The sequence below is a fragment of the Pseudomonas sp. MIL9 genome (assembly GCF_016887925.1).
In the GTDB taxonomy this organism is placed as follows: domain Bacteria; phylum Pseudomonadota; class Gammaproteobacteria; order Pseudomonadales; family Pseudomonadaceae; genus Aquipseudomonas; species Aquipseudomonas mohnii.
Map to the genome: position 1 here is coordinate 285,172 of NZ_JAFEHE010000008.1, position 46,840 is coordinate 332,011.

The window sequence follows — 46,840 nt, forward strand, 5'->3', positions numbered from 1 at the left end:
GGGTACGGCGGGGGATCACAAGGTTAAGGCCGCGCACTTCGCCTACAGCGGTGCGGCCAAGCAAGAGCTGCAAATGCCGACGCTCTCGCCACTGACCGAGCACGACGCGAAGTCCATGGACCTTACGGATTTCTCTGCCTGATCCCTTTTGCAGAACAAGGAGTGATATTTCAACATGGCCAGTTTGCTTGCCCGACTGTTTGGATTACACGACAACCGCAGGGACGCGCGATGGGATGAGGTGCTGCCGGCACCCGCTCCCCGGCCCGCCCCCGCACCATTGGCTGCGCCTACCAGCGCCGAGCTATTGCCGCCGCTGAAGAACTGGTGCCACCCCTTCAAGGACACACGGCAACCACTGGCGCAACTGACCCACCTGGCCAACGCCAAGGCCGGTTACTACCCCATCGGCCGCAGTGGCCTGTTTCACGGCGGCGTGCATTTCGACAGCGGCACCGGCGTCACTCCGGATAAATCCGTGCACTGTCTGGCCGACGGCGAAGTGGTGGCCTACCGTGTCGACACACAGTCACCGACTACGCGCTACTTCATCAATACCCTCACCGTCGACAAACCCTTCTCGCGCAATTTCGTACTGGTGCGTCACCGGATGCAGCCACCCAGGATCAACGGCAGCCCGGAGACGCCGCCCAGCCTGACCTTCTACAGCCTGTACATGCACCTGCGGGATTGGCAGATGTACCGGAAAGATCCCGCCACGGCGCGCCCGGCGTTCTGGCCCCCGAGCCCGACCCTGCGCGTCAAGCAGACGGCGAATGACGTGCATCCCCGCCACCCCGAGGCGCGTGGCCTGAACGTGCGTCATGCGGACAACCAGGGCCAGATCATCGACCTCCTGCCGCGCGGCGCAGCAGTGACCGTCAGCGGCGCGGGGCGCTACCGCAAGCTGGAAAACAGCCTGGGCCCCGCCGATCTGATCAACGCCGACGGCTCGCTGAAGGGCTACATCGCCGCCAGTGTTCTGCAACCGATGACCGGCAACGAGTACCGCATCCGATCGTCCAGAGCGTCGGTTTACGTGCGTGCCGAACCGGTCAAAACCGGTCAGGAACTCAGAGAGTTACCGACTGGCACGGTCGTCACGGCCATCGGCGAGGGCGAATACCGCAAGCTGGAGCGCGTCAACCAGTACGTGTATTTCGACATGCTCGAAGCCGAACCGGAACCGCTGGCGCTGGCGCTGGATCGCATCGTGGTGCTCGATCAGCCTGTCCCGATCAAGGCCGCCGCGTTGATCGGCCACCTCGGTGAGTATCAGGAAAGCGGCGCAGAACTCCCCGAGGAAAAGCTGCATCTGGAAGTGTTCACCGATGTTGAAGAGATCGATCTATTCCTTAAGGACAGTCGCGCCTGGGCCAAGCGCCTGCCGGAGAAAGATCGAACCTTGCTCAAGTTGGCCAAGGGCACTCCGGTGGTGGCTCATCAGGAGAATGCCACCGCTGCTCAAATGAAAGCGCGCAGTAGCTCCAGCCCACTCAGCGCAGCCGACCTGCTGGTGCCCAAAAGTCTGCTGGATGACCTGCCGCCCGAGCGAAAAATCCACGTACCCGCCGGCGGCAGCCACAACGCCCGCCACTGGTATCGCCTGGACGGGCTGCTGCACGATGCGAACAACAACCTGCTCAATGGCTGGGTGTGCGAAGAGGTGGGTGTCACCCCATGGCTCAGTCCATGGTCGTGGGAGGGGTATGACCTCATCTTCGACTACAACACGTCCAGACACGCCATGGCGTCGTTTTTCAGTGCCGTCGACCGCTTCACGGAAACCCAGCGCGAGCGCTTTCGCGCCATGGCTGAGGAAGACCTTAAGGGGCCAATGAAGAGCCGGCTGTACGACATCATCGACCGCAACCGCGACGGCAAGCTGACCGCCGACGAACTGCAGGCGGCAATGCGCCTGCCAGCCCACGCGCAAGCGATCTCGCAGATGATCCTCTACAAGGAAAGCGAGTGGTTTCACAACACGCAAAAGTGGGATGCACTGGACGAACTGCTCGGCCATAGCGGCTCGACGCCGCACTTGAATTGGGTGGCGGAGAAGCAGCGTATCGAGCAGATGGGGTGGTGGACGGAAGTTGCGAAAAAGTTGGGGTTTTCGTCCTGGGGGAAGGCTTATCACTTTCATCCGGTAGGGTTGTTAAGCAACTTTCCAAGAACAGGCGAGTTAATTAATGTAGATGATTTTCTGCAGCAGTATGAACTTGTGCACACATTTTTCTTGCCTGGCACACCGGCACTTACAGCAGACTCAAGAAAGAATTTAAAAAAATTAGTACGCACTATAAATAACCATTATAAATCCTCGTCTCTTAGTGCAAATATTTACGAGATATCCTACATGCTGGCGACCGTAAGGCATGAAACTTATTACTATCCAACTGGAGAGTTTTTTAGCGAAAAACCGGAGATTGGAGAACTATCCTATTTTAATAAATATGATCCGATTCTTGCGCCAACTGAAAAGCTTCGGATGAGGGCTAGACAGAATGGAAATACCGAGGAGGGTGATGGGTACAAATACAGAGGTCGCGGTTGCGTGCATCTGACATGGAAAAATAATTATCAGAAATTTTCAAGATTACTCGGGTTTGATTTTGTCTCAAATCCTGAGGCTGCAGGAAAATTTGAGTATTCCGTGCCGATAATGATTATTGGCATGAGTAGAGGCTTATTTACGGGGAGAAAAATGGCTGATTACTTAAATAGAAAAGGAATTGATTATTTATCAGCTAGAAAAATCATAAACGGCACTGACAAGCAAGAGTTGCTGGCATCGCACGCAGAAAAATTCGAGTCAATTCTCAAAAAAACTTCTCAACTGTCAGTGGAATTCCACGAATGATACGAAGCGCCTTAGTTTTCATGTCTTTCATCTTTATATTTTTCAATGCGTCCGTGATTGCGGGGGAGTTAATAAATGGATCTGAGGCAGGTAGTATTATATTGCGTGATAGCGGCGGTGAAAAAGTGTACAAAAACATTACTGGAACTGAGTACGAAGTTGATCGGAGTCTGGTCGAAATAAATGGATCTCCTGGGTTGCTCGTTCTGTCTAAGGATACTTTTTACTTTACGCTATTAACAAAAGATCATTCGGTAGTAATTGATTGCGCCTATTCCGACAAGCGCAACAACTATAATGGAGCCAGAATGACTGCCGGAATGTGCGGATTGAACACCATGCTTGATGAAAATTATATTGAGATTGCTGAGAGCAACTCAAATAAATGGTGGTCTTCTATTTATTCTTTCGATACGCGACCGGTATTCAAAGATGGTTTGGCGACCAATTTTTTACTCGGTTCTATTGGCAATATAGAAATTTATGATAGATACGAATCAAGAGAATCCCTAATAAATGCAGCGCCACGAAAATACGTTAAAGGCCCTCTTGGTTGTTACGATTTCGGATCCTCTGTCGTTTTTTTTGTCTTCTCTAAAGAAGACGGGTCAAAGCCTAAATACCTTGACCTTCTTCAGTCTGAAGAGCCTATAAGGCTTCAAAGATTAAAGGAAAAAGATCTGGAAGGATTAGCCATTAAGAAATGTGCGCAGGGAGAGCTTTAGCTACTCCTATTGAGAAAGACAATTCAAAAGAATAATGACATGAACTCAAATAAGTGAGCCGCAAATGCCAATCTCAACATTCAAAACCAGTCATTGATAAACATGGTGGCTTGCAGATAACTACAGATGAATTAAATGACAATCATCTTATAGGCTTGACACTCTACATAGTGGTGATCTCATTTTTTGCACGAATACTGCGATGGGGGGATCCGATTGCAAAGCAATAACTAATGACGCCTATGGGGCTCGGAACTTGGGGGTCGAAAATTATACTAGTGACGATGACTAGAAGCACAGCAGGCCCAGAGAGAAATAGAAAGTTTGGCAACGCAGAGATAGGCGGTGGTTAATTTTATAAGAAGGTGTTTGTGTGCATTGGATATGGAAGAGCAATTTCAAGAAATTTAACACGCTCGGTAAGGTTCTATTGTGCTTATTAATTGTTTTTGTCGCGACTATTCGTGTTTTTGCAAGTAACGAAATCTCGTGGATGAAAAACAAGAGTGGCCAGGTGCATTTTTCAATGACGGACGGAACGGCCTACGACGTGAAGTTACATCTCGGCGTAGACGGTGTGTTCTATGACAAAAGAAAGCACGAACTTGGCGAGAGTGAGTATGTTTCGCTGTTTCAGGTCTCACCCTCTAAGTCTGGAAGTCCGTTAGGGCTTTGTGGCGCAGGAAACGAAATATGGCTTCATGTTTATCGAATAACCGGCACGGCATTGACTGAGATAACCAGGACGCTGGTGAGCAGTTGTTTGCATTCGATTTCAATGGCAAGTCAGAACTCGGGGACGGCGATGCAAGACCAGGACTTCTCTTCGGTGCAGTGGAACTTGCAGGGGTTTTCCATTGAGTGGTTCGAGCAGCGTGATGCGGCTGGGCGCTCATTGCAGTTTTCGAATTTCGTATTGCATGACGGCGTTTTTTTACAGCAAGACGTAGTGAGTCAAGAGCACTCGAATCAGTAATTATCGATTAATAAAAAGGAGCAGGGATATGCAAGGCATCATTCGCGTGGGAGACAAAAATACCGGCGGCGGCACCGTACTGTCGGGCTCATCCGACATGCTGTTTGACGGCATAGGTGTGGCGCGTGAGGGCGATCCCGTGCGCTGCCCGGTTCCGGGTCATGGCCGCACAGTGATCGCCGAGGGGCACCCGGCGTTTCGCGACAATGGCGTGCCGGTCGCGTTCGACGGTCATCGCTGCGCTTGCGGCTACGTGTTGATTTCCTCACTGCCTGTCGCGGGCGCGAACTAGCCATGCCGATCAGACTGGATCAGATCCCTGCGCCGGCGTTACGACCGGCACCTCCTCGTGTGTGGGTTTGGCTAATTCTACTTCCGCTTTTTTTGCTGGTGGGTGTTGGGGTGGCCTGGGTGTTCGCGCCTCCAGCGTGGCGCGAGCAGCCAATGATGTTGTGGGGGGCAGCGTTGGGCGGGCCTTTGGTGGGGTGGTGCTTGCTGGGTTTCGGGCGGACGGCGCTTTACCTGGGTCAACATCGGGTCGCCGATGGCTGGGATGAAGCGCGTCAGGACGATCTGATAAACCAAACCCGGCAAGGGCGACGCTCTCAGCAAATACTGGGCGTGAGTTTATACACCGCGCTTCGAACTCCGGGGTCGCCGCCAACCGGCCAACTCGATGCCTTGCTGGATGGAAACGCTTCGCTTGAGGCTCAACCGGCCAGTCAGGGTGAATTACCCCTGCGACACAGTCGTTTGCCTGGCGACAGGAAAGATCCAGAACTCGCGTTGCTGAGGATGCTGCTGCAGGTACTCGAAGACCTGAGGCAAACCCTGGAGCCGTTACCGGACGCCACGCCGTTGGCATTGTTGCTGGAGGTCGATAGCGGTTTGCCTGACAGCACGTTGCAACGCGTCTGGCGAAAGGCCTGGAGTGAATGCGGCATCCGCCAATCGACGGTCGCCGTCGAGGGCCATGGCCTGGCCGCGGTGGATCAATGGCTCGACCAGCGCATTAACGATCAGGCCCTGCTGATGGTGGTGGCGGCGCAGTTTGCACCGGAACAGGTCGAAGGCACGGCGGAAGCAGCCGTTGGCCTGTTGTTCGGCAACCGCCTGACGCAAACCACCCTGGCGCCGATCGCCTATCTGCATCGCCCTGAGCAGGAGCGCACGCCCACCGGCGCCGATCTGCTTTACGCCGCACGTCAGGCGCTCGACTGGGTGCCGTTGCCTGCGCCGTCGATCGAACAGGTCTGGCGGGTCGGTATCGATGCGCAACGTCGTGCCGACCTGGCAACGGCATCGGCCGACGTTCCTCTGCCAGCCAAGCCCAAGCAGGGCTTGTGCGACCTCGATGACTTGCTGGGCAATCCCGGGAAAGCCTCACCCTGGCTGGCGATCGCCGCCGCGACGCAGACGATTGAACGCAGTGCCGGGGCGCAATTCATTTTCAGCGGGGGCGATGTCGCTGCTGGACTCTGGAGCACGGTGTTAATGCCCGTGTCACCCCTTTCAAAACAGGTATAGCGAATGCAGTTGCGACGCGCGGTAGGATTTTATGGGCTGTTTGGCGTGCTGTTACTCACGGGTGTGGTGTTGGGCGTTTTGGTCTGGTATCACCCTGAATCCTTGGGCATGGCGGCCGGCAGCGTGCGGCAAACCCTCTGGTTTTCCGTGATCTCGGCCACTACCCTGGTGCTGCTGGCGTTCCTGGGGGGGTATTACCTGCTGGGGCGCCCGTTGGGGCGCTCGATCTATCGTCGGCCGGATGCGGATGATGTGCGCCAGCCTGCGCAAACGTCCCCAGACAAATCCGTCGATACGCCGGCAGCGCGAACCTTCGCGGCGATCAAAGCCCGTCAGAGCAAAAACCACGGCCTCTTCTGGCGCCGCAAGACCCGCCTGTTCCTGCTCATCGGCGAACCCGAACAGATCAAGACCATCGCCCCGAACCTGAGCCCGGAGCATTGGCTGCAAGGCCAGCACACCGTGCTGATCTGCGGCGGCAGCGTGCAGGGCAAGCTCGACGATTCGGTCATCGAACTGTGTCGCCGCTTGACCCGCTGGCGCGCCCTCGACGGCGTGGTCTGGGCCTTGAGCCGCGACCAGAGCGCCGATCAGCGAGCCGTCAGCCTCGGCGTGAATCACCTGCAATCCCTCGCCCGTGAGCTGAAATGGCCCTTGCCCCTGCACCTGTGGCAGGTCTGCGACAGTCAGTGGGCGCAGGACGGCCGCCCGGTCCAGCCCGTCGGTTGCCGGCTGCCCACCGCCCTGACACCCGAAGCTCTGGACACGGCGCTGGCCAGCCTGCTCGAACCGCTGCGCCGCGAAGGCCTGGCGCAGATGAACGAGCAGCGCCGGTATGACTTTCTGTTGCGTCTGTCCCGTGATTTGCAAGTCGAGGGCATGGCCCGCTGGCGTCAGGCGCTGACGCCGTTGCTCGGTGTGTTGGCTCAGGAGGTGCCGTTGCGCGGGCTGTGGTTCAGCCTGCCGTTGGCGGGCGGGTCGGATGCTTCCGAGCACCATTGGCCCCTGGAGCCGGCCTGGGAAGGCGTGCTGGGCGACCGGGCGCGCCAACGTCGGCGCCTGGGCTGGAGCGCCCCGCGCGTCGCCTACGTGTTGGTCCTGGGCCTGGCGTTGTTGTGGGGCGCCGGGTTGCTGTTGTCGTTCGTCAGCAACCGCGTGCAGATCGCCCAACTGCACAGCTCGCTGGCGGCGCTGCAGCCGTCGGGCCAGGGCGATGAGCAGTTGCACGCGCTCAACGAACTGGCGCGTGAATTGTCGCGCCTGGATTACCGCGCCGAACACGGCGTGCCGTGGTACCAGCGCTTTGGCCTGAACCAGAACGATGCGCTGCTGACCGCGCTGTGGCCGCGTTACGTCGAGGCCAATCAGCGGCTGCTGCGCGACCCGGCCGTGAGCCAGCTGGAGGCGCAGCTCGACCGCCTGATCAAGCTGCCGGCGGACAGCCCCGAGCGCGCCCGACGTGCCGGTGCGGCCTACGACCAGCTCAAGGCCTACCTGATGCTGGCGCGTCCGGACAAGGCCGACCCGGGTTTTCTCGCCAAGACCTTAATGGCGGTCGAGCCGCCGCGCGGGATTTCGCCGGGGCTCTGGCAGGCGCTGGCGCCGACCTTGTGGCAGTTTTACGCGCAGCAACTGGCCGCCCACCCGGACTGGCGCATCGAGGCCGACCCGAAGCTGGTGGCCCAGGCCCGGCAGGTGCTGCTCGGGCAGTTGGGCCAGCGCAATGCCGAGTCCAGCCTGTACCAGAGCGTCATCGACGCCTCGGCCAATCACTTCCCGGCGTTGAGCCTGCCGCAGATGGTCGGCGATACCGATGCCGCCGCGCTGTTCTCCAGCAAAGCCCAGGTCCCCGGCGTGTTCACCCGTCAAGCCTGGGAAGGCCAGGTGCGCCAGGCCATCGACGAGATCGCCGAGGCGCGCCGCGAAGAAATCGACTGGGTGCTCAGCGACAACCCCACCGACATCGCCGCCGAACTGACCCCGGATGAACTGCGCCAACGCCTGACCGAACGCTATTTCCAGGACTACGCCAACGCCTGGCTGGACTTCCTCAACCGTCTGCGCTGGCGCCAGGTGCAAAGCCTGGGCGAGGTCATCGACCAATTGGCGCTGATGAGCGATGTGCGCCAGTCGCCGCTGATTGCCCTGATGAACACCCTGGCGTATCAGGGCCAGGCCGGCGTGCGCGGTCAGGCGTTCGCCGATTCGCTGGTCAAATCGGCGCAGAAGCTGATCGGGCAGGACAAGGTGCCGGTGATCGACCAGCAGCCGCAGGGCCCGGTCAGTCCACTGGACGCCACCTTCGGGCCGTTGCTGGCGCTGCTGGGCAAGGACGCCGAGAGCCGCAACGACAGCGACCGCCTGAGCCTGCAAGCCTTCCTCAACCGCGTCACCCGGGTGCGCCTGAAACTGCAACAAGTGAGCAACGCCGCCAACCCGCAGGACACGACCCAGGCCTTGGCGCAGAGTGTGTTTCAGGGTCAGAACGTCGACCTCACCGACACCCAGTCCTATGGCAGCCTGGTCGCCGCCAGCCTCGGCGCGGAGTGGGACGGGGTCGGCCAGACCCTGTTCGTGCAACCGCTGGAACAGGCCTGGCAACGGGTCCTGCAACCCTCGGCCGCCGGCCTCAACAGCCAGTGGCAACGGGCGATCGTCGACGACTGGCGCGGCGCCTTCGCCGGCCGCTTCCCCTTCGCCGCGACCCCCAGCGACGCGTCGCTGCCGATGCTGGGGCAAATGATTCGGGCCGACTCCGGGCGCATCGAACAGTTCCTGCAGCAGCAACTGGGCGGGGTGCTGCGCAAGGAAGGCCAGCGTTGGGTGGCCGATACGCGCCATAGCCAGGGCCTGCATTTCAACCCGCAATTTCTCAGCGCGATCAACCAGCTCAGCCACCTGGCCGACGTGCTGTTCACCGACGGCGGCATGGGCCTGAGTTTCGAACTGCGGGCCAAACCGGTGCGCGACCTGGTGCAGACCACCTTCATCCTCAATGGCGACAAACATCACTACTTCAACCAGAAAGAGCGTTGGCAGCGCTTCAGCTGGCCCGGTTTCACCAGCCACCCGGGCACCAGCCTGACCTGGACCAGCGTCGTTGCCGGCGAACGCCTGTTCGGCGACTACCAGGGCACCTGGGGCCTGATCCGCCTGCTGGAACAGGCACGGATCACCGCCCTGAACGACAGCGACAGCCACTACCAGGTGCAACTCAAGGCCCCGGACGGCATCGACCTGACCTGGCACCTGCGCACCGAGCTGGGCGCGGGGCCGATGGCGCTGCTCAAGCTGAGGGGCTTTGAATTGCCGACGCAGGTGTTTGTGGTTGAGGGCACCAAAGTGCGGCCCAATACGAAGAATAAGAAGTCCGGATGAGTGTGCGTGAAATCGCCGACAAGCCGGCTCCTACAGTTGGTTCGGTGTTGAACACAAATCTCGTGTTCAACACCGAACCCTGTAGGAGCCGGCTTGCCAGCGAAAAACCCCTCAGACGCGCGCACCCTCCACAGCCTGCCCCTGAACTTCCTCCTTGCCCACAAACCGGTTCGCCCGCGCAAACGTGCCGAAATCATTGAAGCGCACACCCATTTCCCGCATCACCTTATGCCCCACCGGGACGGTCAGCTGGCGAATGTAGAAGGGTTCCTTCACCACGAAGTGATGGATGCCATGACTGCTGCCGAAGTTGAAGCAGAACGCCTGCAACGGCCACAGCCACCAGGCGTTCAGCACCTGGCATTGCTGCATCACGTTCCCGGGCTCGATGTCGCCGTAGTAGTGCATGTTCGAGCTGATGAAGTGCAGGCAGAACGTGCGCAGCACGTTGGGGCCGATGATCACCACCGCCGCGATGTCGATCACGCTCATCACCGACAGCGTGGTCGCCGACCATTCAATCGGGGTGCCCAGCAGATGCGCGATGCCGTTCGCGGCGTGGAAGCCGAGAAACACATACCACGCCCCCCAATGCACCAGCGCCAGCGGCGCATAGACCTTCAGCGTGCGTTTGATGATGCTGAACTTGTGAGCCCAGGTCTTGGCCCGCAGCATGCGAATAAACGCCGACATGACGTTGTCGCCGACCATGAGCAACCGCGCCAACCCCCAAGGCTCGCCGTTGGTGATGGCGCGTTCTTCCATGTCGGCCTCGGAGCCGGAGACCTTGTGATGGTTGAGGTGCAGGTGACGGCGAATCCATGGATTGATCGTACTCGGCCGTGCCAGCCAGACCAGGCCCATCATCAGGTTGTGCGGCACGCGCTGTTTGCGGAAGTACATGCTATGGATCAGGTCGTGCTCAAGTTCGTGGGTCAACGAGGCGAAGAACGCATTGAGCAGCAGGCATGCCCACCAGGCCATGTGCCCGGTGATGTAGAGCGCTGCGCAGCCGATCATCCCGGCCAGGGCGAAGGCCAGGATGCCCGCGCCCAGCGCGTCCTGATGCTTGAGTATCGGGTAGCGCTGACGCAGTTCGACGCCCTTGGCCAGCACCACTTCGCGAATATGTGCTGATCGCTGAGCCGCATTCAGTCGTCGGGGACTTGCAGAAGTACCGTGCATGCTTCCATCCTCTGGTTATTGATGTTCGCATGCTGCCTTGTGATCCTGCACAACGCGGTAGCCGTGAACGCCAACCTGTTGACCGGAAGCGCCAATCAGCATGACTGAACCGACCTCCCTCGCCAGTTGGACCCGCGCCCTGCGCAAGCAACTCGACGCCCTGGGCCTCGACAGCGCCGCCCTGTGCCACCAGGCCGGGCTCGATCCGCAGTTGATGGACGACCCGAACGCCCGATACCCGTTGTCCGGCACCACGCGACTGTGGGAGCTGGCGGTGCAGGCCAGCGGCGACCCGGCGATTGGCCTGCGCGTCTCACGCTTCGTCAGCCCCACGACCTTTCACGCGCTCGGTTATGCGCTGGTGGCCAGCGGCAGTTTGCGCGAAGTGTTCGAGCGCATCGTGCGTTATCACCAGGTGGTCAGTGATGCCCTGGAACTGGAACTGACCCGCGGCGAGGATCGCTACCGCTTCCACCTGAAAGTTCCGATCGGCAATCCAGCCCCGGCCTACGAGGCCATCGATGCGTTCATGGCGATTTACGTGCGTACCTGTCGCAATCGCCTGGGACGCGACTATGCCCCGCTGGCGGTTTACCTGCGTCGGCCGGAACCTGAAGACTCGCATCAATGGCACAAAGTCTTCCGCTCGCCCGTGTACTTCGGCGCCGACGAAGACCGACTGGAATTCGCCCTCGTTGACTTCGACAGTCACCTGGACGACGCCAACCCGGAGCTGGCCGAACACAACGAAACCGTGCTCAAGCGAACGCTCGCGCAGCTCAAACCGCTGACCTGGGAACGCAAAGTGCGTGATGCCATTGAAGAGCAGTTACCCGAAGGCGAACCCAGCGCCGAACATATCGCCAAAGCCCTGCACTTGAGCCTGCGCAGCTTGCAACGGCACTTGGCGGATGAGGGTTGCCGGTTTGACACGCTGCTCAATGAAAGCCGCGAGAATCTGGCGTTGCTGCACCTGCGTGATCCCCAGGTTTCGCTGAGCGAGATCAGTTATTTGCTTGGGTTTGCCGATACCAGCAGTTTCAGCCGCGCATTCAAGCGCTGGACCGGGATGACACCGGGGCAGTTTCGGGATGAGTTGCGCTGAGCGATTCGCGATGGAAGGTTGTCTGTTCCGGCCTCATCGCGAGCAGGCTCGCTCCCACAGGTTTTTGATGTGTTTGCTCCCACAGGTTTTTGATGTGTTTGAAAATGTTGTGTTCAACACCGTCCACTGTGGGAGCGAGCTTGTTCCCACAGGTTTTTGGTGTGTTTGAAGATGTTGTGTTCAACACCGTCCACTGTGGGAGCGAGCCTGCTCGCGATGGCGGTGGCTCAAACGCCACAAAAACCACTACCGCCCCTGACCCCGCCGCAACAACTTGCGCACCCGCGCCACCAGCTCACTCACGGCGAACGGCTTGAGCAGGTAGTCATCTTCATGCAGCTCCAGCCCGCGCAGGCGATCCTCGATGCCATCCCTGGTGGTGAGGAACAGTACTGGCGTTTCACCGAGCTTGCGGATCTGTTGCAGCAACTGCCAGCCATTGAGCCCCGGCAGCATGACGTCGAGGATGATCAGCTCGTATTCGCCGGACTCGATGAAGCGCCGGCCATCCATCCCGTTGACCGCCACATCCACCGCATAACTGGCCTCGCTCAGGCCATTGGCCAGGCGTTTGGCGGTCTCGGGTTCGTCTTCCACTAACAGCACACGCATGGCACACCTCGATTGTCGTCTTCACAGGCTAGGCGTGTTCGGGGATAAAGCCCACCTTTAAAAGATCGCCAGCGCCCGCAACCGTTCGATATCGAGGATTTCGATCTCACCGTAGCCCAGACTCAAAATCCCCTGCCCTTGCAGATCCTTGAGCATTTGATTGGTGGTCTGGCGCGACAACGACAACATTGACGCAAGCTGTTCCTGCGGCAGTTGCAGGACCAGGCGCGGCGGGTCGATCTCGCCATAGCCGTGGGCGATCATCAGCAAGCGATGGGCCAGCCGTGTCGGGGCAGGCATCAGGCTCAGCTGTTCGAGGTGAATGAAGGTCAGGCGCAGTTTCTGGCTCATGAGCAAGGCCAGTTGCCGCCAGTACTGCGGTTGTTCGTCGAGCAATATCAGCAGCGCCGTTTGCGGGATGTGCAACAGGGTGCAGTTGCCCAGGCCGTACGCATCGTGGGTGCGCGCCTGGCCATCGAACAGACAGATCTCACCGAACCAGTGCGGCGCCTCCACCAGACTGAGCAACGCTTCCTTGCCTTGCTCGCTGACCGCGCCAATGCGCACGGCACCTTCGAGCACCGCGTACAGACCGCAGGGCGGATCACCACGCTTGAACAAGCGCTGGCCGGGCGACAGGCGCCGAACCCTGGCGGCGGCCAGCAGACTATCCTGAAAGGAAACAGGCAAATGACTGAACCACTGACCGTGCATCAAGCGTGGACGCCAGACCTGCATATCCATGAAAACTCCTAGAGATTGTCGCCTGGCTGACAGAGTGAGAAATGGCCCCGGGGCAAGATCAATCACCCTACAGGAGGAATAACAATGAAAAGCCTCGTTGACCATCTCAGTCAATACGCCACTTACCACCGTGACCCGCGCAACATCGCCACCCACTTCATCGGCATTCCGCTGATTGTGGTCGCGGTGGCGATCCTGCTGTCTCGTCCGCAATGGGCCGGGGGCTGGTTTTCTCCGGCGGTGCTGGTGTCACTGCTTTCGGCGTGGTTTTACCTGCGCCTGGAATTGCGCCTTGGCGTGCTGATGACGGTATTGCTGGGGCTGTGTACCTGGGCCGGGCATGCGCTGGCGCAGCAAAGCACAGGCGTCTGGCTCGCCACCGGCATCGGTATGTTTGTGGTGGGTTGGGCGATTCAGTTTGTCGGCCATCACTACGAGGGGCGCAAACCGGCGTTCGTCGATGACGTGACAGGGTTGATTGTCGGGCCGCTGTTTGTGGTGGCGGAACTGGCGTTCCTGCTGGGGATGCGCCATGAGCTGAAAGAGCAGATCGAAGCGCGGGCGGGGGGTGTGCGGGTCAATCCGAAGCGTGCGGCTGTTTAGATCGCAATCGCGAGCAGGCTCGCTCCCACAGGGTTCGGTGTCGGTCACAGATTTTGTGCTCAACACCGATCCATTGTGGGAGCGAGCCTGCTCGCGATGCTCTTGCTTTAGAGGTTGGCGACCTTCTGCCAGACCTTCGGTTTGAAGAACAACGTCTCGCCCTTCGCCAGCCCAATCAGGCTGTCGTGGTCCTTCACCACTTCGGCTTCGATCAGATCGCTCTGCCCTTCGACCTTCAGGGTCACCCGAGTCGTCGCACCCAATGGACGGATATCGCGCACCTCGGCGGCATGGTGATCTTCCAGTTCATGCCGCGACAGCGACACTTCATGCGGGCGGAACAGCACGTGATTGTCTTCGCCCAGATGCAGACGGTTCGAATCACCGAGAAAGTGATAAACGAAATCGCTGGCCGGGTTTTCGTAGACGTCGCCCGGTGAGCCGATCTGCTCGATCACGCCTTTGTTCATCACCACGATGCGGTCGGCGACTTCCATTGCTTCTTCCTGGTCGTGGGTCACGAACACCGACGTCAGGTTGATGTCTTCGTGCAGGCGCGCCAGCCAGCGGCGCAGCTCTTTACGGACCTTGGCGTCGAGGGCGCCGAACGGCTCGTCGAGCAGCAGCACCTTCGGTTCCACCGCGAGGGCACGGGCCAGGGCGATCCGCTGACGCTGGCCACCGGACAGTTGTTCCGGGTAGCGATCCGACAGCCAATCGAGCTGCACCATGTTCAACAGTTCGTGGACCTTGGTCGCGATCTGGCTTTCGCTCGGGCGCTGGTTCTTGGGCTTCATGCGCAGGCCGAACGCGACGTTGTCGAACACCGTCATGTGGCGGAACAAGGCGTAGTGCTGGAACACGAAACCGACGTTGCGATCACGCACGTCATGACCGGAAACGTCCTCGCCGTGGAACACGATGTTGCCCTGGTCCGGGGTTTCCAGGCCGGCGATGATCCGCAGCAGCGTGGTCTTGCCGCAGCCGGACGGGCCGAGCAGCGCCACCAGTTCACCGCTCTGGATGTCCAGGCTGATGTTGTCCAGCGCCTTGAACGCATTGAAATTCTTGCTGACGTTACGCACTTCGATCGACATGAATTATTCCTCCGCGGCGCTGGCGCGCAGGCGGTTAATACGGTTTTCGCTCCACTGCTTGAGCAGCAGGATGAAGAGCGCCAGGATCAGCAACAGGCTCGCCACAGCGAACGCGGCCACGTGGTTGTATTCGTTGTAGAGGATCTCGACGTGCAGCGGCAAGGTGTTGGTCACCCCGCGAATGTGCCCGGACACCACCGACACCGCACCGAATTCACCCATGGCCCGCGCGGTACACAGCACCACGCCGTAGATCAGGCCCCATTTGATGTTCGGCACCGTGACGTGCCAGAACATCTGCCAGCCATTGGCCCCGAGCAAACGTGCGGCCTCTTCTTCCTGGGTGCCCTGCTCCTGCATCAGCGGGATCAGCTCGCGCGCCACGAACGGCACAGTGACGAAAATCGTCGCCAGCACGATGCCCGGCAAGGCGAAGACAATCTGGATGTCGTGATCCTGCAACCACGGGCCGAACAGCCCTTGGGCGCCGAACATCAGCACGTAGACCAGACCGGCGATCACCGGCGACACCGAGAACGGCAGGTCGATCAGCGTGACCAGCATGCTCTTGCCACGGAACGAATACTTGCTCACACACCAGGCCGCGCTGACACCGAACACCAGGTTCAGCGGCACCGAAATGAGCACGGCGATCACCGTGAGTTTCAGCGCGGACAAGGCGTCGGGCTCAAAAATCGCGGTGAAGAAAGCACCCAGGCCATTCTTCAGACCCTGGGACACCACGATGAACAGCGGCAGTAGCAGGAACAGCGTAAAGACCAGCCAGCCAAGGCCGATCAGGATTCGCCGCGAAGTCGCACTGCCACGACGGGCTGCGTTCGAAGAAGCGGCAGCAATGGACGATTGGGACATGTGTGCGCCTCCTTATGGGGTTTCGATGCGTCGCTGCAACAGGTTGATCAGCAGCAACAGGACGAAGGAAACCACCAGCATCAATACGCCAATGGAGGTAGCGCCGGTGTAATCGTACTGGTCGAGCTTGACCATGATCAGCAGCGGCAGGATTTCGGTTTTCATCGGCATGTTGCCGGCGATGAAAATCACCGAACCGTACTCGCCGACCCCACGGGCAAAGGCCAGGGCAAAACCGGTGAGCCAGGCAGGAAGCAGTGCCGGCAACAGGATATGGCGGAAAACCTGTAACGGTTTTGCCCCCAGGCACGCCGCCGCTTCTTCCACTTCACGAGGGATATCGGCCAGTACAGGTTGTACGGTACGTACCACGAATGGAAGTGTCACAAAAGTGAGGGCAAGGGTGATGCCGAGGGGGGTATAGGCGATCTTGAACCCCAGATCCGCTGCGAACTGACCCACCAGACCGGTGGGGGTGTACAACGCGGTCAACGCAATACCGGCCACGGCCGTGGGCAATGCAAACGGCAAGTCGATCATTGCATCGATGACTTTGCGCCCGGGGAAGGTATAGCGCACCAGCACCCAGGCCAGCAGCGTGCCGATGACGCCGTTGATAATCGCGGCGTACAGCGCGGTGCCGAAGCTGAGCTTCAACGCCGACAGCACCCGTGGCGCAGAGATGATTGCCCAGAACTGATCCCAGGTGAGTTGAGCGGCATGCACGAACATCGCCGCCAGTGGTATGAGCACAATCAGGCTGAGGTACACCAAGGTGTAGCCCAGCGTCAGCCCGAAGCCGGGTATGACGGGGGAGATACGACGCGACATAAAAGTCCTTGGTTGAGAATGCGCAAAGCCCCGTCAGCAAGATCGGGGCCCGTTGGCCAGTGCCGGTCGGTTAAGGGCTTGAACGCCGCAACCCCTGTGGGAGCGAGCCTGCTCGCGATACCGGTGGGCCAGCCAACATCAATGCTGAATGTACCGCCATCATCGCGAGCAGGCTCGCTCCCACACGTTGCGCACCTTAACTGACAGGTACCCGGCCGGTTGTCAGTCTATTTCAGGCTATTGCGCCTGGTAGATCTGGTCGAACACGCCACCGTCGTTGAAGAATTTCGGTTGCGCGGTTTTCCAGCCGCCGAAGTCTTTATCGATGGTGACCAGTTCCAGTTTCGGGAACTGGTTGGCGTACTTGGCGGCGACATCCTTGTCCCGTGGACGATAGAAGTTTTTCGCCGCAATTTCCTGGCCCGCCGGGCTGTACAGGTGCTTGAGGTAGGCTTCGGCGATCTGCTCGTTGCCCTTTTTCTCGGCGTTCTTGTCGACTACGGCGACCGGAGGTTCGGCGAGGATCGACAGCGAAGGTACGACGATGTCGAATTTGTCGGCGCCGCCATCTTCTTTCAGCGCCAGGAAGGCTTCGTTTTCCCAGGCCAGCAACACGTCACCCTGACCGTTGTTGACGAAGGTGATGGTCGAACCGCGAGCACCGGTGTCCAGCACAGGTACGTGCTTGAACAGGGTTTGCACGTATTCCTTGGCTTTGGCTTCGTCGCCGCCGTTGGCTTTCAGGCCGTAGGCCCAGGCGGCGAGGAAGTTCCAGCGCGCACCGCCGGAGGTTTTCGGGTTCGGTGTGATCACCGATACGTCGTTCTTGACCAGGTCGCCCCAGTCCTTGATGCCTTTAGGGTTGCCCTTGCGCACCAGGAACACGATGGTCGAGGTGTAAGGCGTGCTCGCCTCCGGCAGGCGTTTTTGCCAGTCGACAGGCAGCGTCTTGCCCAGCTTGGCGATTTCGTCGATGTCACCGGCCAGGGCCAGGGTGACGACGTCAGCACGCAGACCGTCGATCACCGCCCGACCCTGCTTGCCCGAACCGCCGTGGGACTGCTGGATCTTCACGGTGTCGCCAGCATGGTCCTTCTGCCAGAACTTGATGAACTCGGCGTTGTAGTCCTGATACAGCTCACGGGTCGGGTCGTACGACACGTTGAGTAACTCGTAATCCTTGGCAACCGCAGAACCCGCAAAAAGGGCACTGGCCAGGGCGGCCAAAGCGAACTGACGAATCGACGACATGGTGAAAGCTCCTGGAATTCTTGGAAATTGGCTTTTTTTATGGTCTGGAATCGGATGCTTGCTCAAAGATCGCAGCCTGCGGCAGCTCCCGCACAATCCCCCGCTAGAACTGCCGCAGGCTGTGATCTTTTGATTTTTCGCTTCAGCCCGGTTTGTTTCCCGGGTTCTGCAGGCGGAATTTTTCTTTGCGTTCGATCTGAACCACCTGGGCGTTGTGGACGGTGATTTCCACTGCGCCAAAACGCAGATCGCGCAGGGCGCTCTGGATTTCACGCAGGATGGTTGCTTCGTCCTGGCCGTCAACGCTACGTAGAGATGCGCTCATGGTGCTGCTCCTTCGACTGAGAGGTTGCCTGGCAGTGGCGGCACTGCTTGCGGCGTGAGACCAATAGTAGAGAGGCGCTGATATTCTTAAAAAGACTATTTAAGAATGTTTATATAACCAAAAGAAATTATTTGATGGGGCAAGGGTTTGCGGGAAGACAACCCTTCCAGAGGTATGCAAAACCCGGTGGGAGCGAGCAAGCTCGCCCACAGGTTTTGTGCAGATTTAGCGGATTACCGGTGCATGCGCCCAATCCAGCTGCAATGCCGGCACCGGCCGCCCGAACCAATACCCCTGGCCCAGATGGCTGCCAAGCTCAAGCAGGAGCGCCGCCTGTTCGACCTGCTCGATCCCCTCGGCCTGCACTTGCATTCCCATGCTGTGCGCCAGGGCAATGATCACCCGCACAATGGCGCCGTCGTCTTCGTCCCCCGGCAGCCCGGCGACAAAACCCTGATCGATCTTGAGCTTCTGCACCGGCAGGCGCTTGAGCCGCAGCAGCGACGAATAACCGGTGCCAAAGTCATCGATGGCCAGGCGCACCCCCAATTCGCGCAATCGGTGCATTTGCTCAAGCGCGACCTCCGGGTCTTCCATCACCGCGCTCTCGGTGACCTCCAGTTCCAGATAGGCCGGGTCCAGCCCGGTGTCACGCAACACCTGAGCCACTTGCTGATACAGCTCACGGCGGGCGAAGAGGCGCGATGAGACATTCACCGCGACGAACGACAAGGCCACGCCAGCCTGTTGCCACTGGCACATTTGCTGACACGCTTGCTGCATGACCCAGGCGTCGATTTCGGCAATCAGCCCGGTGCGCTCGGCGACGGGAATGAACTCTGCCGGCGACACCAATCCGCGCTCCGGATGCTCCCAGCGCACCAGCGCCTCGACTCCGATCATGCGGCTGGTTTTCAGGTCATGGACCGGCTGGTAGAAAACCCGCAATTGCTGCTGCTCCAGCGCGCGGCGCAGCTCGAATGCAAGCTCGACCCGTTGTTGCGCGTGGGCGGTCAGCTCTTCGGTGTAGAGGGCATAGCCATTGCGGCCGGCGCTCTTGGCCTTGAACAGCGCCGAGTCGGCGTTGCGCAACAATTGCTCGGCGCTCAAGGCATCGCCGGGAAACAGGCTGATACCGATGCTGGTGTTGATGAACAGCTGGTGCTCGTCGATAAGGAACGGCTCTTTGAGGCCATCGATGATCCGCTGCGCCAGCGCCGCCGCCTGGACCAATTGCGGACAGCTCTCGGCCAGCACGGCAAACTCATCGCCCCCCAGCCGTGCCAGCGTAATGCCCGGCCCGAACATCGCCGCAAGACGCTCCGCCACCGCCTTGAGCATGTGGTCGCCGATGGTGTGCCCGAGGCTGTCGTTGATCATCTTGAAGTGATCCAGATCGACCATCAGCAGCGCACAGCCGCGCTTTTGAGCCTGCGCCGAGGTCAACGCCTGCTGGGCGCGATCGGTGAACAGCAAGCGGTTGGGCAGATCGGTCAATGGATCGTGGTGCGCCAGGCGAATCAGTTCGTGTTCGGAGTTCTTGATCGCGCTGATGTCGGAAAACACTGCCACGAAATGGCTGAGCCGCCCCCGATCATCATGAATGAGGCGAATCGTCTGCCATTGCGGATAGATTTCGCCGCTTTTGCGACGGTTCCAGATTTCCCCGCTCCACTCGCCTTTGCTCTGGAGTGTCGCGAACATCGCCTGGTAGAAAGCGGCCGGATGGCGCCCGGACTTGAACAGGTTGGGCCTTTGCCCCAGCACTTCCTCACTCTGATAACCGGTGATTTGGATGAAAGCCCGGTTCACATGGACAATCAACCCATCGTGATTGGTGACCAACACCCCTTCGCGGGTGCAATCGAATACGGCGGCGGCTTGACGCAGTCGCTCCCGATCTTCACTGCGCTCACGCAATTTGGCGCCGATGCCGAGACAACGAAGCAATCGCGCCCGGGCAATGAAGATAAACCCGGCACTGATCACCACCCAGGCATAACCGTTGATCAGTTGCCATCGCGAAAGCTCGGCAGAACCATCGAAGAAGCTGTTCAATAAGTAGCCACTGAACTGCAGCCAGATCATGGAAAGCAAGAGGTAAAGCAGCGCTGCACGCATGGCATAGCGATAGCTGGCAGACATTAGGCTGTCCATATCCCTGCAAAAAACCGGGATTATAGGGCAAAGACACATCCAGCCACTCATATCCGAAAGGGCGACTGGTTTTCTCCGCGGGCTTAGTGATAATGCAACGGCTGTTTTTTCTTTATCGAGGGCCCTATAGCCTATGTGGTACGAAGGTTTTCTCGGCTTGTCGCCCTGGTCATTGGTGGCAGTCACCCTGCTGATGACCCACGTGACGATCGTCGGCGTCACGGTCTATCTGCACCGTTACTCAGCCCATCGCTCGCTTGAGCTGAATGCCGGCCTGAAACATTTCTTCCGTTTCTGGCTGTGGTTGACCACGGCGCAGAACACCCGCGAGTGGACCGCCATCCACCGCAAGCATCACGCTAAATGCGAAACCGTCGATGACCCGCACAGCCCGGTCATCAAGGGTCTGTCCACCGTTCTGCGCAAAGGCGCCGAGTTGTACCGCGCCGAAGCGGAAAACCCCGAGACCCTGCGCATCTACGGCAAGAACTGCCCCGAAGACTGGATCGAGCGCAATCTCTATACCCCCTTCCCGCTGCTGGGCGTGGCGATCATGGCCGTGATCGACCTGCTGCTGTTCGGCACCATCGGCATCACCATCTGGGCCGTCCAGATGATGTGGATCCCGGTATGGGCCGCCGGCGTGGTCAATGGCCTGGGCCACGCCATCGGCTACCGCAACTTCGAATGCCGTGACGCGGCGACCAATCTGGTGCCCTGGGGCATCCTGATCGGCGGTGAAGAACTGCATAACAATCATCACACCTACCCTAACTCGGCAAAACTGTCGGTGAAGAAGTGGGAGTTCGATATGGGCTGGGCCTGGATTCAAGTATTCAGCTTCCTGCGTCTGGCCAAGGTCCAGCGGGTCGCGCCGATTGCCCATCGTGTCGAAGGCAAAGGCCACCTGGACATGGACACCGCCATGGCGATCCTCAACAACCGCTTCCAGATCATGGCCCAGTACCGCAAATTGGTGATCGGGCCGCTGGTCAAGCAGGAGCTGGAAAAGGTCGATCACTCGGTCCGTCACCAGTTCCACCGCGCCAAGCGCTTGCTTTCGCGCGAAACGAGCCTGCTGGACGACAAACACCATGTGCGCATCCAGAACATGCTCGAGCACAGCCAGGCGCTGAAGGTCATTTACGAAAAACGCCTGGCCTTGCAGCAGATCTGGGTCAAGACCAGCTCCAATGGTCACGACATGCTGGCCGCCATCAAGGATTGGGTACACGAAGCCGAAGCCAGCGGGATTCAATCCCTGCGTGACTTCGCCGACCAACTCAAAACCTACTCCCTGCGTCCGACCGCTGCCTGACTGTGGCGGCGGCTGCGCAGCAGACGCAAAATCGGCGACGCGTTTTAATCGAATAAAAGGCGTCGCCGATACCGCCCAGCGGGAGCAAGCTCCCTCGCCACAAAAATGTGGGAACTTCGCTTCAAATCGTCCCTCTCAAAGACACTTCGCCATCCAGGCGGGCTTCGTTGTGGCCGCTTTCGAATCCAAAGCGGCGCACGCCCTTTGAGATGTGTACCCATGGTCATTAAAAACCAAGAAGACCCATCCCCTTCGCAATGGCCCGAGGCCGCGCAAACCCTGCTGGCGCTGATGCATGCCCAAGGTGAAGTGGCGCGACTGAGCGAACGCGAACAGCTGTTCAGCACCCTGCTGGTGAGTGTCAATGCCGTGCTCTGGGCATTCAACTGGGAAACCCGCCAGGTGCTGTATGTCAGCCCGGCTTATGAGCGGATTTTCGGGCGCTCCGCCGACCTGCTGTTGTCCGACTACAACCAGTGGCGTGACAGCATCTACCCCGACGATCTGGAATATGCCGAGCGCAGCCTGGCGGACGTGCTGGAAAAAGGCGCGATCGAAGACCGCGAATACCGGATCATTGCCGCCGACGGCCAGGTGCGCTGGCTCAGCGACAAATGCTTCATGAACCGCCAGGCCGAGCCAGGGCAGCCGGTCATCATCGTTGGCATCGCTGAAGACATCACCGACAAGAAGCAAATGGAAACCGAGCTGCAACGCCTGGCCACCACCGACGCGCTGACCCAGAGCAGCAATCGTCGCCACTTCTTCGAAGGCGCTCATCAGGAATTCGAAAAGGCGCTGCAACAGGGCACGCCGTTGTCCTTCCTGATGCTGGACATCGATGACTTCAAAATGATCAACGACACCTATGGTCACCAGGAAGGCGATAACGTGCTGCAGCGTATCGCGGAGAGCGGTCGAGCGGCGTTGCGCCGTGGCGATCTGTTCGGGCGCATTGGCGGTGAGGAGTTCGCGGCGGTGTTCCCCGGCTGCTCGCCGGACATGGCCCTGCAAGTGGCTGAACGACTGCAGAGGGAGATCCAGCGTTTGAGCTTCAGGCATGACGGCCAGACGTTTGGCATCACCGTCAGTCAGGGGCTGACCAGCCTTGTCGCCGGGGACGAAAATGTGGATAGCCTGTTTGCCCGCGCGGACGCAGCGATGTATCAGGCCAAGCGTGAGGGCAAGAACCGGATAGTGACGGCCTGAATGCCCTTCCAGGAACTGCCTTGCCAGCTCCTGCAGGGTTTGGGTGAAGCCTTATTTCTTGCGCAGGCGCACCAACTCCGGCAAGCCGATCTTGAGCAGGCGCGCCGTACGGCTCTTGGCCAGGTCCTCAAGCCCCTCATGCTCGCTCAAGCGCGCCAGCTGCGCCGCCATGTTCATCACCAGCGCTTCACGGGAGTAGACCCCGCCACCGAGCTGGTAGGTCGCCGCAATCAGCTCTCGTAGCTCCAGCGGCAATCGCCAGCGGGTACGCAGCGCCGAACCGTAGGCCGCGCTGAATTCGGCCAACGCCTCGCCAACCGCCTCTTGCTCGTCCAGCTCGCCACCGGCCTGCTTCCATTCCTGCAAACAACGCAACAACGCCAGATCGCCGAGCCGATGCAACATGCCCGCGCAATAGCATCGCGCCTGATCCAGATCGAGCAAGCGCGCCAGCGTTCGCGCGTATTCGGCGGTGTGCAGCGACAAGTCCCAATAGCGCTCGGCGTAGTCCGACAGGGACGGATCACTGAGCCGTGCACTGCGTTTGAGGGCCAGGCCGAGAATCAGGTTCATGCTTTGCCCGGTACCCAGTCGGTGCAGCGCCTGCGACAGGGTTTGTACAGGTGCGCCGTGATGCTGGGCCGCGCTGTTGGCGGCGGCGATCAGAACCGCCGTGACCTGCGGGTCTGTGCGGATCTCGTCTTCCAGCGCCGTCAAGTCCAGACCGTCAGGATTGAGGCTACGCTTGACCGCCAACTGCACGTCGGTCATCAGCGGCGCGCCCTCGGACAGTTCGCGACGACGCTCCAGGAATACGGACAGGGTCATGCCCGGCGCCAGTGCCGGCACTTCGCACGACACCTCTTCCCCCGCATCGAGCAGCAACCCCTGCAAGCGTTGAGTCAGGCTTTCCATGTTCAACGGTTTGGTCAGGTAGGCGGCAGGCGCCAGCGGCAAGACCTCGCGTACGCTGGCGCTGTCGTTGCGGCTGCTCATCAGGATGAATGGCAACGGAGGGTTGCGTTTGCGCTGGCGAACACTGCGCAACACATTCAGGCCATCGACACCGGGCAATTCCCAGTCGACGATCACCAGATCGTAAGGGTTGGCTGCCAGCAGCTCCAACGCCTGCTGGCCGTCGGCGCACAGATCCAGTCGTGCGTCACAGCGAACGTTCAACAACACTTCCTTGAGCAGATCACGGGACCAAGGGTCGGCCTCAGCGATCAGTACTCTCGGAACCGCGGGTAAAATGACAGCTGTCATACAGCTCTCCCTGACAATGCTCGAACCTTATCCAATGCCGCTCCTTCGAAATAGTATCAATACGTTGTATCTGTTCTGGCAGATATGAAAAAACCCGCCGAAGCGGGTTTTTTGTCGATCAAGTCACACTTGGCGATCAGAGCTCAGCGAAGCATTCTTCGATGATCGCCAGACCTTTGTCCAGTTGTTCGTCCGGAGCAGTCAGCGGTACCAGGACGCGCAGAACGTTGCCGTAGGTGCCGCAGGACAGCAGGATCAGGCCTTTGTCGCGAGCCTTGGCCACAACGGATGCCACAGCGGCAGCGTTCGGCTTGTGGCTGTCGCCGTTTTCGAACAGCTCGACAGCAATCATCGCGCCCAGGGCACGGACTTCGCCGATCACCGACGGGTACTTGGCCTGGATGGCCTTGAGGCCAGTGACCAGACGCTCGCCGACGGCCTTGCAGCGGTCCAGCAGGTGCTCTTCTTCGAACACTTCCAGCACGGCCAGGGCCGCGGCGCAAGCGATCGGGCTACCGGCGTAGGTGCCGCCCAGGCCGCCTGGAGCGATGGCGTCCATGTATTCGGCCTTGCCGCACACACCGGCCAACGGGAAGCCGCCAGCGATGGATTTGGCGAAGGTGGTCAGGTCGGCAGCAACGCCCATCTGTTCCATGGCGAAGAACGTACCGGTGCGGCCAGCGCCCGTCTGTACTTCGTCAGCGATCAGCAGGATGCCGTGGTGGTCGCACAGGGCGCGCAGACGCTTCATGAATTCTTTCGGCGCGACGTAGAAACCACCTTCACCCTGTACAGGCTCGATGATGATCGCGGCGATGTCTTTCGGCTCGGCGTCGTTCTTGAAGATGCGCTCGATGGAAGCGATCGAATCGTCGATGCTCACGCCATGCAGTTCGTTCGGGTACAGCGCGCGGAAGATACCGCCTGGCATCAGACCCATGCCGGCCGAGTAAGGCACGACTTTACCGGTCAGGCCCAGGGTCATCATGGTGCGACCGTGGTAAGCGCCGGTGAAGGCGATCACGCCGGCACGGCCAGTGGCGGCACGAGCGATTTTCACGGCGTTTTCCACGGCTTCGGAACCGGTGGTGACCAGCAGGGTTTTCTTGGCGAAGTCACCTGGCACCTTGGCGTTGATTTTTTCGCACAGTTCCACGTACGGCTCGTAGGCCAGTACCTGGAAGCAGGTGTGAGTCAGCTTGTTCATTTGCTCGGTCACGGCGGCGATGACTTTCGGGTGCACGTGACCGGTGTTCAGCACAGCGATACCGCCGGCGAAGTCGATGAACTCGCGACCTTCAACGTCGGTCACGGTAGCGTTCTTCGCGGACTCGGCGAAGATCGGGTGAATCTGGCCTACGCCACGTGGTACAGCAGCGGTACGGCGGGCCATCAAAGAAGCGTTAGTCTTGCTCATACATTCCTCATTCGCCGCTCATCGGTCGGCGTGGTTCAAGGATTAGGCAGCGAGGAGGCAACTTCGGCAGCATGCGATGATCGACTGCCACAGCTTTCCCCGCCACAGAGAAAATTCCGTTTGAAGCACGCAAAGGAACAGCGCTCTCGTGCCCTTTGCGTTTGAAGCAATGCCTTGCCGGGCTTATGCCCTCGAGCTTAGATGCCCAGGCAGAGGTATTTGATTTCCAGGTAATCTTCGATGCCGTACTTGGAGCCTTCACGGCCCAGGCCCGAGGCCTTGATGCCGCCGAACGGCGCGACTTCGTTGGAGATCAGCCCGGTGTTGACGCCGACCATGCCGTATTCCAGGGCTTCAGCCACACGGAACACACGACCCAGGTCACGCGCATAGAAGTACGAGGCCAGACCGAACTCGGTGTCGTTGGACATCGCGATCACGTCGGCTTCGTCTTTGAAACGGAACAGCGGCGCCAATGGACCGAAGGTTTCTTCCTTGGCCACGGCCGCGTTGTTCGGCACGTTGGTCAGGATGGTCGGCTCGAAGAAGTTGCCTTCCATCGGCTTGCCGCCGGACAGCACGGTGGCGCCTTTGGCAACGGCGTCAGCGATGTGCTCTTGCACCTTGGCCACGGCTTTTTCGTCGATCAGCGGGCCAGTGGTGGTGCCGGCTTCCAGACCGTTGCCGATCTTCAACTTGGCCACTGCGGCCTTGAGTTTCTCGGCGAAGGCGTCGTAGACCGCATCCTGGATGTACAGGCGGTTGGCGCAGACGCAGGTCTGGCCGTTGTTGCGGTACTTGGAAATGATCGCGCCTTCGACGGCCTTATCCAGGTCCGCGTCGTCGAACACGATGAACGGAGCGTTGCCACCCAGTTCCAGGGAAACCTTCTTGATGTCCTTGGCGCATTCGGCCATCAGTTGGCGACCGATTTCGGTCGAACCGGTGAAGGACAGTTTGCGCACGATCGGGTTGCTGGTCAGCTCGGTGCCGATGTCGCCGGCGCTGCCGGAAACCACGCTGAACACACCAGCCGGGATGCCGGCACGCTGGGCCAGTTCAGCCAGGGCGAACGCGGAGAACGGGGTTTGCGAAGCAGGCTTGAGCACCATGGTGCAACCGGCGGCCAGGGCCGGGCCGGCTTTACGGGTGATCATTGCGGCCGGGAAGTTCCACGGGGTGATGGCAGCGGTCACGCCGATTGGCTGCTTGATCACGATCAGGCGCTTGTCTGGCTGGTGGCCCGGAATCACGTCACCGTAGATACGCTTGGCTTCTTCGGCGAACCACTCGATGAAGGAAGCGGCGTAAACGATTTCGCCCTTGGCTTCGGCCAGTGGCTTGCCTTGTTCCAGGGTCATCAGGCGAGCCAGGTCGTCCTGGTTCTCGATGATCAGTTCGAACCAGCGACGCAGCTTGTTCGCACGCTCTTTGGCGGTCAGTGCACGCCAGGCCGGCAGCGCCTTGTCAGCAGCTTCGATGGCACGGCGGGTTTCGGCAGCGCCCATTTTCGGCACAGTACCCAGAATTTCGCCCGTTGCCGGGTTGTTGACCTTGATCGTCTGACCATTGTCCGCATCAACCCAAGCGCCATCGATGAAGGCTTGCTGGCGGAACAACTGGGTGTCTTTAAGCTGCATGTCGGCTTTCCTTAACAGCACCGCGCGATACGCGGAGCAAATTATGATTGTAGAAAGGCGCCTCAGTAGGCTGCCGTCAGGGAAATCATTCACCGGGCTGAAGCACATAAATAGCGCACGGATTGAATTCGTGCGGTTCAGCACCCAGACAAGAGCGTTTGAAATCTCAAACGAATCCTAGGATCAAAGGGGTTAAAGGACAATAGGGCGTTCGAAAAAAAGAACGAAAACGTCTTTTTTGCTGCGATTTTCTGATCAACGTAACAAAGACAGGTTACGCTTTGGAAAAACGCAGGCGATTCAGCAGCATGGACGCCCGCAGTGCATATGAGTATCATGGCGCCCGCGCTGCACCAGTAGCTCAGCTGGATAGAGTACTGCCCTCCGAAGGCAGGGGTCGTGGGTTCGAATCCCGCCTGGTGCACCATCTATAGAAACGAGAAAGCCTCAGGCCGTAGGGACTGGGGCTTTTTTGTGGGGGCACAAAAAAACCGCCTAAGCGGTTTTTTTCATTCCGTCGTCCAATCAAACTCGTCGTATTCATCATCGTCCTCGTCATCCTCGAAGACTTCATCTTCAAGCACGTCGTCTTCAACAACGTCTTCGTCCGGCTGATTCAGCAGAAAATCCTTACGACTCTCGGTAATCGCTCGCCGTAGTTCCTCACCCTTTTCCGGGCAGTTGAGCATTTGGGCGATGCGGTCGATTTTTTTTGTCACGGCATCCTCCAACGCATCGACTACAGGCTGATAGTGCGCGCTTTCAGGGAGGGATGCCAAATCCCCGGAAGGCCGCGCACTTCAGCTTTCTGCAAAGCCGCTGAAGTGATCAGGCTTCAGCGGTGGTAACGCCGGACCACGCTGCTGTTTTTCAACACATGACCGTTGATTCGTTCCAGCAGCTGCGCACGGGTCAGGCCTGCCGGCAACGCATCCGGCGCGAGGTCCAGGGCGTAGATCTGGATGATGTAATGGTGCGCACTGTCGCCAGCCGGCGGGCAAGGGCCGACGTAACCGGCGGTGCCTTTGCTGTTGATGCCGGACACGCCTTCAAGTGTGGACTTTGCGCCGACTCCGGACGCGATCTGGTGGGTGCTGGCTTTGATGCCGTAATGCACCCAGTGATCGACACCCTGTCCTTTCTGGCCGTCAGGGTCGTGCATGACGATGGCATAACTGAGCGTACCGGCCGGGCCGGCGCTCCAGCTCAGCGCAGGTGAAACATTATGTCCGCCGCAGCCCGGAGCATCGCTGGCAGCGGCAGAAGTGAACAACCGGTCATCCGACACGCCTGGGATGTTCAGGGTAAAACGCTCCTGGGTCGCTTGTGCCGCCTGCGCCGCATGCGCCGGCAATTGCACGCAAAGGGCGACCGCTATGGCCGCTAGCCAAGGGTTCAGAGAGGTCAATCGGGTCATGCCGGAGTACCTTGTGCGGGTGGGGCCGTCGTCGGCGTGCAAACTATAGCTGGAGCTTTCATTTGGTGGCACCAGGATTTGGCGCAACCTTCAACAATTGCGCCGCTTTTTTTCAATGAAGCACCGCGCCTCGGAACCGTCCTACACCCGTTGCTGAAGAAGGTGACGAGGATAGGTCGACCGCATTTCAACCGCCGAACAGCAAAACGCCCGGCGCCTGCATTGCGCAGAGGCCGGGCGTTGTCTGGAGGGTGGCGGTTTTATTGAACCTCGCCTGCGCCAGCAAATTTGCTCATGACGAAGCCGACAAATTCTTCGACTGTCATTTTCTGGCCGTTGAACTCGACCTGATTGTTGGCGTAGTGCAGTTTGCTGACGATGTTGCTTCCGTCCAGTTTCGCCAGTTGCGAGCCGACGGCCATGCTGCCAAACATGTCGGCAGTGGCGGTGGCCTGATCGGCGATCAGCTTGGCGTCGGTCTGGCCGTCGATTTGCGATTGCACGGTGAACACGTCAACGAGCATTGGCTTGGACACTTGGAGATTGATGTCCAGCAGCGCAATCAACTGCCTGATCAGTTGGTCGGTCGGCAATTCGATCGATTGTGGTTTGGTCAGGTCCAGCACCAGGTTGGCGCGGCTTTCGCCGTTGGTGGTCTTGAACGATAAGTTTTCCAGGGCCACCTGCGGGCCGGCCGCCAGCAATTGCTCCAGACCGGTTTTCAGTTGCGCCTCTTCGGCTTCGGTCAGCTTCAGTTCCGGCACCGGTTGACCCGCCTCGGCTGCCTCGGCGGCAAGTTGCTCGTACGGTTGCAGTTTGCTCTGGTAAATCTGCATCAGCGACATCGTCGCCGGTATGTCGAGGTTCTTCAGGCTCATCGCCAACTGTGCCGAACCGAACGCCTTGCCGTTCAAGGACACTTCACCCACCTTGTAATCGGCACGCCCGGATGCGCTGGTGCCCGATTCCTCGGTCTGGTTCTTCATCTCGAAGTTCTTGAAGCCCAGCACTGACTGTTTGGCACCGAACGTGGTTTGGCTGCTGGTCAGCACAACGGTGTTTTCGCCGGTGTAGTAGCCGTAGGTGCTTTTGCTCAGGTTGCTGGCCAGCGTCAGGCCGTTCAATTCGACCTGCACCGGTGCCTGATCTTCGGAAACGGTGGTCAGCTTCAGACTGTCCATGTAGCCGTCGGCCTTGACCTTCTGCGCCTGGGCGCTGGCCGAAACGTCGAGTTTCAGGCCGGAAAACTTCAAGCTGGACTTGTCATCCAGTGCGGTTTCCAGCGGCAGCATTTCCAGCGTGCCGTTGGTGGAGTTGTCGTAGCCGATATTGACCACGCCTTTGAGCGGGGAGACATCCTTGGCGGCGGCAAACCATTTTTCAGTGAGCGGCGTCTTTTCCAGTTCGTAATGACTGGTGGCCATGACCGGCAGCCACTTCAGCGACACCAGGCGCGAGAACGGCAGCGGACCGTGTTCGATGTGATCGACAAACAGCAGTTCGATCGGCTCCTCGCCGAACATTTCACCTTCGCCCTTGAGGCGATAGTGCGCGGTGCTGCTGAACACATGGCGCTCCAGCGAGACCAGTTCCAGCGATGCCGTGCCTTTATGACCGACCAGCGCCGCTTGCAGTTGCTGGTTGGCATCAGCCAGGGAAGTGTTCAGCACGCTTTCGATTTTGGTGCCGGTGTACCAGGCACCGCCGGCGCTGATTGCACCGATGGCCACGACAATTCCCAGTAACACGCCTGCTGATTTATTCATGAATGACCCGTTCAATGTCCGTTGTTGAGAGGTGGTCGTCTTCCCTGAACCCGAAGCGGGTTGTGGTCACGACTGCGCTAAAAGTGGGATGCAGGTTAGCATCAGGCGCGGTGGACGGCCCAAAGATTAAAAGTGAAAGAATGTCTATGGGAGCTTCATAGGCAGGCAAGTATTCGGTGTCCATGGGATCGCCATCGCAAGCAGGCTCGCTCCCACATTGGAATGCGAACTCCTGCTCGCGATGGCGTCAGCCCTGACAACGCAGCATCAGGAATACTGAACCTCGATCTCATCGAGCTGATGATCAAAGGTTTTAAGCCGCGCGGTCCAGGTGTACACCAGCACTTCAAAGTCGCGATTGATCACCGCCCCGCCTGTCACGTCCCCCTGCGGGTCGCAGAAATCCAGCTGATAGCGTTCGCGGGCCATGGCGGCGGCGACATCGGCCAGTTCCCGCGCATTGTTGAGCCAGTGCCAGCCGTCGTCGGCCACTTGCTTGTCGAGCGCCAGGCATTGTTTTTTCAGGGTTTCGAGACTCTTTTCCAGCGGTGTACCGGTGAGTTCGCCCATGACCTCCTGGAACGTGCGCCCTGGCTGCCAGTAACTGCCCCAGAAATAACGGTCGAACACCGTTTCGACACGACGCAGCGCGACCTTGGTGTCCCAGATCAGCACCAGGGTCTTGCCTTGTTCGAGTTGTCTTTTTTTGATTCGCTGGTTCTGGACCGAGGCCCAGGCCACCACCGCGATGGACATCACGGCAATCAGCGCCGTGGCGCTGTCGAGGAACACCAGAGCCTTGTCGATCTGGTGGGTCAGCATGACGCCGTAGAAGTAGGTGGCCGAAAGCAGCACTAACGCTACGACGGCGCACCAGAAGCCGAGAGCATAAGGGTTTTTCATTATTGGTTTCCCCATGACCTGCGCGAGCCTTGCGAAGCAAGGGCGCCTGACTCCAACGCCCCTCCAACACTTCAAAGCATAGCAACGGCCTCAGGGTTTGCCGGAGTTCGACGCTTGCGTTCGTCCGCTTTCCCACCCTCCGCCCAGGGCGAGGAACAAATCGATCTGGCTCATGGCGACTTGCGTGTTCGCCGTGGCCAGTTGTGCCGTGACGTCGGTGTAAGTGCGGGTCGCTTGCAGGTCCGCCAGGAACGACTCGCGGCCGGCCTGGAAGAAGCGGTGCGTCTGGTCGGCCGCCAGTTTCGCCGATTGCTCGGCATCCGCCAGGGCATCACGGCGTTGCAGCAGCGCGGCGTACTGGGCCAGGGCGGTCTGGGTTTCGCGAATGGCGTTGAGCACAACGCCATCGAAGTGTGCCAACACACCCTGGGTCGTGGCTTCGGCTTCACGGATACGGGCGCGGGTGCCGTTGGACGGTACGGTCCAGGTCAGCGACGGCCCGAAACCCCAACGGTTGGTGGACGGGTCGCCGAGATCACCCAGGATGCCGACGGTACCGATGGTCGCGCCGATGCTGATGTTCGGGTACAGCTCGCCCGTAGCGATGCCGATACCGGCCGTCGCGGCCGCCAGTCGGCGCTCGGCCTGCCGCACGTCGGGACGACGCTTGAGCAATGCGGCACCATCGCCCACGGGCACCAACTGCGCGATTTTCGGCAGTTCAGCGCAAGTCGCGGTGCCGACCGGCAATTGATCCACAGGCTTGGCCAGCAGCATCGACAAACGGAACAGCCCGGCCTGACGCGCCGCCTCATAACGGGGCATGTCGGCACGCAACGACTTGAATTGGGTTTGCGAGCGCGTGACCTGGGTTTCGTCGCCGCGTCCGGCGTCGCGCAAGCGCTGGATCAGCGTGGTGCTCTGGGATTGCAGATCAAGGGAATGCTGGGCGATCTCCCGCTCTTCGTTGGCCGCGCAGACTTGGGTGTAGGCCCGAACCACATCCGCCACCAGGGTAATGCGCGCGGTGTCGGCGGCGGCCTGGGTGGCATCGGCATTGGCCTTGGCCGCTTCGATGCCACGCTGCAGCGTACCGAACAGGTCGAACTGGTACGACGCGGAAATACCGATATCGCCGATGTTGGCCACCGGCACCTTTTCCGGCAACAGGAAGGCTTGGCCGGACTCCTGCAAACGCTCGGCGCCCATTTTCACGCCACCGCTCCAGCCACCGGCCGCCTCGGCCTCGTCGACTTGCGCATGAGCGCGCAACAGGCTGGCCGCCGCCACGCGCAGATCGGTGTTGGAGGCCATGGCTTGCTGCACCAGTTGATCGAGACGCGGGTCCCGATACAGGCGCCACCAATCGGCAGGCACCGGCGCCGAGACCACGGGCTTGCCCTCCACCGCCAGTTCGCCCTGCAAGTCATCACGGTGGATGGCCGCCGCCTCTGGCAGGTGATAGTCCGGCCCGACCACCTGACACGCCGACAGCAACAAGCCTAATCCGGCAACCGCCAAACCCGTGGCTTTGCTCATTGCGCAGGCTCCCGGACCTGATCGTCGATGATCGACACAGTCGCGGTGCGCCCGGCGATCATGCGGAAATCCGCCGGTACGTCATCGAAAGCAATCCGCACTGGAATCCGCTGGGCCAGGCGCACCCAGCTGAACGCCGGGTTGACGTTGGGCAACAGATTGTTGCCGCTGGTGCGGTCGCGGTCTTCGATACCGGCGACGATGCTGACCACATGGCCACGCAGGCGCGCGCGGTCACCGATCACCCGGATGTCGACGCTCTGGCCGATATGGATGCCGTCCAGTTTGGTTTCTTCAAAATAGCCGTCGATGTGAAACGAATTGCTGTCGACGATAGACAGCACCGGCCGCCCGGCACTGACGAATTCCTGGGCACGCGGCGCGCGGTCGTTGACATAACCGTCCACCGGGCTGCGAATCACCGAGCGGTCGAGGTTGAGCTGAGCGCTGTCCACCGCCACCTGGGCTTCCATCAACGCCACTTGGGCACGGGCGACCTTCGACTGGCTTTCTTCCAGCTGTTCGGCAGGCACCAGATTGCCCAGGCCCTTGTTGCGCTTGGCTTCGCGCTGGGCCTGGGCCAGGGTTTCTTCACGGTCGGCGACGGCGGCTTTCGCCTGGCGCAAGGCCAGTTTGAAACGGTCCTGATCGATGCTGAACAGCACCTGGCCGCGTTTGACCGGCTGATTGTCGCGCACGTCCACCTGCTGGATCAGCCCGGAAACGTCCGGAGCGATCTGCACAATGTCGGCACGGATGTGACCGTCGCGGGTCCAGGGGGCAAACATGTAATACAGCACCATCCGCCAGACCACGACCACGGCGAAGCTCACGATCAACAGGGTCAGGGCCACGCGGCCGATGGTCAATAAAGGCTTTTTCATGTCATCAGGTATCGACTGAGTGAGTCCACGACGCCAAGCAGCAAGGCGTAGAGAGCCACGTTAAACAATGCCCGGTGCCAGACCAGACGATAAAAGTGCAGACGCGTGAGCACCCCGTGCACCAACAGGAACAACACATAGGTAATGCCCATCAGCACCAGCAGTGTGGGCAGGAAAACCCCGCTGAGATCCAGGTCACCAATCATAAAGGCGCTCCATCGATGCCATGGGGAAGCGGTTCTTCAAGCTCGGCGGAACCGACAAATTCGACGCCGGGCAACAACGCCAGGCGCAAGCCACTCAAGGCGTGCAACAGTTGCAGGCGGGTCTCGTCATCACCCGCACCGCCCAGCGCCCGGCGGGCACGGTCCATGGTCATCAGCAACGGGCTCGGCGCGGGCAAGCGCCTGTCAGCCTTGAGGCACGCCTTGAAGTATTCGCCGACCTCGGCCACCACCTGGCGCAGCAGCGCGCTTGGCACCCCGTCAATGCGCGGCGCGTAGGCGAGAAGATCGAGCATATTCAGCGCCACGCGGACTTCCCGCAGGGCAATCCCGGTGTCCTGCCCGGTCAAAGCCAGACGCGGCAAATGCTGCATCAGGCGGTCAAGCATTTGCACGCCAAGATGCCGGTGCTCGGCCAGGCTGGCCGGCTCGGACAGGCCGACAATGTCACGCCAACTGAATCGAGTCAGACGCTTGGCCGCCAGCTCGGCACCGAATGGCCGGGCGATCAGGGTCCAGACAAATGCAAACAGCAAGCCCACGGGGCCGGCCAGGTTGGAGTTGGCAAAGCTGAGGAAGTCGGCGTCGTACGCGCCCTGAATGCTGATGAAGGACGAGGTGTTGACCAGTGTCAGCAACATGCCCAGGTAAAACTGCGGCTTGACGGTCAAGGTGCCGACGATGATGAACGGCACGGCGAACGCCAGCACCAGCATCGGGAAATCGTGCAGGTTGGGCAACACCAGAAACAGGTAAAGGCTGGCGAACAACACCGACATCGCCGTCCAGAAAAAGAACCGGTAAATCTGTGGCGCAGGGTCATCCATCGAGGCAAAGAAGCTGCAGGCCACGGCCGCCAGAATCACGGCGGAGCCCCCGTCGGTCCAGCCCAGCAGAATCCACAGCACCGAGGCGACGATGATCGCCGTGACGGTGGACGCCGCTGAATAAAGCATCAGGCCGCGATCCAGAAATGGCGACAGTCGGCCGAGCCGCCAATGCCGATACACCGCGTGCCAACTGTCCTGGTTTTCGCATTGGATGGCGATTTGCAGACTGCGACAGTCCTGCCACAGATCGATCCATTCGCCGAGGCGGTACAGCGCGTTGGAGAACAACAGCTGCTTGCGGTCCTCCAGCGCTTCGACATTGGGTTGAAGGGCTTGGACCCGGTCTTTGAGCGCCTGCCAGCGATCGACATCCGCGTCCTTGTGTTGCAGCCATTCGCTGGCGGCACCGAGGAGTGGCGCGAACTTATCCACAAGTTCGGGAGTGCGCCGTTCCAGGGCGTAAAGCGCATCGTCCAGGGCATCGACCACGGTCAGCAGGTGGATCATCCTTCCGCGCAGCTCCTTGGTGTTGCGCACCGTTTGCGGCCGCGCGCCTTCGTGGGGCAACTGACCGATCATCAGCTCCAGGCTGTTGAAGGTTGCCACCATCGACGCACGCAGCGCACTGACTTCGGCCGGTTGCACATGGCGACCGAGGAATTGCAGGCTGTAGGTCGAGGCATCGGCAAACCATTTGCTCACCGAACCGTTGAACACCGGGGCCAGCCGCCGGGGCCAGAACATCGCGCCGACGACCGCCGCCACGGCAATGCCGAGGAAGATCTCCTCCGTGCGCGCTTCGGCGACGTCCCACACCGACAACGGATTATCCATTACCGGCAGAGCGATCAGCGGCAAGGTGTAACCGGCGAGCATCAACGCGTAGCTGTTCGCGGTGCGCAGGTGCAAGGACAGAAACAGCAGAGTCCCGGTCCACAGTGCCATGACCGTCACCAGCACATAGGGACTCTGGACAAACATCGGCACCAAGAAAACCGCAGCGGCAGCACCGAGAAAGGTGCCCACTGCACGGTACAGCGCCTTGGAACTGGTCGGGCCGACAAACGGGCTGGAAACGATATACACCGTGGCCATCGCCCAGTAAGGCCGCGGCATTTGCATGAGCAAGGCGATGTAGAGCGCAATCATCGAGGCGGCGAACGTGCGCACACCGAAGAACCAGTCCCGCGCCGGGGGCACGCCGGTAAAAAAGCCGCTCAAGGGTGGAGCACCGGTGCTTGGCCGGCCGACTCGAAGGCCTTCAATACACGCAAGGTGGCTTCCAGATCGCGCGGATCGATGCCTTCGAGCACCTCACTGCGCAAGCGCACCAGCTCAACTTCGACGGCTTGCACCAGTGTCCGGCCGCTGTCGGTGAGGCTCAGGCATTTGGCGCGGCGATCCTGCGCATCCTCGGTGCGACAGACGTACCCGGCGTGACACAACTGATCGAGCAACCGCACCAGGGACGGGCTCTCCATCCCCGCCGCCTGCGCCACCGTCACCTGCCGCACCCCCTCGCCCAACCGTCCGATCATCAACAACGGCACGGCACAGGCTTCGGAAATTCCGTAATTGAGCAGCGTGCTCTGGCAGATTTTCCGCCAATGCCTGGCGGCCACCACCATGGAGCTGCTGATGTTCATCTGCAGAACGTCGAGATTATTCGGCACGGGAGAAAATACACTGTTAGTTTGCTAACTATCAATATGGCATTGGAGAGGTTTTTTCGTCAAGTTTTGAAACAAATTGGTTTCCACCCGTCGCAAGCAGAACGCGATGGACCTGACAGAGTACTGATGATGTATATACTTTCTTGGTACCCGATCCAGGAACACTCACCATGTCAAAACAAGCCGTTTTTACAATGAAGCTCGAATCAGATTTGCGCGAACAATTCATGGCCGAAGCAGAAGCCGCTCACCGCCCTGCCTCACAAATCGTCCGGGAAATGATGCGCCAGTTTGTCCAAACGCAACGAGAATCTCGTGAATACGAGGCCTTCCTGCAACGCAAAGTGGACATCGCCCGCACCTCAATGCACAGCGGCAACGGCCTGGCGAATGAGGAAGTGGAAGCAGAGTTCGCCGCCAGGCGTGGGAAGGCAGCCACAGAACAATGAGGATAATCTGGACGCGAGAAGCCGCACAGGATCGTGCAGATATTTGGGACTACCTGTATGCCATCAACCCGAAAGCGGCCATCGACATGGACAATCGCTTCAGCGATGCGATATCCAGGCTTGCGCAACACCCTGAAAGTGGCCCTGCCGGAATCATTGCCGGCACTCGCGAGCTGATTCCACATCAGAGTTATCGAATTGTTTATGAACAGGCAGTGAACGCAATCTGGATACTTGCTCTGGTTCATACGTCCCGTCAGTGGCCGCCAGAGAATTGAACGTCTATACCCCCCGCCCTTTCCTCAACATCACATCCAATTGATCAACCACCTCCGCCCAATCGGCATCCTCCAGAATATCGTCGCGCAGAAAATCCGCCTGGCTTTGGGTCCAGAAGAACGCATCCGCCAGGTGCAGTTCCGGTTTGAGCGGTGAATGGGTGGAAATGAATTTATCGATGCTTTCGGCGTCGTCGGGCAGGCCGAGTTGTTTGAACAGCGATGGGAGGCTGTGGGTCGGGTTTTCCATGGCTGACTCCTTGGGGAAGGGTTGAATGGGTGACCGCTGCGCGGTCAATCGCGGGCAAGCCCGCTCCAACAGGTTCAGTGTTGATCACAAATCTGCGGCTCAACTCAATCACTGTGGGAGCGAGGCTTGCCCGCGATGACGGCGGCACTGGCGTCGCGAAACTCAATGACTCAACTCCCGCACCTCGGCATGCGGCACCATTTTCAGGAACTGTGGCATATCCATGTGCAGCAGGTTGATGTGGTTGCCGGCTTCCAGATAAATGTCCTTTTGCCGGGTCAGCAGCGGGTCGATGACCACGTCCAGACCATAGGCCTCGCCCAGGGCGGGTACGGCGCCGCGTTCGCAGTCATCGAACAGGTGCGGCAGATTGCTTTCGCGCGAGACTTGCCATTCGCCGCTGCTGCGCACTTTGCTCAGGTCCAGGTGGCGACTGGCGGGCAACACGGCCATCAGGTAATGGCCGTGGTGGTCGTCGAGGATGACCGACTTGGCCACCCGCTCGGCTGGAATGCCCGCGACTCGCGCCGTTTCCAGGCTACTGGCCGAGTGAGGGTGGGTGACGATGTCATATTCGCATTGAGCCTTTTCCAGGCTTCGCTGCACGGTTCTTGCCATACGCATGATGCACCTCGGTGTCCGCAACAACGTCTGGCGGACGATGGTTGACGCTTTTCCACGTAGTGAAAGTCTAGGCCCGCCGGGCCAAACCGGTGGGAAATCCGCCCATTGGACACGTCGACATCTGAACAAAATTCATACAACCGATCGGTCAACTAAACTGTATACAGAAACGGCCACGACGCTCCCGGAGGGTGACGTGAATACGCGCTGTTGTACCGTTGCACTGCTATTGGCGTTGAGCGCATCAGCCTTCGCCGCAGACACTGTCGGGCTACCGGCGACCAATCCCGCCGGAGTCTGGTTGATCACCTTCGGCCTCGCGTTCCTGATCGCCGAGGCGGCCCTGCCCAATTACGGCGTGATTGGCCTGGGCGGAATCGTGATGTTCGTGATCGGCGCGCTGATCCTGACCAATGCCGAACTCCCCGCTCCGTTGATGATCGTTTTGGGCCTGATCAGTGCTTTGCTGCTGGTGTTCCTGCTGATCCGCGCCCTGAAGACCCGCCCGCGCCATACCGTCAGCGGCGATGCCGTACTGGTTGGCAGCGTCACCCCGATCACGTCATTGCTGGCCGACGATGCCTGCCACGGCTGGGTGCATTTACAGGGCGAATACTGGCAAGTGTCGAGCGCCAAGCCCCTGCAGATCGGGCAGAAAGTACGCGTGGTGTCGCGCAAGGGATTAATGCTGAAAGTGGCCGCGACTGACGCGGTGCCAGCGGGAGAATAGTCATGGGCCTGCAAGTGGGTTTTGTCGCGCTGCTGTTACTGCTGATCGCGCTGGCCGGTTCGACCTTCCGCATCCTGCGTGAATACGAACGCGGGGTGGTGTTCCAGCTCGGACGCTTCTGGCAAGTCAAGGGCCCGGGCCTGATTCTGTTGATTCCGGTGGTTCAGCAAATGGTTCGCGTCGACTTGCGCACCGTGGTGCTCGACGTCCCGGCGCAAGACGTGATCACCCGCGATAACGTCTCGGTCAAGGTCAACGCCGTGCTGTACTTCCGCGTGCTCGACCCACAGAAGGCGATTATCCAGGTCGAGGACTTCCTGATGGCCACCAGCCAGTTGGCGCAAACCACCTTGCGCGCGGTGCTGGGCAAACACGAACTCGATGAGCTGCTGGCCGAGCGCGAACGGCTGAACATCGATATCCAGCAAGTGCTCGACGCCCAGACTGATGCATGGGGGATCAAAGTGGCCAATGTCGAGATCAAGCACGTGGACCTCAATGAATCGATGATTCGCGCCATCGCCAAACAGGCCGAAGCGGAGCGCGAGCGCCGGGCCAAGGTGATCCACGCCGAAGGCGAATTGCAGGCCTCGGAAAAACTCATGCAGGCCGCCGAAATGCTCGGTCGCCAGCCGGGGGCCATGCAGTTGCGTTACATGCAGACGCTCAGCTCGATCGCCGGCGACAAGAGTTCGACCATCGTCTTCCCACTGCCGATCGAGCTGCTCAAGGGCATGGCGGACTTGTCGTCGAAACCTTGAGCGCCGTCACTCAGCCCCCATGACAAACAACCGTGCCCGAGTGTTACCCGCAGCGGTCTCGGCGGCTTTCTGCCAACCGCCGGGCAGCGGGGCGAATTCGTCGGGTTGATCCGCCGTGCTGATCAACCATACGCGACCGGTTCCCCTGGGCAATTGACTGAGGTGGTCGAGGTAGATCCTTGGCGCATCACCGTTGACCAGGGTGCCAAAGCCATAATCATTCGGGCGGCTGGATGTCCCGTTGGCCAAGGGCGGGGTGTACAGCAGCGGATCCGTGTCGGTGCGGTTGTAATAGACGTAGCTCATGTACCAGAGCATGTCGCTGATGACGATTCGGTCACCGGCCACGTAGTGCTGGTTGACGAACTCGACCATCACACTGATCTGGTCATTCACATCCACGGTGGAGTTGTTTTTCAGCCCGACCAGCTCGGTGCCGACAAACAGCACCAACAACCCCAGCGCCAATACCCGAAAGCCGCTCAGCAAGCGGTCGATGGCCAGTGCCATGATCAGCGGCAGGCCCATCGCATAGGCATTCAGATAGCGCTCGATAAACACGGGTGAAATAAACGAAACCCCGTAAACCAGCAACAACGGCAGCAGGGTGTAGAGTGCCAGCAATGCACTCCAGCGAAAGGGGCTGCGATCACGCAGAACCGTCAGCAGGATCACCACCAGCAATAGTATTGGCAGCGCAACGAACAGGAGCCGGGGCAAATTATCCCCATCGTCCTGGATCAGAAAGTCCCACACCATCGACGGCAGGGAGCTGAGAGTGACCGGCAATTCCCACCCCACATCGCCATTGGCCTTGAGCTCGGCCATGTGCTGGATCAGGCCGACCAGGCCAGGGATCCATGGAGCAAACAGCACCACAATGGCTACGTTGCTCAGCCACCAGGCCGGGCGAGTGATGTGTTTCAAGGGTGGGTCTGGCTGCAGGCGCAACACCAGCAAGTACGCCCAATGGACGAGCACACAGAGTGCAGTGAAATAGTGGGTATAGAACGCGGTGGCCATCAGTAGTGCGTAGATCACCAGTGCATGGGTGTGGCGAGGCTGTTTGACCCAATACACCAGCGCAATGGTGGCACCGAGCAACCACAACCCCAGCCACGAATACATCCGCACTTCCTGACTGTAGCGCACCGCCGTAGGCAACAGCGCCAGCATCAACCCGGCCAGTAATGCCGCCCGCGGATTGGCGATCAACCGGACCAGCCACATCCCCAACATGACCGACGCGACACCCGGCAGCGCACTCAAACTGCGTATCGAAAAAATGCCATCGCCAAACAGCCCGATCCAGCCGTGCAGCATCATGAAGTACATCGGTGGATGGACGTCACGGGCGGCATGAGCCCAGATACCATCCAGGGTGTACCGACTCATCAACAGGCTGGAACCTTCATCGCCCCAAATCGCGGCATCGGTCAGGCCGTATAAACGGGTCAGGACGGCCAGCACCAGGACCAGCAACCCACCGCCCCACCACAGCAGTCGCTGCCTTGCGTCGAGCACTGCCAAGTTCGCGGTCGATGACCGGGGTTTGGCCAACCGCTCTTTTCGCTGCGCCTCCACTACCACTCTGTTCACCTGCGCTGCCGAAACGTTGCCCTCACTTTAGGCTAATGTCAGCCGCCACGGCCAGCGGATACACCGACGCTACCTGCCCTCCCTTCCACGTACCGCTGTTGCACCATCCGCAGGGCGATCTGATTCTGACGAACGGCTTCGATCAGGCTGTCGATACCGGGCTTGCTCCAGCCAAGCAGGGGCTGAGCCGCCAAGACCTAGCAGTTCTGATAGTTCTCAATTTTGAGCCCGGCGAGTAGAACTGATGACCAATTCTCTTCGGCCCCGCGGAGCTCGCTGGATGACCAGAGCCAACGATGTGAATCAGCGCGTGATACTGCTGGCGACCGACAGCAGCCAATCGATCATTGGCGAAAGCGTCGAGGGCAAGGTCAACACCATCGGTTACACCGCCTACGGCGAACAGTCCGCGCAGCAGGACGTCGCGACGGTGCTGGGTTTCAATGGCCAATTGCGCGAAGCCAGATTCGGCTGGTACATCCTGGGCAATGGCTATCGCGCCTACAACACGCGATTGATGCGGTTTCATAGCCCGGACAGTTGGAGTCCGTTCGGGCCGGGTGGGTTGAATGCGTATATGTATTGCGTGGGGGATCCGGTGAATCGGGTGGATCCGACAGGGCATATGACTTTATTGAAGTTTTTAAGTAAGTCCTTTGATTTCTTTTTCGGTGGTGCGGACGTTACGGGTCCACGCAGACTGACCTCAGCACAGGCCAGCACAATCGAGAGACTTGGGGGACTAAGACCAGAGAAAACAGGCGAGGGAAACGGACTTGCTAATGTCGCCAAGGCTGTTATAGCTGGCGCACCAGTGAAAAAACCAAGTGGTTTGTATCCCGGGGGTGACATCGCCCCCCAAGGCGTAAAAGGATGGGAGCGCCCAGTTACCGGACAAGGCACTTCTTGGAGAGTGAGCCCTTCTGCGCAGCAATCTCATTCGCCGAGAGCGCATCGCGGGGGCGCAAGCCTTTCTGCAAGACCGAATAGACCGGCGGCCCCCCCGACGTATGAGGAGGCGACATACGGAATGGACCTCTGGAACAAAGATACTTTTGCTGCATCGCAGCGGGGTAAAATCTTTGTGGTCGCCAGCGGGGCTCCTCACGTCAACTATCCTGTCATCGATTTTGCTCATCCGATTCAGTCAATAAGACAACCGCCAGCCCTACCACCTCCGCCGCTAATTGTCGTTGTTCCGCCACCAAACTAGAAACCAGGTTAAAACACTACGTAATGACGAATGTATTAGGTTGGGTTGGCAGAGCTGCCTTAAGCATCCGACCCGACGGACTGGATAGTCTTACCAACCTCATACTCCCTACCGCTGCATCCCCCACCGCTTCACCATCACCCGCTCCAACGAATCAAACACCAGGTTCTCCACCAGCAACCCGATCAGAATCACCACCGCCAACCCGGCAAACACCTTGTCGGTGTACAGCTCATTGCGATTCTGGAAGATGTACCAGCCCAACCCGCCCTTGCCGCTGGTTGCACCAAACACCAGTTCGGCGGCGATCAGCGTGCGCCAGGCAAACGCCCAACCGATTTTCAGCCCGGCGAGGATCGACGGCAGTGCGGCGGGAATCAGGATGAACAACACGAATCGCATGCCCTTGAGGCCATAGTTGCGCCCGGCCATGCGCAGGGTTTCCGAGACGCCGAGAAACCCGGCGTAGGTGTTCAGCGCCAAGGCCCAGAGCACCGAATGCACCAGCACGAAAATCAGGCTGTTCTGTCCCAGCCCGAACCACAAAAGCGCCAGCGGCAGCAGGGCAATCGCCGGCAGCGGGTTGAACATCGAGGTCAGTGTACTGAGCAGGTCGCGACCGAACTGGGTCGATACCGCCAACGTGGTCAGGGCGAACGCCAGGACGATGCCGATCAGGTACCCCTTGACCAGCACCACCAGGGAAATCCACACCTTGCCCAACAACTCGCCACTGAGCAGGCCGTCATACAGCGCATGGCTGGTTTGCAGAAAACTCGGCAACAGCAAATCGTTGTTTTGATAACGGGCGACGGCTTCCCAGAGGACGGCGAGCAGAATCAGGATCAGGCTTTTGCGCAACCAGCCTTGTTGCCACAGGCGTTGGCCCAGCGGTAACTCACGCTCCAGCGGGACACTGGTCAGCGGTTGCAGGACGATTTCGAACTCTTCACGCGGGGATGATAAATGGCTCATCGGGCCCTCCTCTCAACTGGCTCAATAAGCGATGCGGATGTCGGCGAAATCCAGCTCGCGCTCGGTCTCCGGCGACTGACCTTCATCAAATAACAACCGATGGATACGCCGCGCCGACGCCTGGAATTCCACGCCACCAAGGCTGTGCAAATCGTATTGATGGCTGTGCACTTGCGCGCGCACCCGCCCCGGATGCGGTGACAACAGCAGGATCCGGTTACCCACCACCAGCGCTTCTTCGATGGAGTGAGTGACGAACAACAGTGTGAAGCGCACCTCCTCCCAGAGCAGCAGCAATTCTTCCTGCATCTTGCGTCGGGTCAGGGCGTCGAGGGCGGCGAAGGGTTCGTCCATGAGCAGGATTTTCGGCTGCATGGCCAACGCCCGGGCGATGGCGACCCGCGCCTTCATGCCGCCGGACAGGGTATGCGGATAGGCATCGGCAAACGCCGCCAAACCGACTTTCTCCAAGTAGTGCAGCGCCCGTTCTTCTGCCTCCTTGCGCTTGAGGGTTTTGGAGGCCAGCAGCGGAAACATCACGTTCTGCTTAACGGTTTTCCACGGCGGCAGTTGATCGAATTCCTGGAACACCACGATCCGGTCCGGCCCCGGCGCATCGACACGCTGGCCTTGCAGCCGAATCTCGCCTTCGACCGGCTGGATGAATCCGGCGGCGGCCTTGAGCAAGGTCGACTTGCCGCAACCGGACGGGCCGAGCAAGACAAAGCGGTCCGCCGGATCGATTTCGAAACTGACCTGGTGGGTCGCTCGCACCACCCGTTGCGGCGTGCGGTATTCGAGGCTGACCTTGTCGACCGACAGCAGCGCCTGGGCTGCCGTGATCGGTTTGCTGACCGTGTGGCCTTGCAAAGGGGCGTTCATGTCGGTCAGCTCCCTTGCAGCGGTTTGGCGTCCTGGAAGAAGTAATCCTTCCACGAGTCCGGCTTGTTTTTGATCGCACCCACGCGGTAGAGGAACTCGGCCAGCGGGTAGGTATTTTTCGGTGTGACACTGAATTCGAACTGCGGGTTGTCGATGATTTTCAGCAGCGCGGCGCGGTCGATCTTGGCCTTGGTGACGCGGATGTAAGTGTCCGCCGCCGCGCCTTTGTCGTTCTGGGCGAATTGCGCGGCTTCGGTCAACGCTTCGACAAAGGCTTTGTAGGTTTTCGGGTTTTCATCGCGGAATTTTTCGGTGGCGAACAGCACCGTCGGCGAGTTCGGGCCGAGCACGTCGTAAGAGTTGAGCACCACGTGGACGTTCGGGTTTTCCAGGGCCTGATCCTGGAACGGCGGGTTGGAGAAGTGCCCGGTCAATTCGGTGCCACCGGCGATCAGCGCCGCCGTGGCGTCGGGGTGCGGCACGGCGATGGTGTACTTGTCGAGGCGATTGAATTCCTTGTCACCCCACTGCTTGGCGGCCGCGTATTGCAGGAAACGCGACTGCACCGACACGCCCACGGCCGGCACCGCGATGCGGTCCTTCTCGGTGAAGTCGGCGATGGTCTTGACCTTCGGATTGTTGCTCACCAGGTAGTACGGAAAGTTGCCCAGCGAGACCACGGCCTTGACGTTCTGCTTGCCGTGGGTGCGGTCCCAGATGGTCAGCAATGGGCCGACCCCGGCACCGGCAATGTCGATGGAACCGGAGAGCAACGCATCGTTGACCGCCGCACCGCCGGAGAGCTGGGTCCAGTCGACCTTGATGTCGATGCCTTCCTGCTTGCCGTATTTCTCGATCAGGTTCTGGTCGCGCACGACGTTGAGCAACAGATAAACGATGCCGAACTGTTCGGCGATGCGGATTTCACCTTCGGCGTGGGCTACGGTCGGCGCCACCAGGCTACCGGCGATCAGGCTGAAACCCAGGCCGATGGCCGCGGCCAGCGGGGCAAATGAAAGACGTTTGGACATGATCAGATCTCCGACAAATCAGAAAGGCGCGTCGCCCTGGATGGTGGTGCGATACAGCTTGCGGCGCAGATAGCTCGGGCATCCGGCGGCGAGATGGATCAGCGAACGGTTGTCCCAGAACACCAGGTCATGGGCCTGCCATTGATGGCGGTAGATGTTTTGCGGCAACACGCTGTGGGCGTAGAGCTCGTCGAGCAGCTGCTTGCTCTCGTCTTCGGGCAAACCAACGATGCGAGTGGTGAAGCCTTCACTGACGAATAGCGCCTTGCGGCCGTTTTCCGGGTGGGTGCGCACCACGGGGTGAACCACTTCGGCGACCTGGGCCAGTTGCTCCGAGGTCAGGGTCGGGCGCCAGTTGCCTTCGAATTTGGTCTCGCTGTAGCGCGCCGTATAGGAGTGCGCGGCCGAGCGACCTTCGACCGCTTTACGCAGCGCTTCGGGCAGGTTGTCCCAGGCTTTGTGCATGTCGGCGAACAGCGTGTCGCCGCCTTCCGACGGCAGCTCCTGGGCGTGCAGCATCGAGCCCAGGCTCGGCAATTCTTTATAGGACAGGTCGGAGTGCCAGAACTTGCCGGCGTCACCGAGGCCGATGTTCCGGCCGTTCTCGACGATGTTGGAAACGATGAGGATTTCCGGGTGACCGGCGAGCAGGAATTGTTTGAGCACATGAATCTGCAACACGCCAAAACGGCGGCTGAAATCGATTTGCTGCTGAGGAGTAATGCGCTGGTCGCGGAACACCACCACGTGATGATCCAGGTGCGCGCGGTGAATGCGGGCGAAGTCCTGATCATTGACCGGGCGGGACAGATCGAGGCCGATGATTTCGGCACCCACCGCGCCGCTGAACGGGTGGATTTCAAAAAATTGTGGCGCGATGCTTGGCGATGCTGATGCTGATGCTGATGCTGATGCTGCAGACATAAATCACTCCCACGCACGGCACGCTCAAGGGCGCGCGCGTCGATCAGAAACTCACGGATGTCGTGTTGGTTCGTGTCGTGCGGCGCGCCGATTGGTCGGCAGGTACGCAGGAGAGTGACTTTATAGATATAAGAATCGAAATTTAAATACCGTTAATGAATAACGATATGGCTTTTGCGGTGCTCTTTTTTGGGGCCTTCTTCGCTGGCAAGCCAGCTCCTACAGGGTTTTAGGTCAAACCGAATTTTTGTGGTCAACCCGGACCCAATGTAGGAGCTGGCTCGCCAGCGAAGAGGCCGTCAAATTCAACAGAGATGTTGACTGACAGACCGCTATCGCGAGCAAGCTTGCTCACACAGTGCTCAACCACTACCCCCCAGACTTCCCCCCCGCCCGCTTCGGCATGGACACCGAGGCCCGTTCCCGGGTCAAAACCTTCACCGCATCATCCACCACCGCCTTGCTCATCGCAGTCAAATAATGCGCAGCCCAGGCCTGGTAGTCCGTGTCCTTGGCATACGCCGCGTCCTGGGTCAGCGCCTTGGCTAGAAACAGAAAATCGGACGCCATGGCCAATGCATCGCCGAGGGGAACGTCGCGCGTGACATGGAAGAGCGCTTGATCTGCGCAGTAAATGGCGGGGGTTAGGCCGATGGTTTTGAGTTCGGGTTGGTTAGTCATTGGCCACCTCCGATGAGGGGGAGGCGGTGGCGCGGCTTGCGGTGTGGCGGTCCGCATGGCGTGCGGCGCAGCACTGCGGCTGGACTCGTAGCTACCGGTAAAAAA

The 46,840-nt window shown here is 59.7% G+C and carries 46 protein-coding genes and 1 tRNA gene (1 of these 47 cut by a window edge); 17 read left to right on the forward strand and 30 right to left on the reverse strand.

Translation table 11 applies throughout. From position 1 onward, the window contains the following. The 7 genes from vgrG to JQF37_RS11620 form a co-directional block, all read left to right on the forward strand. Positions 1-142, forward strand: partial view of a type VI secretion system tip protein VgrG gene (gene vgrG / locus JQF37_RS11590; RefSeq protein ID WP_130210773.1) — the 3' end only. 2,237 nt of this gene lie to the left of the window's left edge; the window shows 142 of its 2,379 coding nt (coding positions 2,238-2,379); the start codon falls outside the window, past its left edge; the stop codon is at positions 140-142. Positions 143-175: 33 nt separating this feature from the next. Continuing rightward, positions 176-2,863 carry a hypothetical protein gene (locus JQF37_RS11595; protein WP_130210775.1) on the forward strand — a complete coding sequence of 896 codons (2,688 nt, stop codon included), beginning with the start codon at positions 176-178 and terminating at the stop codon, positions 2,861-2,863. A gap of 20 nt (positions 2,864-2,883) precedes the next feature. Then, entirely contained in the window at positions 2,884-3,588 is a 705-nt protein-coding gene (locus tag JQF37_RS11600; protein WP_130210777.1) for a hypothetical protein, read from the forward strand. Positions 3,589-4,081: 493 nt separating this feature from the next. Beyond that, the gene (locus tag JQF37_RS11605; protein ID WP_130210779.1) at positions 4,082-4,564 is read left to right on the forward strand and encodes a hypothetical protein; all 483 of its coding nucleotides are present in this window, start codon (positions 4,082-4,084) and stop codon (positions 4,562-4,564) included. 28 nt (positions 4,565-4,592) lie between these two features. Then, entirely contained in the window at positions 4,593-4,856 is a 264-nt protein-coding gene (locus tag JQF37_RS11610; protein ID WP_130210781.1) for a PAAR domain-containing protein, read from the forward strand. Between the two features lie 119 nt (positions 4,857-4,975). Continuing rightward, positions 4,976-6,091 carry a hypothetical protein gene (locus tag JQF37_RS11615; RefSeq protein WP_321197715.1) on the forward strand — a complete coding sequence of 372 codons (1,116 nt, stop codon included), beginning with the start codon at positions 4,976-4,978 and terminating at the stop codon, positions 6,089-6,091. A gap of 3 nt (positions 6,092-6,094) precedes the next feature. Next, positions 6,095-9,469, forward strand: coding sequence for an ImcF-related family protein (locus tag JQF37_RS11620; RefSeq protein ID WP_204149655.1), 3,375 nt, complete (start codon positions 6,095-6,097; stop codon positions 9,467-9,469). Between the two features lie 111 nt (positions 9,470-9,580). Here the strand turns inward: JQF37_RS11620 and JQF37_RS11625 are convergent, their stop codons facing one another. Further along, on the reverse strand, positions 9,581-10,654 hold the full coding sequence (locus JQF37_RS11625; RefSeq protein WP_130210787.1) for a fatty acid desaturase: 1,074 nt from the start codon (positions 10,652-10,654) through the stop codon (positions 9,581-9,583). Between the two features lie 100 nt (positions 10,655-10,754). Here JQF37_RS11625 and JQF37_RS11630 point away from each other — a divergent pair, with 100 nt between their 5' ends. After that, positions 10,755-11,759 carry an AraC family transcriptional regulator gene (locus JQF37_RS11630; protein WP_130210789.1) on the forward strand — a complete coding sequence of 335 codons (1,005 nt, stop codon included), beginning with the start codon at positions 10,755-10,757 and terminating at the stop codon, positions 11,757-11,759. Positions 11,760-12,005: 246 nt separating this feature from the next. Here the strand turns inward: JQF37_RS11630 and JQF37_RS11635 are convergent, their stop codons facing one another. Next, a complete protein-coding gene (locus JQF37_RS11635; protein ID WP_130210791.1) occupies positions 12,006-12,371 on the reverse strand; it encodes a response regulator in 366 nt (121 codons plus the stop codon). 57 nt (positions 12,372-12,428) lie between these two features. Then, entirely contained in the window at positions 12,429-13,115 is a 687-nt protein-coding gene (locus JQF37_RS11640; protein ID WP_130210793.1) for a Crp/Fnr family transcriptional regulator, read from the reverse strand. Positions 13,116-13,199: 84 nt separating this feature from the next. Between JQF37_RS11640 and JQF37_RS11645 the strand changes: the two genes are divergently transcribed. Next, positions 13,200-13,718, forward strand: coding sequence for an Mpo1-like protein (locus JQF37_RS11645; RefSeq protein ID WP_130210795.1), 519 nt, complete (start codon positions 13,200-13,202; stop codon positions 13,716-13,718). Between the two features lie 107 nt (positions 13,719-13,825). On the opposite strand, the gene JQF37_RS11650 is transcribed toward JQF37_RS11645, so the two are convergent. The 6 genes from JQF37_RS11650 to dibA all read right to left on the reverse strand — a co-directional run bounded on the left by JQF37_RS11650 (position 13,826) and on the right by dibA (position 20,240). After that, positions 13,826-14,815 (reverse strand): sulfate ABC transporter ATP-binding protein, encoded by a 990-nt coding sequence (locus tag JQF37_RS11650; protein ID WP_090327770.1) that lies wholly within the window; start codon positions 14,813-14,815, stop codon positions 13,826-13,828. 3 nt (positions 14,816-14,818) lie between these two features. Next, entirely contained in the window at positions 14,819-15,688 is an 870-nt protein-coding gene (cysW, locus tag JQF37_RS11655) for a sulfate ABC transporter permease subunit CysW (RefSeq protein WP_047536084.1), read from the reverse strand. A 12-nt stretch (positions 15,689-15,700) separates the two neighbouring features. Further along, entirely contained in the window at positions 15,701-16,519 is an 819-nt protein-coding gene (gene cysT / locus JQF37_RS11660; protein ID WP_130210797.1) for a sulfate ABC transporter permease subunit CysT, read from the reverse strand. Between the two features lie 237 nt (positions 16,520-16,756). Continuing rightward, complete coding sequence (locus JQF37_RS11665; protein ID WP_103406557.1) at positions 16,757-17,770, reverse strand: sulfate ABC transporter substrate-binding protein; 1,014 nt, start codon at positions 17,768-17,770, stop codon at positions 16,757-16,759. Positions 17,771-17,912: 142 nt separating this feature from the next. Then, complete coding sequence (oscA, locus tag JQF37_RS11670) at positions 17,913-18,095, reverse strand: sulfur starvation response protein OscA (protein ID WP_028943833.1); 183 nt, start codon at positions 18,093-18,095, stop codon at positions 17,913-17,915. Between the two features lie 225 nt (positions 18,096-18,320). Further along, positions 18,321-20,240, reverse strand: coding sequence for a phosphodiesterase DibA (dibA, locus tag JQF37_RS11675; protein ID WP_130210799.1), 1,920 nt, complete (start codon positions 20,238-20,240; stop codon positions 18,321-18,323). Positions 20,241-20,385: 145 nt separating this feature from the next. Here dibA and desA point away from each other — a divergent pair, with 145 nt between their 5' ends. Together desA and JQF37_RS11685 are read left to right on the forward strand one after the other, a co-directional pair. Next, entirely contained in the window at positions 20,386-21,570 is a 1,185-nt protein-coding gene (gene desA, locus JQF37_RS11680; RefSeq protein WP_130210801.1) for a delta-9 fatty acid desaturase DesA, read from the forward strand. A gap of 219 nt (positions 21,571-21,789) precedes the next feature. Beyond that, positions 21,790-22,779 carry a sensor domain-containing diguanylate cyclase gene (locus JQF37_RS11685; protein ID WP_130210803.1) on the forward strand — a complete coding sequence of 330 codons (990 nt, stop codon included), beginning with the start codon at positions 21,790-21,792 and terminating at the stop codon, positions 22,777-22,779. Positions 22,780-22,830: 51 nt separating this feature from the next. Here JQF37_RS11685 and JQF37_RS11690 read toward each other — a convergent pair whose 3' ends face one another. The 3 genes from JQF37_RS11690 to gabD form a co-directional block, all read right to left on the reverse strand. Next, a complete protein-coding gene (locus JQF37_RS11690) occupies positions 22,831-24,045 on the reverse strand; it encodes a response regulator (RefSeq protein WP_130210805.1) in 1,215 nt (404 codons plus the stop codon). Between the two features lie 136 nt (positions 24,046-24,181). Next, positions 24,182-25,462 (reverse strand): 4-aminobutyrate--2-oxoglutarate transaminase, encoded by a 1,281-nt coding sequence (gene gabT, locus JQF37_RS11695; RefSeq protein WP_130210807.1) that lies wholly within the window; start codon positions 25,460-25,462, stop codon positions 24,182-24,184. Positions 25,463-25,659: 197 nt separating this feature from the next. Continuing rightward, on the reverse strand, positions 25,660-27,102 hold the full coding sequence (gabD, locus tag JQF37_RS11700) for an NADP-dependent succinate-semialdehyde dehydrogenase (protein WP_130210809.1): 1,443 nt from the start codon (positions 27,100-27,102) through the stop codon (positions 25,660-25,662). Positions 27,103-27,452: 350 nt separating this feature from the next. Here gabD and JQF37_RS11705 point away from each other — a divergent pair. Then, positions 27,453-27,529: transfer RNA gene (locus JQF37_RS11705), tRNA-Arg, on the forward strand. 82 nt (positions 27,530-27,611) lie between these two features. On the opposite strand, the gene JQF37_RS11710 is transcribed toward JQF37_RS11705, so the two are convergent. The 9 genes from JQF37_RS11710 to JQF37_RS11750 form a co-directional block, all read right to left on the reverse strand. Continuing rightward, a complete protein-coding gene (locus tag JQF37_RS11710) occupies positions 27,612-27,881 on the reverse strand; it encodes a hypothetical protein (RefSeq protein ID WP_223272721.1) in 270 nt (89 codons plus the stop codon). 56 nt (positions 27,882-27,937) lie between these two features. After that, complete coding sequence (locus JQF37_RS11715) at positions 27,938-28,519, reverse strand: YbhB/YbcL family Raf kinase inhibitor-like protein (protein ID WP_090465957.1); 582 nt, start codon at positions 28,517-28,519, stop codon at positions 27,938-27,940. A gap of 260 nt (positions 28,520-28,779) precedes the next feature. Beyond that, positions 28,780-30,285, reverse strand: coding sequence for a YdgA family protein (locus tag JQF37_RS11720; RefSeq protein ID WP_130210813.1), 1,506 nt, complete (start codon positions 30,283-30,285; stop codon positions 28,780-28,782). Between the two features lie 267 nt (positions 30,286-30,552). Then, positions 30,553-31,188, reverse strand: a complete 636-nt coding sequence (locus JQF37_RS11725) for an NADH:ubiquinone oxidoreductase subunit N (RefSeq protein WP_130210817.1) — start codon at positions 31,186-31,188, stop codon at positions 30,553-30,555. A 90-nt stretch (positions 31,189-31,278) separates the two neighbouring features. Further along, entirely contained in the window at positions 31,279-32,727 is a 1,449-nt protein-coding gene (locus tag JQF37_RS11730) for an efflux transporter outer membrane subunit (protein ID WP_130210819.1), read from the reverse strand. After that, positions 32,724-33,611, reverse strand: coding sequence for an HlyD family secretion protein (locus tag JQF37_RS11735; protein WP_047536037.1), 888 nt, complete (start codon positions 33,609-33,611; stop codon positions 32,724-32,726). The genes JQF37_RS11730 and JQF37_RS11735 overlap by 4 nt, the downstream gene beginning before the upstream one ends. Then, a complete protein-coding gene (locus JQF37_RS11740; protein ID WP_047536034.1) occupies positions 33,608-33,817 on the reverse strand; it encodes a DUF1656 domain-containing protein in 210 nt (69 codons plus the stop codon). The genes JQF37_RS11735 and JQF37_RS11740 overlap by 4 nt, the downstream gene beginning before the upstream one ends. After that, on the reverse strand, positions 33,814-35,886 hold the full coding sequence (locus tag JQF37_RS11745; protein WP_130210821.1) for an FUSC family protein: 2,073 nt from the start codon (positions 35,884-35,886) through the stop codon (positions 33,814-33,816). The genes JQF37_RS11740 and JQF37_RS11745 overlap by 4 nt, the downstream gene beginning before the upstream one ends. Beyond that, complete coding sequence (locus JQF37_RS11750) at positions 35,883-36,311, reverse strand: MarR family transcriptional regulator (protein WP_130210823.1); 429 nt, start codon at positions 36,309-36,311, stop codon at positions 35,883-35,885. The genes JQF37_RS11745 and JQF37_RS11750 overlap by 4 nt, the downstream gene beginning before the upstream one ends. Before the next feature lie 197 nt (positions 36,312-36,508). Between JQF37_RS11750 and JQF37_RS11755 the strand changes: the two genes are divergently transcribed. Together JQF37_RS11755 and JQF37_RS11760 are read left to right on the forward strand one after the other, a co-directional pair. Continuing rightward, positions 36,509-36,787 carry an antitoxin of toxin-antitoxin stability system gene (locus JQF37_RS11755; protein WP_130210825.1) on the forward strand — a complete coding sequence of 93 codons (279 nt, stop codon included), beginning with the start codon at positions 36,509-36,511 and terminating at the stop codon, positions 36,785-36,787. Further along, positions 36,784-37,065, forward strand: a complete 282-nt coding sequence (locus JQF37_RS11760) for a type II toxin-antitoxin system RelE/ParE family toxin (protein ID WP_130210827.1) — start codon at positions 36,784-36,786, stop codon at positions 37,063-37,065. The genes JQF37_RS11755 and JQF37_RS11760 overlap by 4 nt, the downstream gene beginning before the upstream one ends. A gap of 4 nt (positions 37,066-37,069) precedes the next feature. Here the strand turns inward: JQF37_RS11760 and JQF37_RS11765 are convergent, their stop codons facing one another. After that, on the reverse strand, positions 37,070-37,315 hold the full coding sequence (locus JQF37_RS11765) for a DUF2789 domain-containing protein (protein WP_047536022.1): 246 nt from the start codon (positions 37,313-37,315) through the stop codon (positions 37,070-37,072). Positions 37,316-37,477: 162 nt separating this feature from the next. Continuing rightward, the gene (locus tag JQF37_RS11770; RefSeq protein ID WP_047536019.1) at positions 37,478-37,939 is read right to left on the reverse strand and encodes a YbaK/EbsC family protein; all 462 of its coding nucleotides are present in this window, start codon (positions 37,937-37,939) and stop codon (positions 37,478-37,480) included. A 196-nt stretch (positions 37,940-38,135) separates the two neighbouring features. On the opposite strand from JQF37_RS11770, the gene JQF37_RS11775 reads away from it, so the two are divergent. Further along, the gene (locus tag JQF37_RS11775) at positions 38,136-38,669 is read left to right on the forward strand and encodes an NfeD family protein (RefSeq protein ID WP_130210829.1); all 534 of its coding nucleotides are present in this window, start codon (positions 38,136-38,138) and stop codon (positions 38,667-38,669) included. A gap of 2 nt (positions 38,670-38,671) precedes the next feature. Further along, positions 38,672-39,430: a slipin family protein gene (locus JQF37_RS11780; RefSeq protein ID WP_047536013.1), complete on the forward strand. Its 759-nt coding sequence runs from the start codon at positions 38,672-38,674 to the stop codon at positions 39,428-39,430. 6 nt (positions 39,431-39,436) lie between these two features. Here the strand turns inward: JQF37_RS11780 and JQF37_RS11785 are convergent, their stop codons facing one another. Next, a complete protein-coding gene (locus JQF37_RS11785; RefSeq protein ID WP_223272722.1) occupies positions 39,437-40,954 on the reverse strand; it encodes a glycosyltransferase family 39 protein in 1,518 nt (505 codons plus the stop codon). 113 nt (positions 40,955-41,067) lie between these two features. Beyond that, complete coding sequence (locus JQF37_RS11790; protein ID WP_189340483.1) at positions 41,068-41,223, reverse strand: hypothetical protein; 156 nt, start codon at positions 41,221-41,223, stop codon at positions 41,068-41,070. 86 nt (positions 41,224-41,309) lie between these two features. On the opposite strand from JQF37_RS11790, the gene JQF37_RS11795 reads away from it, so the two are divergent. Beyond that, on the forward strand, positions 41,310-42,242 hold the full coding sequence (locus JQF37_RS11795; RefSeq protein ID WP_223272723.1) for an RHS repeat-associated core domain-containing protein: 933 nt from the start codon (positions 41,310-41,312) through the stop codon (positions 42,240-42,242). Between the two features lie 108 nt (positions 42,243-42,350). On the opposite strand, the gene JQF37_RS11800 is transcribed toward JQF37_RS11795, so the two are convergent. From JQF37_RS11800 to JQF37_RS11820, 5 genes are all read right to left on the reverse strand, one after another. Beyond that, the gene (locus JQF37_RS11800) at positions 42,351-43,217 is read right to left on the reverse strand and encodes an ABC transporter permease (RefSeq protein ID WP_130210833.1); all 867 of its coding nucleotides are present in this window, start codon (positions 43,215-43,217) and stop codon (positions 42,351-42,353) included. 21 nt (positions 43,218-43,238) lie between these two features. After that, the gene (locus tag JQF37_RS11805; RefSeq protein WP_130210835.1) at positions 43,239-44,099 is read right to left on the reverse strand and encodes an ABC transporter ATP-binding protein; all 861 of its coding nucleotides are present in this window, start codon (positions 44,097-44,099) and stop codon (positions 43,239-43,241) included. A gap of 5 nt (positions 44,100-44,104) precedes the next feature. Next, positions 44,105-45,130: an ABC transporter substrate-binding protein gene (locus tag JQF37_RS11810; RefSeq protein WP_130210837.1), complete on the reverse strand. Its 1,026-nt coding sequence runs from the start codon at positions 45,128-45,130 to the stop codon at positions 44,105-44,107. Between the two features lie 18 nt (positions 45,131-45,148). Continuing rightward, positions 45,149-46,054 carry a TauD/TfdA family dioxygenase gene (locus tag JQF37_RS11815; protein WP_204149656.1) on the reverse strand — a complete coding sequence of 302 codons (906 nt, stop codon included), beginning with the start codon at positions 46,052-46,054 and terminating at the stop codon, positions 45,149-45,151. A gap of 369 nt (positions 46,055-46,423) precedes the next feature. After that, positions 46,424-46,735, reverse strand: a complete 312-nt coding sequence (locus JQF37_RS11820; protein ID WP_204149657.1) for a DUF3077 domain-containing protein — start codon at positions 46,733-46,735, stop codon at positions 46,424-46,426. Between the last annotated feature and the right edge of the window lie 105 nt (positions 46,736-46,840).

Bases quoted from the DNA above. Each gene is read 5' to 3' on its own strand.
- JQF37_RS11595 (WP_130210775.1), top strand. From the start codon at position 176: ATGGCCAGTTTGCTTGCCCGACTGTTTGGATTACACGACAACCGCAGG.
- JQF37_RS11600 (WP_130210777.1), top strand. From the start codon at position 2,884: ATGTCTTTCATCTTTATATTTTTCAATGCGTCCGTGATTGCGGGGGAG.
- JQF37_RS11605 (WP_130210779.1), top strand. From the start codon at position 4,082: ATGAAAAACAAGAGTGGCCAGGTGCATTTTTCAATGACGGACGGAACG.
- JQF37_RS11610 (WP_130210781.1), top strand. From the start codon at position 4,593: ATGCAAGGCATCATTCGCGTGGGAGACAAAAATACCGGCGGCGGCACC.
- JQF37_RS11620 (WP_204149655.1), top strand. From the start codon at position 6,095: ATGCAGTTGCGACGCGCGGTAGGATTTTATGGGCTGTTTGGCGTGCTG.
- JQF37_RS11625 (WP_130210787.1), bottom strand. From the start codon at position 10,654: ATGCACGGTACTTCTGCAAGTCCCCGACGACTGAATGCGGCTCAGCGA.
- JQF37_RS11630 (WP_130210789.1), top strand. From the start codon at position 10,755: ATGACTGAACCGACCTCCCTCGCCAGTTGGACCCGCGCCCTGCGCAAG.
- JQF37_RS11635 (WP_130210791.1), bottom strand. From the start codon at position 12,371: ATGCGTGTGCTGTTAGTGGAAGACGAACCCGAGACCGCCAAACGCCTG.
- JQF37_RS11640 (WP_130210793.1), bottom strand. From the start codon at position 13,115: ATGGATATGCAGGTCTGGCGTCCACGCTTGATGCACGGTCAGTGGTTC.
- JQF37_RS11645 (WP_130210795.1), top strand. From the start codon at position 13,200: ATGAAAAGCCTCGTTGACCATCTCAGTCAATACGCCACTTACCACCGT.
- JQF37_RS11650 (WP_090327770.1), bottom strand. From the start codon at position 14,815: ATGTCGATCGAAGTGCGTAACGTCAGCAAGAATTTCAATGCGTTCAAG.
- cysW (WP_047536084.1), bottom strand. From the start codon at position 15,688: ATGTCCCAATCGTCCATTGCTGCCGCTTCTTCGAACGCAGCCCGTCGT.
- cysT (WP_130210797.1), bottom strand. From the start codon at position 16,519: ATGTCGCGTCGTATCTCCCCCGTCATACCCGGCTTCGGGCTGACGCTG.
- JQF37_RS11665 (WP_103406557.1), bottom strand. From the start codon at position 17,770: ATGTCGTCGATTCGTCAGTTCGCTTTGGCCGCCCTGGCCAGTGCCCTT.
- oscA (WP_028943833.1), bottom strand. From the start codon at position 18,095: ATGAGCGCATCTCTACGTAGCGTTGACGGCCAGGACGAAGCAACCATC.
- dibA (WP_130210799.1), bottom strand. From the start codon at position 20,240: ATGTCTGCCAGCTATCGCTATGCCATGCGTGCAGCGCTGCTTTACCTC.
- desA (WP_130210801.1), top strand. From the start codon at position 20,386: ATGTGGTACGAAGGTTTTCTCGGCTTGTCGCCCTGGTCATTGGTGGCA.
- JQF37_RS11685 (WP_130210803.1), top strand. From the start codon at position 21,790: ATGGTCATTAAAAACCAAGAAGACCCATCCCCTTCGCAATGGCCCGAG.
- JQF37_RS11690 (WP_130210805.1), bottom strand. From the start codon at position 24,045: ATGACAGCTGTCATTTTACCCGCGGTTCCGAGAGTACTGATCGCTGAG.
- gabT (WP_130210807.1), bottom strand. From the start codon at position 25,462: ATGAGCAAGACTAACGCTTCTTTGATGGCCCGCCGTACCGCTGCTGTA.
- gabD (WP_130210809.1), bottom strand. From the start codon at position 27,102: ATGCAGCTTAAAGACACCCAGTTGTTCCGCCAGCAAGCCTTCATCGAT.
- JQF37_RS11715 (WP_090465957.1), bottom strand. From the start codon at position 28,519: ATGACCCGATTGACCTCTCTGAACCCTTGGCTAGCGGCCATAGCGGTC.
- JQF37_RS11720 (WP_130210813.1), bottom strand. From the start codon at position 30,285: ATGAATAAATCAGCAGGCGTGTTACTGGGAATTGTCGTGGCCATCGGT.
- JQF37_RS11725 (WP_130210817.1), bottom strand. From the start codon at position 31,188: ATGAAAAACCCTTATGCTCTCGGCTTCTGGTGCGCCGTCGTAGCGTTA.
- JQF37_RS11730 (WP_130210819.1), bottom strand. From the start codon at position 32,727: ATGAGCAAAGCCACGGGTTTGGCGGTTGCCGGATTAGGCTTGTTGCTG.
- JQF37_RS11735 (WP_047536037.1), bottom strand. From the start codon at position 33,611: ATGAAAAAGCCTTTATTGACCATCGGCCGCGTGGCCCTGACCCTGTTG.
- JQF37_RS11740 (WP_047536034.1), bottom strand. From the start codon at position 33,817: ATGATTGGTGACCTGGATCTCAGCGGGGTTTTCCTGCCCACACTGCTG.
- JQF37_RS11750 (WP_130210823.1), bottom strand. From the start codon at position 36,311: ATGAACATCAGCAGCTCCATGGTGGTGGCCGCCAGGCATTGGCGGAAA.
- JQF37_RS11755 (WP_130210825.1), top strand. From the start codon at position 36,509: ATGTCAAAACAAGCCGTTTTTACAATGAAGCTCGAATCAGATTTGCGC.
- JQF37_RS11760 (WP_130210827.1), top strand. From the start codon at position 36,784: ATGAGGATAATCTGGACGCGAGAAGCCGCACAGGATCGTGCAGATATT.
- JQF37_RS11765 (WP_047536022.1), bottom strand. From the start codon at position 37,315: ATGGAAAACCCGACCCACAGCCTCCCATCGCTGTTCAAACAACTCGGC.
- JQF37_RS11770 (WP_047536019.1), bottom strand. From the start codon at position 37,939: ATGCGTATGGCAAGAACCGTGCAGCGAAGCCTGGAAAAGGCTCAATGC.
- JQF37_RS11780 (WP_047536013.1), top strand. From the start codon at position 38,672: ATGGGCCTGCAAGTGGGTTTTGTCGCGCTGCTGTTACTGCTGATCGCG.
- JQF37_RS11795 (WP_223272723.1), top strand. From the start codon at position 41,310: ATGACCAGAGCCAACGATGTGAATCAGCGCGTGATACTGCTGGCGACC.
- JQF37_RS11800 (WP_130210833.1), bottom strand. From the start codon at position 43,217: ATGAGCCATTTATCATCCCCGCGTGAAGAGTTCGAAATCGTCCTGCAA.
- JQF37_RS11805 (WP_130210835.1), bottom strand. From the start codon at position 44,099: ATGAACGCCCCTTTGCAAGGCCACACGGTCAGCAAACCGATCACGGCA.
- JQF37_RS11810 (WP_130210837.1), bottom strand. From the start codon at position 45,130: ATGTCCAAACGTCTTTCATTTGCCCCGCTGGCCGCGGCCATCGGCCTG.
- JQF37_RS11815 (WP_204149656.1), bottom strand. From the start codon at position 46,054: ATGTCTGCAGCATCAGCATCAGCATCAGCATCAGCATCGCCAAGCATC.
- JQF37_RS11820 (WP_204149657.1), bottom strand. From the start codon at position 46,735: ATGACTAACCAACCCGAACTCAAAACCATCGGCCTAACCCCCGCCATT.